Source organism: Pseudoxanthomonas kalamensis DSM 18571 (assembly GCF_010211745.1).
Lineage (GTDB): Bacteria > Pseudomonadota > Gammaproteobacteria > Xanthomonadales > Xanthomonadaceae > Pseudoxanthomonas_A > Pseudoxanthomonas_A kalamensis.
Window position 1 is genome coordinate 397452 of the sequence record NZ_PDWQ01000001.1, and the last position, 57671, is coordinate 455122.

At 67.0% G+C, this 57671-nt stretch carries 50 protein-coding genes (2 of these 50 cut by a window edge); 31 read left to right on the forward strand and 19 right to left on the reverse strand.

All coding sequences use genetic code 11. The annotated features are described in order from the left end of the window. A protein-coding gene (locus CSC70_RS01765) for an indolepyruvate ferredoxin oxidoreductase family protein (protein WP_162454912.1) crosses the window boundary here: on the forward strand, window positions 1–1589 show its end. 2131 nt of this gene lie to the left of the window's left edge; only the last 1589 of its 3720 coding nucleotides appear in the window; its start codon lies off the left edge, out of view; its stop codon occupies window positions 1587–1589. A gap of 6 nt (window positions 1590–1595) precedes the next feature. Here CSC70_RS01765 and CSC70_RS01770 read toward each other — a convergent pair whose 3' ends face one another. Next, the gene (locus CSC70_RS01770; RefSeq protein ID WP_162454913.1) at window positions 1596–2204 is read right to left on the reverse strand and encodes a DUF938 domain-containing protein; all 609 of its coding nucleotides are present in this window, start codon (window positions 2202–2204) and stop codon (window positions 1596–1598) included. 8 nt (window positions 2205–2212) lie between these two features. Further along, window positions 2213–3025 (reverse strand): NYN domain-containing protein, encoded by an 813-nt coding sequence (locus CSC70_RS01775; RefSeq protein WP_162454914.1) that lies wholly within the window; start codon window positions 3023–3025, stop codon window positions 2213–2215. Window positions 3026–3150: 125 nt separating this feature from the next. On the opposite strand from CSC70_RS01775, the gene CSC70_RS01780 reads away from it, so the two are divergent. The 9 genes from CSC70_RS01780 (at window position 3151) to CSC70_RS01820 (ending at window position 16002) form a co-directional block, all read left to right on the forward strand. Then, window positions 3151–4779, forward strand: coding sequence for a TldD/PmbA family protein (locus CSC70_RS01780; RefSeq protein WP_162454915.1), 1629 nt, complete (start codon window positions 3151–3153; stop codon window positions 4777–4779). 183 nt (window positions 4780–4962) lie between these two features. After that, the gene (locus CSC70_RS01785; protein ID WP_162454916.1) at window positions 4963–6597 is read left to right on the forward strand and encodes a TldD/PmbA family protein; all 1635 of its coding nucleotides are present in this window, start codon (window positions 4963–4965) and stop codon (window positions 6595–6597) included. 21 nt (window positions 6598–6618) lie between these two features. Continuing rightward, window positions 6619–7953 carry a TldD/PmbA family protein gene (locus CSC70_RS01790; RefSeq protein WP_162454917.1) on the forward strand — a complete coding sequence of 445 codons (1335 nt, stop codon included), beginning with the start codon at window positions 6619–6621 and terminating at the stop codon, window positions 7951–7953. Window positions 7954–8135: 182 nt separating this feature from the next. Then, a complete protein-coding gene (locus CSC70_RS01795; protein ID WP_425501496.1) occupies window positions 8136–8846 on the forward strand; it encodes a DUF4159 domain-containing protein in 711 nt (236 codons plus the stop codon). Window positions 8847–8863: 17 nt separating this feature from the next. Beyond that, the gene (locus tag CSC70_RS01800; protein WP_162454918.1) at window positions 8864–9862 is read left to right on the forward strand and encodes an AAA family ATPase; all 999 of its coding nucleotides are present in this window, start codon (window positions 8864–8866) and stop codon (window positions 9860–9862) included. A 20-nt stretch (window positions 9863–9882) separates the two neighbouring features. After that, entirely contained in the window at window positions 9883–10779 is an 897-nt protein-coding gene (locus tag CSC70_RS01805) for a DUF58 domain-containing protein (RefSeq protein ID WP_211369389.1), read from the forward strand. Continuing rightward, a complete protein-coding gene (locus tag CSC70_RS01810; protein WP_162454919.1) occupies window positions 10776–11948 on the forward strand; it encodes a BatA domain-containing protein in 1173 nt (390 codons plus the stop codon). Before CSC70_RS01805 ends, CSC70_RS01810 begins: the two co-directional genes overlap by 4 nt. Continuing rightward, window positions 11945–14167, forward strand: a complete 2223-nt coding sequence (locus CSC70_RS01815) for a DUF4175 domain-containing protein (protein ID WP_246189291.1) — start codon at window positions 11945–11947, stop codon at window positions 14165–14167. The genes CSC70_RS01810 and CSC70_RS01815 overlap by 4 nt, the downstream gene beginning before the upstream one ends. Then, on the forward strand, window positions 14164–16002 hold the full coding sequence (locus CSC70_RS01820) for a carboxypeptidase regulatory-like domain-containing protein (RefSeq protein WP_162454921.1): 1839 nt from the start codon (window positions 14164–14166) through the stop codon (window positions 16000–16002). The genes CSC70_RS01815 and CSC70_RS01820 overlap by 4 nt, the downstream gene beginning before the upstream one ends. A gap of 52 nt (window positions 16003–16054) precedes the next feature. Here the strand turns inward: CSC70_RS01820 and CSC70_RS01825 are convergent, their stop codons facing one another. The 4 genes from CSC70_RS01825 to CSC70_RS01840 all read right to left on the reverse strand — a co-directional run bounded on the left by CSC70_RS01825 (window position 16055) and on the right by CSC70_RS01840 (window position 20722). After that, the gene (locus tag CSC70_RS01825) at window positions 16055–17257 is read right to left on the reverse strand and encodes a TonB family protein (protein WP_162454922.1); all 1203 of its coding nucleotides are present in this window, start codon (window positions 17255–17257) and stop codon (window positions 16055–16057) included. After that, window positions 17247–17615, reverse strand: a complete 369-nt coding sequence (locus CSC70_RS01830; RefSeq protein ID WP_162454923.1) for a BlaI/MecI/CopY family transcriptional regulator — start codon at window positions 17613–17615, stop codon at window positions 17247–17249. The genes CSC70_RS01825 and CSC70_RS01830 overlap by 11 nt, the downstream gene beginning before the upstream one ends. Window positions 17616–17728: 113 nt before the next feature. Next, the gene (locus CSC70_RS01835) at window positions 17729–19414 is read right to left on the reverse strand and encodes a M28 family metallopeptidase (protein WP_162454924.1); all 1686 of its coding nucleotides are present in this window, start codon (window positions 19412–19414) and stop codon (window positions 17729–17731) included. A gap of 57 nt (window positions 19415–19471) precedes the next feature. Further along, the gene (locus CSC70_RS01840; RefSeq protein ID WP_425501497.1) at window positions 19472–20722 is read right to left on the reverse strand and encodes a lytic murein transglycosylase; all 1251 of its coding nucleotides are present in this window, start codon (window positions 20720–20722) and stop codon (window positions 19472–19474) included. Between the two features lie 120 nt (window positions 20723–20842). On the opposite strand from CSC70_RS01840, the gene CSC70_RS01845 reads away from it, so the two are divergent. The 7 genes from CSC70_RS01845 to CSC70_RS01875 all read left to right on the forward strand — a co-directional run bounded on the left by CSC70_RS01845 (window position 20843) and on the right by CSC70_RS01875 (window position 29859). Further along, complete coding sequence (locus CSC70_RS01845) at window positions 20843–21196, forward strand: I78 family peptidase inhibitor (RefSeq protein WP_162454925.1); 354 nt, start codon at window positions 20843–20845, stop codon at window positions 21194–21196. Window positions 21197–21417: 221 nt separating this feature from the next. Beyond that, a complete protein-coding gene (gene gltB, locus CSC70_RS01850) occupies window positions 21418–25878 on the forward strand; it encodes a glutamate synthase large subunit (RefSeq protein ID WP_162454926.1) in 4461 nt (1486 codons plus the stop codon). A 171-nt stretch (window positions 25879–26049) separates the two neighbouring features. Then, on the forward strand, window positions 26050–27522 hold the full coding sequence (locus CSC70_RS01855) for an FAD-dependent oxidoreductase (RefSeq protein WP_162454927.1): 1473 nt from the start codon (window positions 26050–26052) through the stop codon (window positions 27520–27522). Window positions 27523–27596: 74 nt separating this feature from the next. Continuing rightward, window positions 27597–28484, forward strand: a complete 888-nt coding sequence (locus CSC70_RS01860) for a methylglyoxal synthase (RefSeq protein WP_162454928.1) — start codon at window positions 27597–27599, stop codon at window positions 28482–28484. Window positions 28485–28509: 25 nt separating this feature from the next. Then, complete coding sequence (locus tag CSC70_RS01865; RefSeq protein ID WP_162454929.1) at window positions 28510–28857, forward strand: hypothetical protein; 348 nt, start codon at window positions 28510–28512, stop codon at window positions 28855–28857. A 132-nt stretch (window positions 28858–28989) separates the two neighbouring features. Continuing rightward, window positions 28990–29547, forward strand: coding sequence for a PadR family transcriptional regulator (locus CSC70_RS01870; protein WP_211369390.1), 558 nt, complete (start codon window positions 28990–28992; stop codon window positions 29545–29547). 18 nt (window positions 29548–29565) lie between these two features. Then, a complete protein-coding gene (locus CSC70_RS01875) occupies window positions 29566–29859 on the forward strand; it encodes a DUF3861 domain-containing protein (RefSeq protein ID WP_162454931.1) in 294 nt (97 codons plus the stop codon). A 7-nt stretch (window positions 29860–29866) separates the two neighbouring features. On the opposite strand, the gene CSC70_RS01880 is transcribed toward CSC70_RS01875, so the two are convergent. The 4 genes from CSC70_RS01880 to CSC70_RS01895 form a co-directional block, all read right to left on the reverse strand. Next, entirely contained in the window at window positions 29867–31123 is a 1257-nt protein-coding gene (locus tag CSC70_RS01880; protein ID WP_162454932.1) for a TCR/Tet family MFS transporter, read from the reverse strand. Window positions 31124–31225: 102 nt separating this feature from the next. Next, the gene (locus tag CSC70_RS01885; RefSeq protein ID WP_162454933.1) at window positions 31226–31627 is read right to left on the reverse strand and encodes a YchJ family protein; all 402 of its coding nucleotides are present in this window, start codon (window positions 31625–31627) and stop codon (window positions 31226–31228) included. A 2-nt stretch (window positions 31628–31629) separates the two neighbouring features. Next, entirely contained in the window at window positions 31630–32235 is a 606-nt protein-coding gene (gene folE, locus CSC70_RS01890) for a GTP cyclohydrolase I FolE (protein ID WP_162454934.1), read from the reverse strand. An 89-nt stretch (window positions 32236–32324) separates the two neighbouring features. Beyond that, window positions 32325–33062: an SDR family oxidoreductase gene (locus CSC70_RS01895; protein ID WP_162454935.1), complete on the reverse strand. Its 738-nt coding sequence runs from the start codon at window positions 33060–33062 to the stop codon at window positions 32325–32327. A gap of 100 nt (window positions 33063–33162) precedes the next feature. Between CSC70_RS01895 and CSC70_RS01900 the strand changes: the two genes are divergently transcribed. Continuing rightward, window positions 33163–34053 (forward strand): AraC family transcriptional regulator, encoded by an 891-nt coding sequence (locus tag CSC70_RS01900; protein ID WP_162454936.1) that lies wholly within the window; start codon window positions 33163–33165, stop codon window positions 34051–34053. Between the two features lie 29 nt (window positions 34054–34082). Here CSC70_RS01900 and CSC70_RS01905 read toward each other — a convergent pair whose 3' ends face one another. From CSC70_RS01905 to recC, 6 genes are all read right to left on the reverse strand, one after another. Next, window positions 34083–34655 (reverse strand): 2'-5' RNA ligase family protein, encoded by a 573-nt coding sequence (locus CSC70_RS01905; RefSeq protein ID WP_162454937.1) that lies wholly within the window; start codon window positions 34653–34655, stop codon window positions 34083–34085. After that, a complete protein-coding gene (locus CSC70_RS01910; RefSeq protein ID WP_211369391.1) occupies window positions 34652–35020 on the reverse strand; it encodes a hypothetical protein in 369 nt (122 codons plus the stop codon). The genes CSC70_RS01905 and CSC70_RS01910 overlap by 4 nt, the downstream gene beginning before the upstream one ends. Beyond that, complete coding sequence (locus CSC70_RS01915) at window positions 34996–35607, reverse strand: hypothetical protein (protein WP_162454939.1); 612 nt, start codon at window positions 35605–35607, stop codon at window positions 34996–34998. The genes CSC70_RS01910 and CSC70_RS01915 overlap by 25 nt, the downstream gene beginning before the upstream one ends. 87 nt (window positions 35608–35694) lie before the next feature. After that, on the reverse strand, window positions 35695–37560 hold the full coding sequence (gene recD / locus CSC70_RS01920; RefSeq protein ID WP_162454940.1) for an exodeoxyribonuclease V subunit alpha: 1866 nt from the start codon (window positions 37558–37560) through the stop codon (window positions 35695–35697). After that, window positions 37557–41174: a UvrD-helicase domain-containing protein gene (locus tag CSC70_RS01925; RefSeq protein ID WP_162454941.1), complete on the reverse strand. Its 3618-nt coding sequence runs from the start codon at window positions 41172–41174 to the stop codon at window positions 37557–37559. Before CSC70_RS01925 ends, recD begins: the two co-directional genes overlap by 4 nt. After that, window positions 41171–44530 carry an exodeoxyribonuclease V subunit gamma gene (recC, locus tag CSC70_RS01930; protein WP_162454942.1) on the reverse strand — a complete coding sequence of 1120 codons (3360 nt, stop codon included), beginning with the start codon at window positions 44528–44530 and terminating at the stop codon, window positions 41171–41173. The genes CSC70_RS01925 and recC overlap by 4 nt, the downstream gene beginning before the upstream one ends. Before the next feature lie 140 nt (window positions 44531–44670). Here recC and CSC70_RS01935 point away from each other — a divergent pair, with 140 nt between their 5' ends. From CSC70_RS01935 to CSC70_RS01960, 6 genes are read left to right on the forward strand one after another with little or no spacing between them, the layout of a single operon-like run. Further along, complete coding sequence (locus tag CSC70_RS01935) at window positions 44671–45462, forward strand: ABC transporter ATP-binding protein (protein WP_162454943.1); 792 nt, start codon at window positions 44671–44673, stop codon at window positions 45460–45462. Continuing rightward, complete coding sequence (locus tag CSC70_RS01940; protein WP_162454944.1) at window positions 45462–46208, forward strand: MlaE family lipid ABC transporter permease subunit; 747 nt, start codon at window positions 45462–45464, stop codon at window positions 46206–46208. The genes CSC70_RS01935 and CSC70_RS01940 overlap by 1 nt, the downstream gene beginning before the upstream one ends. Before the next feature lie 9 nt (window positions 46209–46217). After that, window positions 46218–46745, forward strand: a complete 528-nt coding sequence (gene mlaD / locus CSC70_RS01945; protein WP_162454945.1) for an outer membrane lipid asymmetry maintenance protein MlaD — start codon at window positions 46218–46220, stop codon at window positions 46743–46745. Between the two features lie 11 nt (window positions 46746–46756). Next, window positions 46757–47404: an MlaC/ttg2D family ABC transporter substrate-binding protein gene (locus CSC70_RS01950; protein WP_425501507.1), complete on the forward strand. Its 648-nt coding sequence runs from the start codon at window positions 46757–46759 to the stop codon at window positions 47402–47404. Then, window positions 47391–47678 carry an STAS domain-containing protein gene (locus CSC70_RS01955; RefSeq protein ID WP_246189292.1) on the forward strand — a complete coding sequence of 96 codons (288 nt, stop codon included), beginning with the start codon at window positions 47391–47393 and terminating at the stop codon, window positions 47676–47678. Before CSC70_RS01950 ends, CSC70_RS01955 begins: the two co-directional genes overlap by 14 nt. Window positions 47679–47719: 41 nt before the next feature. Continuing rightward, window positions 47720–48754 carry an MlaA family lipoprotein gene (locus CSC70_RS01960; RefSeq protein ID WP_162454947.1) on the forward strand — a complete coding sequence of 345 codons (1035 nt, stop codon included), beginning with the start codon at window positions 47720–47722 and terminating at the stop codon, window positions 48752–48754. A gap of 15 nt (window positions 48755–48769) precedes the next feature. Here CSC70_RS01960 and CSC70_RS01965 read toward each other — a convergent pair whose 3' ends face one another. After that, window positions 48770–50119 carry a DNA recombination protein RmuC gene (locus tag CSC70_RS01965; protein WP_162454948.1) on the reverse strand — a complete coding sequence of 450 codons (1350 nt, stop codon included), beginning with the start codon at window positions 50117–50119 and terminating at the stop codon, window positions 48770–48772. A 92-nt stretch (window positions 50120–50211) separates the two neighbouring features. On the opposite strand from CSC70_RS01965, the gene CSC70_RS01970 reads away from it, so the two are divergent. Together CSC70_RS01970 and CSC70_RS01975 are read left to right on the forward strand one after the other, a co-directional pair. After that, complete coding sequence (locus CSC70_RS01970; protein WP_162454949.1) at window positions 50212–50925, forward strand: DUF6882 domain-containing protein; 714 nt, start codon at window positions 50212–50214, stop codon at window positions 50923–50925. Window positions 50926–51002: 77 nt separating this feature from the next. Further along, entirely contained in the window at window positions 51003–51371 is a 369-nt protein-coding gene (locus tag CSC70_RS01975) for a DUF6404 family protein (protein WP_162454950.1), read from the forward strand. 98 nt (window positions 51372–51469) lie between these two features. Here the strand turns inward: CSC70_RS01975 and CSC70_RS01980 are convergent, their stop codons facing one another. Continuing rightward, complete coding sequence (locus tag CSC70_RS01980) at window positions 51470–52639, reverse strand: class I SAM-dependent rRNA methyltransferase (protein WP_162454951.1); 1170 nt, start codon at window positions 52637–52639, stop codon at window positions 51470–51472. A 241-nt stretch (window positions 52640–52880) separates the two neighbouring features. On the opposite strand from CSC70_RS01980, the gene CSC70_RS01985 reads away from it, so the two are divergent. From CSC70_RS01985 to CSC70_RS01995, 3 genes are all read left to right on the forward strand, one after another. Beyond that, complete coding sequence (locus tag CSC70_RS01985; RefSeq protein ID WP_162455324.1) at window positions 52881–53840, forward strand: TerC family protein; 960 nt, start codon at window positions 52881–52883, stop codon at window positions 53838–53840. Window positions 53841–53901: 61 nt separating this feature from the next. Next, window positions 53902–54693 (forward strand): rhomboid family intramembrane serine protease, encoded by a 792-nt coding sequence (locus tag CSC70_RS01990; RefSeq protein WP_162455325.1) that lies wholly within the window; start codon window positions 53902–53904, stop codon window positions 54691–54693. Window positions 54694–54769: 76 nt separating this feature from the next. Then, window positions 54770–55777 carry a TIGR00266 family protein gene (locus CSC70_RS01995; RefSeq protein WP_162454952.1) on the forward strand — a complete coding sequence of 336 codons (1008 nt, stop codon included), beginning with the start codon at window positions 54770–54772 and terminating at the stop codon, window positions 55775–55777. A 34-nt stretch (window positions 55778–55811) separates the two neighbouring features. Here CSC70_RS01995 and CSC70_RS02000 read toward each other — a convergent pair whose 3' ends face one another. Beyond that, window positions 55812–56291 carry an Lrp/AsnC family transcriptional regulator gene (locus CSC70_RS02000; RefSeq protein ID WP_162454953.1) on the reverse strand — a complete coding sequence of 160 codons (480 nt, stop codon included), beginning with the start codon at window positions 56289–56291 and terminating at the stop codon, window positions 55812–55814. A 129-nt stretch (window positions 56292–56420) separates the two neighbouring features. Between CSC70_RS02000 and phhA the strand changes: the two genes are divergently transcribed. Both phhA and CSC70_RS02010 read left to right on the forward strand, forming a co-directional pair. Then, window positions 56421–57308: a phenylalanine 4-monooxygenase gene (phhA, locus tag CSC70_RS02005; protein WP_162454954.1), complete on the forward strand. Its 888-nt coding sequence runs from the start codon at window positions 56421–56423 to the stop codon at window positions 57306–57308. 91 nt (window positions 57309–57399) lie between these two features. Further along, a protein-coding gene (locus CSC70_RS02010) for a DUF389 domain-containing protein (RefSeq protein ID WP_162454955.1) crosses the window boundary here: on the forward strand, window positions 57400–57671 show its 5' end (the start). Its footprint extends 1312 nt past the window's final position; the window shows 272 of its 1584 coding nt (coding positions 1–272); it begins with the start codon at window positions 57400–57402; its stop codon lies off the right edge, out of view.

Genomic DNA, 57671 nt, shown 5'->3' on the forward strand with positions numbered 1-57671 from the left:
GCAAGGGCAGCCAATCCAGCACCGGCTCGCGGCTGGACAATCTGCCGGATCCGGTGTTCCGCAGCGCGCTGGAGCAGCCCTGGAACATCCTGATCACCGGCGTCGGCGGCACCGGCGTAGTGACCATCGGCGCCCTGCTCGGCATGGCCGGGCACCTGGAAGGCAAGGGCGCCACCGTGCTGGACCAGACCGGACTGGCGCAGAAGGGTGGCGCGGTCACCACCCATATCCGCATCGCCCGCCAGCCCGAGGACATCCATGCCGTGCGCATCGCCGCCGGCGAAGCCGATCTGGTGCTCGGTTGCGACATGGTGGTGGTCAACGACTACTGGGCGCTGTCCAAAGTGCGCGGCGAACGCTCGCAGGTGGTGCTGAACACCTACGAAGCCATGCCCGGCACCTTCACCACCCATCCGGACATGCAGTTCCCGGCGGCCGAAATCGTCGCCGGCGTGCGTGTGGCCCTCGGCGGCCGTGACCCGCTGCTGCTGGACGCCACCGGTCTGGCCACCGCCCTGCTCGGCGACGCCATCGCCAGCAACCTGTTCATGCTCGGCTATGCCTGGCAACAAGGGCTGGTGCCGGTGTCGTTCGACGCCTTGATGCGCGCAATCGAACTGAACGGCGCCGCGGTGGAGATGAATCGCCGCGCCTTCGCCTGGGGTCGGCTGGCCGCCATCGATCCGCAGGCCGTGCAGGAAGCCGCCGGCCTGATCCGCAACCCCGCCACCGACAGCGAGCGCACGCCGCTGAACCTGAAAGTGTTGCCGCCGGGCGAATGGGAGCGCAGCGAGTGGGGCGCCAACGCCGCACCGCGCAACCCCGACAACGAACGCGAATTGCGCGGCCTGCCCGAAGGCGGCGGCGGCGGCGATGGCGACGACGGCCCGGCCCTGCTGCCGCTGGACGACCTGCGCCTGTCGCGCTCGCTGGACGAACTGATCGCCCGCCGCATCGCCTTCCTGACCGACTACCAGGACGCCGCCTATGCCCGACGTTACGCCGAGCGCGTCTCCCGCGTGCGCTCGGTCGAAGCGCTGAAGGCGCCCGGCTCCACCGCACTGGCCGAAGCAGTGGCGCGCTACTACTTCAAGCTGATGGCCTACAAGGACGAGTACGAAGTGGCGCGGCTGTATGCCAGCGACGAATTCCGCCGCCGGCTGCAGCAGCAGTTCGAAGGCGACTACCGCCTGCACTTCCACCTGGCACCACCGCTGCTGGCGAAAAAGGACGCGCGGGGCCGGCTACAGAAACGCGAATACGGTCCGTGGGTGTTCACCGCATTCAAGTTGCTGGCCAGGCTGAAGTTCCTGCGCGGCGGACTGTTCGACGTATTCGGCCGAACCGCCGAGCGCCGCGGCGAGCGCCAGCTGATCGCGGACTACGAAAACACCGTGGACGAACTGCTGGAATCGCTGTCGCCGGCCAACCTGGAACTGGCCACCGAGATCGCCAGCGTGCCCGACCACATCCGCGGCTACGGACACGTCAAGGAAGCCAATCTGCACAAGGCCAAGACACGCGAAGCCGAACTGCTGCAGCGCTTCCGCGATCCGCTCGCGATGGCGGCAGCCGAAGAAGCCGCCTGAGGCCCGTCAACGCATCGCTGCTGTCTTCTCCCACACCAGGCAGCGGTTGTTGGCCGGCATCGCGCAGTCTTCGCGCAGGTTCAGGCCGATATCGCATGCCAGCGCATCGACGGCCTCGAAATCACGGATGCCCGAACGCGAATCGCGCGTCTTCAGCCAGGCGTCGAAATCGCGGTTGCTGTCGCTGCTGAATGCACCGTCGTAATTGAACGGCCCGTACACCGCCAGCACTCCGCCGGGCGCCAGTACGCGGCCGATGCCGACAAAGCAAGCCTCGACCTCCGCCCAGCCCATGATATGCAGGCTGTTGGCACTGAATACCGCATCGAACGGCCCCCGCGGCCAGTCGCCGGCCACGTCCAGTTCCAGCGGCGACGGCGTGTTGGCCAGCGCCGCTTCGTCCAGCCACTGGCGGATGCCGGGCAGCTGCGCGGCGCGATCGCTGCACTGCCACACCAGCCACGGCATCGCTGCGGCGAAGTGCACCGCATGCTGGCCGGTGCCGCTGGCGATCTCCAGTACCTTGCCGGCATTGCCGAAATGCTGCTGCAAGACCTCCAGGATCGGCTCGCGATTACGTTCGCAGGCCGGCGCGAACGGCTTGTCTGCGCCCATCCCGCGCCTCAGCCGGCGTTGCGGACGAAGAAGCGCTTGCTGGCGCCTTCGCCGCCGCGCTCCTCGATGCCGAAATGCTTCGGGTGCGCCTTGAACAGGTCGCTGAGCTTGCGGTAGCCGTACAGGCGGGTGTCGAAGTCCGGCCGCACCTTGTTGAGATAGCTGCCGACACTGCCGAGGAAGGCCCAGCCCTGGTCGTCGCCGGTTTCGTCGATCGCCTGGCGGATCAGCCTCAACGGCAGCGCTTCGTTCCTGTCGCCGCCGGGCGTAGCCTTTTCCGGCGTCGGCGCCGGCTTGCTTGCTGTCTTTTTCGCCGCCTTTTTGGCCGGCTTGGCCGGGGCGGGCTCCGGTGCGTTGCGCAACACCTCGGTATAGATGAACTTGTCGCAAGCCTGGACGAAGGCATCCGGCGTCTTGCGTTCGCCGAAGCCGTACACGGTCAGGCCTTCCTCGCGCAGGCGCTGGGCCAGGCGGGTGAAATCGCTGTCGCTGGAGACCAGACAGACCCCATCGAAGCGGCGCGTGTACATCAGGTCCATCGCATCGATGATCAGCGAGCTGTCGGTGGCGTTCTTGCCGCTGGTATAGGCGAACTGTTGCACCGGGTTGATCGAATGCTTCAGCAGCGCCTGTTTCCACTGGGTCATCCGCGTGCTGGTGAAATCGCCGTAGATGCGCTTGACGCTGGCCACGCCGTATCGCGCCACCTCCTCCAGCAGCCCTTCGATGACCGCCGGCTGGGCGTTGTCTGCGTCGATCAGCACCGCCAGGCGCGGCTGTTCGTCGTCGTGTTCGGGCTTGGCGTCCTGTCGAGGCTTCATTCGCGGTATCCCGCAGCAATCGTTGCCGCATTGTGCATCAGTCGGCACGGACATGACGTGCGGCCCTTGACGCAAGCATGCATGATGACCAAAGTCCATCGCTGGTCCCTGTCCGGATATCCACGATGCGCAGACGTGATTTCATTGCCGGTTCCGGTCTCGGTCTGGCCGGGTGGATGCTGCCGCATTCGCGCCTGATCGCCGCCGAACAGTTGCTGTCCGCCCTGGATCCGGCCCACAAGAAACATCTTGCCGACGCCGCGCTGGCGGCGGCGAAACAGGCCGGCGCCAGCTACTGCGACGTGCGTATCGGCCGCTACCTGCGCCAGTTCGTCATCACCCGCGAGGACAAGGTGCAGAACGTGGTCAACACCGAGTCCACCGGCACCGGCGTGCGCGTGATCGCCGATGGCGCCTGGGGCTTCGCCGCCACCAACCGGCTGACCGCCGACGGCGTCGCCGAGGCTGCGCGCCAGGCGGTGGCGATCGCCAAGGCCAACAGCAAGACCCAGACCGCGCCGGTGCAGCTGGCCGCGACTCCCGGCGTTGGCGAGGTCAGCTGGAGGACCCCGATCAAGAAGAATGCGATGGAAGTGCCGATCAAGGACAAGGTCGAGTTGCTGTTGTCGGTCAACGCCGCCGCGCAGAACGCCGGTGCCGATTTCGTTGCCTCGCGCATGTTCCTGGTCAACGAGCAGAAGTACTTCGCCAGTACCGATGGCTCCTACATCGATCAGGACGTGCACCGTATCTGGACGCCGATGACGGTCACCGCGATCGACAAGGACAGCGGCAAGTTCCGCACCCGCGACGGGCTGTCGGCACCGATGGGCATGGGCTACGAATATCTGGACGCCAATCCGGCCGACAAACTGCAACTGCCTGGCGGAGCCGTCGCCTACACGCAGTCCTACGATGTGCTGGAAGATGTGGTCGCCGCAACCAAACAGGCCCGCGCCAAGCTGAGCGCGCCGTCGGTCAAGCCCGGCAAATACAACCTGGTCATTGACCCGACCAACCTGTTCCTGACCATCCACGAGTCGGTCGGCCATCCGTTGGAACTGGATCGCGTGCTCGGCTACGAGGCCAACTACGCCGGCACCAGCTTCGCCACTCTCGACAAGCGCGAGGCCGGCTTCCGCTGGGGCAGCGAGATCGTCAATTTCTTCGCCGACAAGACCCAGCCGGGCAGCCTCGGTTACGTCGGCTACGACGACGAGGGCGTCAAGACCAAGCGCTGGGACCTAGTCAAGGACGGCATCCTGGTCGACTACCAGACCATCCGCGACCAGGCCCACATCCTCGGCAAGACCGCCTCCGACGGCTGCTGCTACGCCGATTCCTGGTCCAGCGTGCAGTTCCAGCGCATGGCCAATGTTTCGCTGGCCCCCAGCAAGGCCAAACTCCCGGTCGCCGACATGATCAAGGACGTCGAGGACGGCATCTACATCCTGGGGCGTGGCTCGTATTCGATCGACCAGCAGCGCTACAACGCCCAGTTCGGCGGCCAGCTGTTCTACGAGATCAAGAACGGGCAGATCACCCGCCAGATCGAGGATGTGGCCTACCAGATCCGCACCCCGGAGTTCTGGAACGCCTGCTCGGCGATCTGCGACGACAGCGACTACCGCTTGGGCGGCTCGTTCTTCGACGGCAAGGGCCAGCCGGGACAGGTTTCGGCGGTCTCGCACGGCTCGTCCACCGCCCGCTTCGACGGCATCAACGTCATCAATACCGCGCGATCGCTGGGCTGATTCGCCAGAATCCGCAAAACGACCACGTCGCGCACGGCATGACTATCGTCATTTGACCCGGCGCATCGGGCATGGCCAGAATCGGAAACTCGACAACGGCCTGTTCGCGACAACGGGGCAACGAGGCACGATCTTCCTTTCCTCCCGCCGTGATCGTCACGGCACCTTTACCGGAGAGCCGCCTTGCACAGACGTGACTTCCTCATCCTCAGCGGCCTCGGCCTGGGCGGCGCCGCCCTGCCAGCCATGTTCGGCAAGGCCATCGCCGCCGAACAGCTGCTGTCCACCCTGGATCCGGCCCACAAGAAACATCTTGCCGACGCCGCACTGGCGGCGGCGAAACAGGCCGGCGCCAGCTACTGCGACGTGCGTATCGGCCGCTACCTGCGCCAGTTCGTCATCACCCGCGAGGACAAGGTGCAGAACGTGGTCAACACCGAGTCCACCGGCACCGGCGTTCGGGTGATCGCCGACGGTGCCTGGGGCTTCGCCGCCACCCACCGGCTGACCGCCGACGGCGTCGCCGAGGCTGCGCGCCAGGCCGTCGCCATCGCCAAAGCCAACAGCAAGACCCAGACCGCGCAGGTGCAGCTGGCCGCGACTCCCGGCGTGGGCGAGGTCAGCTGGAGGACCCCGATCAAGAAGAATGCGATGGAAGTGCCGATCAAGGACAAGGTCGAGCTGCTGTTGTCGGTCAACGCCGCCGCGCAGAACGCCGGCGCCGACTTCGTCAATTCGATGCTGTTCCTGGTCAACGAGCAGAAGTACTTCGCCAGTACCGACGGCTCCTACATCGATCAGGACGTGCACCGCATCTGGACGCCGATGACGGTCACCGCGATCGACAAGGACAGCGGCAAGTTCCGCACCCGTGACGGGCTGTCGGCGCCGATGGGTCTGGGTTACGAATACCTGGACGGTGACGCGGCGCAGAAGTTCGTCACCCCCAATGGCGTGGTCAATTACGGCATGTCCTACGACATGCTGGAAGATGCGGTCGCCGCGGCCAAGCAGGCGCGCGCCAAGCTCAGCGCGCCATCGGTCAAACCCGGCAAGTACGACCTGGTGCTGGATCCCTCGCATACCTGGCTGACCATCCATGAATCGGTCGGCCACCCGACCGAGCTGGACCGCGTGCTCGGCTACGAAGCCAACTACGCCGGCACCAGCTTCGCCACCCTCGACAAGCGCGAGGCCGGCTTCCGCTGGGCCAGCGAGCAGGTCACCATCGTCGCCGACAAGACCCAGCCCGGCAGCCTCGGCTACGTCGGCTACGACGACGAAGGCGTCAAGACCAAGCAGTGGGACCTGATCAAGGACGGCATCCTGGTCGACTACCAGACCATCCGCGACCAGGCCCACATCCTCGGCAAGACCGCCTCCGACGGCTGCTGCTACGCCGATTCCTGGTCCAGCGTGCAGTTCCAGCGCATGGCCAATGTCTCGCTCGCCCCCGGCAAGGCCAAACTCTCGGTCGCCGACATGATCAAGGACGTCGAGGACGGCATCTACATCATCGGCGACGGATCGTTCTCGATCGACCAGCAGCGCTACAACGCCCAGTTCGGCGGCCAGCTGTTCTACGAGATCAAGGACGGGCAGATCACTCGCCAAATCGAGGATGTGGCCTACCAGATCCGCACCCCGGAGTTCTGGAACGCCTGCTCGGCGATCTGCGACGACAGCGACTACCGCCTGGGCGGCTCGTTCTTCGACGGCAAAGGCCAACCGGGACAGGTTTCGGCGGTCTCGCACGGCTCGTCCACCGCCCGCTTCGACGGCATCAACGTCATCAACACCGCCCGTTCGCTCGGCTGACGATCCAGGAGAATCCACGACATGAGCATCTTCACCGAAGCGCAGGCCAAGGCCATCCTGGACAAGGTCATCTCGCTTTCCACCGCCGACGAATGCACCGCCGAGCTGAACGGCACAACCAACGGCAACATCCGCTTCGCCCTGAACAACGTCTCCACCAGCGGTGTGGTCGACGATGTCGAGCTGGCCGTGCAGGTCGCGTTCGGCAAGCGCGTGGGCACCGCGACGATCAACGAGTTCGACGACGAATCGTTGGCCCGCGTAGTCAAGCGCGCCGAGGATCTGGCCCGGCTGGCGCCGGAAAACCCGGAATACATGCCGATCATCGGCAAGCAGACCTACACGCCCAGCCCGACCTTCAGCGAATCGACCGCGGCGATCGACCCGGACTACCGCGCCCAGGTCGCCGCCGACACCATCGCTCCGTGCAAGGCCGAGAAGCTGATCGCCGCCGGTTTTCTCGAGGACGGCCAGAGCTTCGTCGCCTTCGCCAACAGCAAGGGCAACTTCGGCTACCAGCAAGCCACCAACTTCAACTACACCTGCACCGTGCGCACCGAGGACGGTACCGGTTCGGGCTGGGTGGTGCGCAGCCTGAAGGACGCCAGCGACTTCGACGCCAGCCGCGACATCCAGACCGCGATCCGCAAGGCCAGCGCTTCGGCCGACGCCAAGGCGCTGGAGCCGGGCAAGTACACGGTGGTGCTGGAGCCGGCCGCGGTGGCCGGCCTGATCTCGTTCATGATGAACTTCTTCGACGCCCGCCAGGCCGACGAAGGCCGCAGCTTCCTGTCCAAGAAGGGCGGCGGCAACAAGCTGGGCGAGCAGGTCTACGATCCGCAGGTCAACATCTACGCCGATCCATGGGACCCGGTCGCGCCGGTGCTGCCCTGGGACGGCGAGGGCCTGCCGCGAATCAAGCAGGCGATCATCGAGAACGGCAAGATCGCCAGCCTGGACTATTCGCGCTTCTGGGCGCAGAAGCAGGGCAAGCAGGCGGTCGGCAGCCCCGGCAACCTGTTGATGACCGGCGGCAGCAAATCCACCGCCGAACTGGTCCGCGGCACCGACCGCGGCGTGCTGGTCACCCGTACCTGGTACATCCGCATGGTCGATCCGCAGACCGTGCTGCTGACCGGCCTGACCCGCGACGGCACCTTCTACATCGAGAACGGCGAGATCAAGTACCCGATCAAGAATTTCCGCTTCAACGAATCGCCGGTGATCATGCTCAACAACATCGACGAGCTGGGCAAGCCGGTACGGATCGCCGGCGACGAATCCAGCTACGCGATGCTGCTGCCGCCGATGCGTCTGCGCGATTTCACCTTCACCTCGCTCTCCGACGCGGTCTGAACTACAGCTGCCCTCTCCCGCACGCGGGAGAGGGCCGGGCGAGGGGCCCGACATCATCCGGCGGCATGCCGCCGGCATTTTCCGAGATCCAACGCCCCGCATTTCCGCCCGATGACACCCCTTCCTCTTTCACCCCGACCCGGACCTTCCTCCACTTGCGTGGACGGGGCCGGCTGCGTGCCATGATGACCCGCGCGCAGTTCCTGCGGCTGCTGGCTTCCGGCGCGGGCGCGACCCTGCTGGCCGCGCCGTTGCGCGCCGTACGCGCGGCCGGTGGCTACGACTTCTGGTTCACCCGGCTGAAGTACGACTCCGGCGACTGGGACGTGGACGCGCGGATGCCGTCCAACCTGATCACCTCGCTGATCGACTACACCAAGCTGCGGGTGGATCCGACCGAGCACGTGCTGGCGCTGTCCGACCCCAAGGTGCTCGGCGCCCCGTTCTGCTATCTGGCCGGGCACAAGCTGGTCGAGTTCAACCCGGACGAACGCCGCAATTTCGAGCGCTACGTCCGCAATGGCGGCTTCGTCTTCGTCGACGACTGCAATCACGACATCGACGGCCTGTTCGCCAAGTCGTTCGAAGCGCAGATGGCGGCGATCTTCGGCCCGCGCGCGCTGAAGACCCTGCCGAACAACCACCCGATCTACCGCAGCTTCTTCCGTTTTCCCGACGGACCGCCGGCCACCAGCTTCGAGCTCAACGGCTGGGGCGACGACCTGGTGCACGAATACCTGAAGGGCATCGAGATCGACGGCCGCCTCGGCGTGCTGTACAGCAACAAGGACTACGGTTGCGAATGGGATTACGACTGGCGCAACAAGCGCTTCCTCGCCGAGGACAACACCAAGTTCGCGGTCAACATCGTGATGTACGCACTGAACAACTGACAGGACCGGATACGACCATGCCGCAGGCCATCGACGAAACCCGCATCCAGCACCAACTCGCCCGGCTGGGACAGCTGCGCGAAGCCATCGCACAGGCCGTGGTCGGCCAGAACGAGGTGGTCGAGCAACTGCTGATCGGCCTGCTGGCCGGCGGCCACTGCCTGCTGGAAGGCGTGCCGGGGCTGGGCAAGACCCTGCTGGTGCGGTCGCTGGGGCAGGCGCTGGAACTGCAGTTCCGCCGCGTGCAATTCACCCCCGACCTGATGCCCAGCGACATCCTCGGCACCGAGCTGCTGGAAGAGGATCACGGCACCGGCAAGCGCCACTTCAAGTTCCAGCCCGGCCCGGTGTTCACCCATCTGTTGCTGGCCGACGAGCTGAACCGCACGCCGCCCAAGACCCAGGCCGCGCTGCTGGAGGCGATGCAGGAGCGCACGGTCAGCTACGCCGGCGTCACCCATACCCTGCCCAGGCCGTTCTTCGTGCTGGCCACCCAGAACCCGGTCGAACAGGCCGGCACCTATCCGCTGCCGGAAGCGCAGCTGGACCGCTTCCTGCTGCACGTGCGGGTCGAATACCCGAGCGAGGCCGAGGAACAAGCGATCCTGGCCCAGACCACCGGCAGCGGCGGGCAGGAAGTGCCGCGGGTGATGCACGGCGAAGAGATTCTCGAATTGCAGGCGCTGGTCCGCCAAGTGCACCTGGGCGAAGACTTGCTGGCCTGGATCACCCGGCTGGTACGCGCCAGTCGCCCCGGCGACGGTGCGCCGGAAGCGGTGCGCAAGTACGTGCGCTGGGGCGCCGGCCCGCGCGCCGGGCAATCGCTGGTGCTGGCGGCCAAGGCGCGCGCGCTGCTGCATGGCCGCCTCGCCGCCACCCGCGAGGACGTCGTCGCGCTGGCCGCGCCGGTCATGCGCCATCGGCTGCTGTTGTCGTTCGCCGCCGAGGCCGAACAGCAGGATGCCGATGGCGTGATCGCCGCGCTGCTGGCCGCGATTCCGTTCCCCGGCGCCTGACCCGACCGCGGACGCTTCCGGTGAGCGGCGAACTGATTCCGCCCGCGCTGCGCATTCGCCTTGGCGAACTGCGCCTGACCTCGCGCCATGCCATCGGCGTGCAGGGCATCGGCCTGCATCACAGCCGCAGTCGCGGCGCCGGACTGGAATTTGCCCAATACCGCGCCTACGAACCGGGCGACGAACTGCGCCAGATCGACTGGAAACTGTACGCGCGCTCGGACAGGTTCTTCGTCCGCGAATCCGAACGCGAAAGTCCGCTGGACGTGTGGATCCTGCTCGACGCCAGCGCTTCGATGGCGCAGGCGGACGGCGGACGGCCGCAGTGGTCGCGCCTGGATGCCGCGCGCTGCCTGGCCGCCTGCCTCGGCGAACTGGCGCTGCGCCAGGGCGACCGCTTCGGCCTGGTCGGCCTGCATGTCGATGGCCTACGCCTGCTGCCGCCGGACACCGGCACCCGCCAGCGTGATCGCCTGCATCTGGAACTGCGCGCGCTGCGCGCCGGCGGCGCGTTTCCGTCCGAAGAGCGGCTGACACCGCTGTGGGAGCGCATCGGCAGCCGCGACCTGGTGGTCCTGCTCAGCGACTGTTTCGACGACAACGCGGTCGCGCTGGCCGAACGGCTGGCGGCGGCGCGGCGCGAAGTGCTGGCGATCCAGTTGCTGACCGTCGAGGAGCGCGATTTCCCGTTCCGCGGCGGCCATCGCTTCCACGATCCGGAAACCGGCGAGGAATTGCTCGGCGACGGCGCGGCGATGCGCGAGGAATACCTGGCCCGCTTCGGCCGGGCGCAGGCGACGCTGGATGCGCGCTTCGATGCCGCCGGCATCCGCCATGCGCGCTACGTGCTGGACGAAGCGCCCGACCTGCCGCTGCGCAAGTTGTTCGGCCGCCATGACGCGGCGGAGTACGCATGAGCCTGTCGCTGCTGCTGCCCGCCGCCCTGGCCGCGCTCGGCGCACTATTGATTCCGTTGCTGCTGCATCTGGCCCGGCGCAGCGAGATGCGTCCAACGCCGTTCGCCGCGTTGCAATGGTTGCGGCAGAAGCCGCGCCCGCGCCACCGCATCCGCTTCGACGAATGGGCGCTGCTGCTGCTGCGCCTGCTGCTGCTGGCCGGACTGGCGGTGTGGCTGGCGCAACCGGTCTTGCTCGGTCGCGAAGACCCGCGTCCCTACGTGGCCATCGCGCCGGGCGTCGATGCCGCCGCTCTCGATCGCGACAGCCTGCCCGCCGATGCCCGCCTGCACTGGCTGGCCGAAGGCTTCCCGGCACGGGAGCAGGAGGTTCCCGCTCCCGCCAATGCCATGCCGCTGGCCAGCCTGCTGCGCCAGCTGGACGCCGAATTGCCGGCCGCGACACCGCTGACCGTGATCGTACCCGAGCACTTCGACGGCGCCGACGCGCAACGACCGCGGCTGTCGCGCCAGCCGGACTGGCGCATCGTCGCCGCTACGGCCGACAACGACGCACGCAAACCGACCCCGCCGGCACGGCCCTTCGTCCGTTATCGCGAAGACGCCAAAGGCCTGCGCTATCTGCGCGCCGCCGCCCGCGCCTGGCGGACCGATGCCGAAACCGCAGACGATGCAGCGCTGTCGTTCGCGCCAGCCTCGCAACCGCTGGAAGCCACGTCACGACCGTTGCTGTGGCTGGGTGGCGGCGAGCTCCCGGCCGCGGTCGCGGACTGGATCGAGTCCGGCGGCACCGCCCTGGTGGATCGCGACACTGTGATCTCGGCGAACCCGTCGTTCGTCCCGTTGTGGCGCGATGCGCAAGGACGGACACTGGTCGAAGGCACTGCCCAGGGCCGTGGCCGCCTGCTGCGTTTCGCATTGCCACTGCAACCGCAGGCGATGCCGGTGCTGCTGGAACCCGAATTCCCGCAACGCCTGCTGGCCTTGTTGCAACCGGCCAGCGCCGCACCGACACGGGCCGCCGCCGAAGCCTATGCCCCGACCGCCGATGGCGAGGCCTACCCGCAACCGCCGCTGTCGCTGCAACCGTGGCTGGCGGTGTTGCTGGCATTCCTGTTCCTGCTGGAGCGCTGGCTGGCCACCCGCCGCACGCGGGGGCCGTCGCCATGACCCTGCCGCCGCTGCCGCGCCGCCTTCTGCAACAGGCGCAACGTCGCCGGCTGGGCATCGACCTGGCCTTCGTCATGCCGTTGCTGTTGGCACTGGCCGCCGTGGCCTGGCGCTTCGGCGGCACAATGGCGGCCATCGTCATGGTCGCGATCAGCGCGCCGATCGCCTTCGCACTGCTGTGGCAGCGCTGGCGACGGCACGATCCGGTCTGGTTGCAGCGCCGGCTCAACGACGAACGCGCCGGCATGGAAGACAGCGCCGACCTGCTGCTGGCCGATGCCGATGCGCTGGCTCCACTGCCGCGCATGCAGCAACAGCGCCTGCAGCAACGACTGGCCGCCGACCCGCTGGACCTGCGTTCGCCGTGGCCGTGGCGCACGCTGCTGCCAAGTGCCGCTGTGCTGCTGGCGATCGCAGCCTTCGCGCTGTGGTGGCCGCGCACGGTGCCGGTGCCTGCCGATGCGACACGGCCGTCCACCGCCACACCGGACACCGTGATGAAAGCACCGCCGCGATTGGTCGAATCACAGCTGCGCGTACAACCGCCGGCGTACACCGGACTGTCGGCGCGCAACGGTGCCGACCTGCAGGTCAAGGCACCGCAGGATTCGCGCCTGCACTGGTCGCTGCGCTACGACGGAACCCCGGACGCGGTGGCCCTGGTCTTCCACGACGGCAAGCGCCTGCCGCTGCAACTGCGCGACGATGCCTGGCAAGCCGATGCCGTACTGGACGAATCGGCGCTGTACCGCATCGAGGCGACCGGAGTGATCGACGAAACCCGACGACTGTATCGCCTGGACGCCATTCCCGATCGGCCACCGCAAGTGCGGGTGTTGCAACCCGACCGCAGCCTGACCCTGATGACGCCGGGCCAGCGCCAGTGGGACGTCGCCTTCGAAGCCGACGACGACTACGGCGTGGCCAACAGCGCGCAACTGCGCGTGGTGCTGGCCCAGGGCAGCGGCGAGAACATCACCTTCAAGGAATCACGGATCGCACTGGCCGGCAGCGGCGCGACGGCGCGCAAGCGCTTCTCCCGGCGACTGGATCTGGCCACCCTCGGCCTTGCCGAAGGTGACGACCTGATCGTGCAACTGCTGGTCAACGACAACCGTCGTCCGCAGCCGCAGGAAACGCGCAGCCCCAGCCTGATCCTGCGCTGGCCGACCGGGCTCGGCGCGGCGCCGACCGGCATCGAGGCCGTGGTCAAGCGGACCCTGCCGGCGTATTTCCGCAGCCAGCGGCAGATCATCATCGACGCCGAAGCCCTGCAGAAACAGAAGCGACAACTGGACGAACCGAGCTTCGTGCAGCGTTCGGACACGATCGGCGTGGACCAGCGCATCCTGCGCCTGCGCTACGGCCAGTTCCTCGGCGAGGAAGCCGAGGGTGCGCCACAACCACCACCGCTGCCGGTCGCGGATGACGATCACGATGACGATGACCATAACGACGACGATGGTCACGATCATGACCTTGAGCACGCAGAAGAACCCGCCTCACCGGTCGCCGACCTGCACGATCATGATCACGATCATGGCGGAGCCGACACCGACGCCTCGCCGATATTCGGCAGCGCCGAGGACGTGCTGTCCGAATACGGCCACACCCACGACCACGCCGAAGCCGCGACCCTGCTGGATCCGGAAACCCGCGCCACCCTGAAAAAGGCGCTGGACCAGATGTGGCAATCGGAACTGCATCTGCGCCAGAGCCGTCCCGACCAGGCGCTGCCCTATGCCTACAAGGCATTGGAGTTCATCAAGCAAGTGCAGCAGGCCAGTCGCATCTACCTGGCCCGGGTCGGTCCGCAACTGCCGCCGATCGACGAAAGCCGGCGGCTGGGCGGCAAGCGCGACGGCATCGCTTCGCGCGTCTCGTCGCTGCAACGCCGCGATGACGCCGGCGCACCGGAGATCGAAGCGCTGTGGCAGGCACTCGGCCCGCAGGATGCGGACACCCGCGCAGAGATCGATCTCGACGCACTGGACGACTGGTTGCGCCGGCATCCCGGACGCGCGCCGGATGCACTGTCGCTGTACGCGGCAATCGATGCGCTGCGCCAGCAGCCCGACTGCGACGACTGCCGCGCTGAACTGCGCGGCCTGCTGTGGCCACTGTTGCCGCGCCCGCCCGCCGGCGTCTTGCGCCGCGACAGTGGCAATGCGCAGGGCCAGCGTTATCTGGACGCCCTGCCGGGCGGGGATACACCATGACGCCATCACTCGCCTGCGCCCTGCTGCTGAGCCTGGCCACCGTGCTGGCGTGGCTGCGCCTGTTGCGGTGGCAACGTCGGCGCGAGGCCGGGCAACCGTCGCGCCACGGTCGCCTGATCGTGCTGCTGCTGGCGCAACCCGTGCTCGCCGGCCTGCTGTACCTGGCAATGTTCCCGCCACAGATCGCCACCGAAGGCGGCCGCATGCTGGTGCTGACCGCCGGGGCCACCGACATTCCGCCGGAAGCCGCCGGCGAAACCCGGGTCGCCCTGCCGGAAGCCCCGGCCGTCGTCGGCGCCGAACGCGTGCCCGATCTGGCGACCGCCTTGCGCCGGCATCCGGGCACGCAGGGTTTGCAGATTATCGGTGCCGGGCTGGAAACGCGCGATCGCGATGCCGCGCGCGACCTGCCGCTGATTTTTACCGCGCCGCCGGAACCCAATGGTCTGGTCGAACTGGAAGCGCCGTCACGCGCCGGCAGCGGCGACGCCTTTACCGTGCGGGGTCGCGTGCACAGCATCGACGACGGCCAAGTCGAACTGCTCGACCCCGCCGGTCAGGTGCTGGACCGCCAATCGCCGGACGAAGGCGGCCGTTTCCATCTTGCCGGCACCACCCGCGTGGCCGGCTTGGCGACCTACGCCGTGCGCATCATAGATTCGGACGGCCAGCCATTGGAGCGCATGCCACTGCCATTGCGGATCGATGCCCCGTCGAAATTACGCGTGCTGGTGCTGGCCGGCGCACCGAATCCGGAACTGAAATACCTGCGCCGCTGGATCGTCGATGCCGGCTTCGACCTGCATACCCGCATCGATGCCGGTGCCGGCGTCCAGCTTGGCGACGGTCCGGTAGCAATGGATGCCGCCTCGCTGGGCAAATTCGATTTGCTCGTGCTGGACGAGCGCGCCTGGCAATCGCTGTCGGCCGGGCAACGGCGTGCACTGACCAATGCCGTCGGTTCCGGCCTAGGCCTGCTGCTGCGCGCCACCGGCCCGCTGCCTTCCGACCTGCGGCGTCAACTGCAGACCTGGGGCCTGCGCAGCACGGCCGGTGACAAGCTGATCGACGCGCCACTGGGCGAAGACTTCGACGCCAGCGACGGCGAGCTGTCCGCGCGCCTGCACGCACGCATCGGCCCCGGCACCGCCGATGCGCCGCGCGCACCCGACACTGCGGCCACTGCCCTGCCGGTGCTGCAACGGCGCGACCTGCGCATCACAGGCGAGGCAGCATTGCCGATCCTGCACGATGTCCGTGGGCAGACACTAGCCGCATGGACGGCTCACGGCCGTGGCCGGATCGGCGTGATCGGCGTGACCGACAGCTACCGCCTGGCGCTGGGTGGACGCGGCGACCGCCACGGCGAACTGTGGAGCCGCGTGTTCGCCACCCTTGCCCGCGGCATGCATTCACCGCAGGTCGCGCTGGCCTCGCCCGCCTGGCAGGACAGCCGCATCGTGCTGTGTGAACTCAACGACGGCGCCCGCCTGCTCGCGCCCGACGGCCAGGTCACACCGCTGCTGATCGATCCGATCGTCCCCGGCGCCTGCGCGGCAGCATGGCCGCAGCAGTCCGGATGGCACTGGTTGCAGCAGGGCGAGCAGCGACTGCCGTTCTACGTGTTCGCCCGCGACGACGGCCCGGGCCTGCAGGCCACGCTCCGACGCGACGCGACCCTGCAACTGGCCGCACAGTCGCCTGCATCCGCGCCGACCCGTGCCGGCCAGCCGCGCCGCGGCCCATCCTGGCCGTGGCTGCTCGGCTGGCTGCTGCTGGCCACGGCTCTGTGGTGGTTCGAGCGCAGGAAGCGAGCAGAGAACACAGAAGGTTGAGTGCCCAACAGTTGAAGCACATCGCCCCGATCGTCAATCCAGCTCCCAAGCCTCAACCTTGATTCACGGGTGGCGCTGCTTCCGGTTCGTCGGCTTCGAATGTTACCGGCACCCTGACCCGACCGGTCACAGGTTTGCCGTTCTTGATGGCTGGCTGGAACTTCCATTGCTTCACCGCTTCGAGGGTGGTCGCATCGAAAACGCCCTCCGGTTGCGATTTTTCGATCACCACATTGCTGACGCTGCCATCTTCGGCAACGTCAACCAGCAATATGACTGAACCACTGATCTTTTGTTCTGCCGCCTCGGCCGGATAAACGGGCGCCGGCGTGCGTTCGTTTGTTACGGGCGCATTGGCCCTCGGGGTTTGGACAGGCTGAGCAGCCCAGGCTGCATAGCCACTGGCCAGTACCAGTATCGACACCAGCAGGGCGCCGGCAAATGATCGCTTCGAATTCACAGCATGTTTCTTCAGCATCTCGATTCTCTCCTTGAGCGGGGTGGATGCCTGCCAATGGCAGCCAACAGGCAGGGGTGACGACTCCATATGCGTTTTCAACATGGCGTTGGCATAGCTGCGGCGCTGATCGGGATGGCGTGCGACCACGCGTTCGTCGCAGGCCAGTTCCTGGTCGCGGCGGAAGCGCCGCGCGGCGAAATGCACCAACGGGTTGAACCAGTACAGCGCACGGATCACGGCAAACAATGCATTGGCCTGCAAATCACGGCGTGCGATGTGGATCCTTTCGTGGCACAGGATCAGTTCTTGTTCGACATCGTCGTAACGGGCATCGAAATCCGCCGGCAGCACGACCCGCGGACGCAACGCGCCAATCACGGCCGGTAGACCTTCAGTACCGTTGGCCAGGCACAGGCCGTCGGCGCGCAACTCGCTGCCGCGGATGCTTTGGAGGAAACGCTGCTGCTGCCACCAAAACAATCCTGCGGTCACTACCGCTCCAAGCGCCCAAGTGAAAATCACCAGCACTTGCCAGGACGGCATCGCCGGATTGTCCATAACCAGCGCGGGCTGCAGCACCTCGACCCGCGACAGCAAGGTCATCGGTGTTACCTGCATGCGTGGCGCGGGCAGCAATACCGCCAGCCAGGCGGCCGGCACAAGTGCCCATGCCGCATACGCGATGCTGGCTCCGAAGCGCGACAGCAACGGCTTGCGCAGGCACAACACCAGCAGCATGGCGACACTGATGGCCAGCGTGGTCTCGTACAACGCCTGCAGCAGTTCAGCGTTCATCGTCGATCTCCGCGATCAGCTTCTTCAGCTCGGCTATGTCGGCTTCGCTGAGCTTGCCGCGTTCGCTGAAATGGGCGACCAGCGGGGCAACGCGGCCGCCGAACAACCGCGCCAGCAAGCCTTCACTCTGCTGCGCAACCCAAGCGTCGCGGCGTAACACCGGCGCATACAGGTAACGGCGTCCGTCGCGCTCGGCGCGGATCGCCCCCTTGTTCAACAGCCGGTTCAACAGGGTCTTGATAGTCGGTTCCGCCCAGTCGCTACGCGACGACAGCGCCTCGACGACCTCATCCGCGCCCAAAGGGTGGCGCTGCCAGAGGACTTCCATCACCACGGCTTCGGCTTCGCTGATCGTCATTTTGTTTACGCCTGTAATTTCTATTGATTACACGCGTAAACTTTGCGCCTGTCAAGCGTTTCGACCAACCGGGACGAATCTGCCCGGTGGCGGGCGTCAACGCGGCTTGCCAACTACTCGCGCGCGGCGGCGGTCTTCTCGCGCTCGGCACGGAATTCGCTGCCCGCGTCCCACTGCGGCCAGTCGCTGCCGTTGGCCAAACGCTCGGCCAAGCGGTACACGGTGCGGGTGTCCTCGACCGGGCCGCGCATGTCCCAGCTGTCGTCGAATTCGTCGCAGGGCTGGTGGTAGCAGTTGGCGAAATACTCCGCGCGCGCGGCCTTGCCGCCGGCCACGCCGCCGTCGATCTGGTCCATGCCGGGGCCGATGGTGATCGCCGGCACCCCGGCCTGGGCGAAGGCGAAATGGTCGGCGCGGTAGAACAGGCCCGCTTCCAGGTTCTCGTCCGGCGAATAGCTGCGCCCTTCGCTGCGGGCGACATCGATCAGGTCGCGTTCCAGCGACACCTTGCCGACGCCCCACGAGGAAATGTCTCGGGTCGGGCCGTCCGGACTCCACATCTCGATGTTCAGGTCGGCAATCGTGGTTTCCAGCGGTCGCAGCGGGTGTGCGGCGTAGTACTTAGCGCCGAGCAGCCCGCTTTCCTCGGCGGTGACGGCCAGGAACAGCAGGCTGCGCGCCGGCCGCGGGCCGGTGGCGAACACGCGCGCCATTTCAATCAGCGATGCGATGGAAGTCGCGTTGTCGACTGCGCCATTCACGATGGCATCGCCGCTTTCGTCGGCGTCGGCGATCACGCCGAAGCTGTCCCAGTGTCCGGACAGGATCACCGTCTGCTGCGGTTGCGTGGCGCCGGGCAGCACGCCAGCCACGTTTCGGCTGACGATCTGCTCGCGTTTGACGTCGAACGCCACCGTCGCGGATGCGCCTTCCAGCGCATAACTACTGAAACCGCGCTGTTGCGCCTTCGCTTTCTCGGCGTCGAAATCCAGTCCCGATTCGCGGAACAGCCGTTCGGCGACTTCGCGCTGCATCCAGCCGCGCATCGGCAAGTGGTACTGCGCCGCGTCGGCGCGGACGATGTCGTACTGCGGGCCATTGCGGCCGTTGCGCACGGTCGCCCACGGATACGCCGCCGGCGCGGTTTCGTGCACGATCAAGGCGCCGGCGGCGCCGCGGCGCGCGGCTTCTTCGTACTTGTAGGTCCAGCGTCCGTAGTAGGTCATCGCCTTGCCACCGAAATCGCCTTCGCCGCTTTCGAAATCCGGGTCGTTGACCAGGATCACGACGATCTTGTCCTTCACGTCCACGCCAGCGTAATCATCCCACTGCAGTTCCGGCGCGACGATGCCGTAACCGACGAACACCAGCGGCACATCCTGCAGGTCGACATGATCCCGCGGATACAGCGTCTCCACCGCGATGTCCTCGCCCTGCACGAGCTCGCGTGTGCCGGCCGCGGTGATGAACGATGCCGTCACCGGCCCGTCGATCTGGCTGCGCTCCAGCGTCACCTGCTGGAACCAGCCGCCATCATCACCGGCCGGCTCCAGCCCGGCTTCGGCGAAACGCTCGGCGATGTAGTCGACGGTCTTCTCCTCGCCCGGCGTATTCGGCGCGCGACCTTCGAATGCATCCGAAGTCAGCATGCGCAGGCTTTCAGCGAGGTTGTCGGCCTGGATATCGCCGCCGGGCACAACGGTCGGTCCCGTGTCGGTGGTGACATCGGTTCCGACTTGCGAACAGGAGGCGCAACCCAGCGCCAGCAGCAACGACAGGGAAGAAACAAGAGATTTCATTTGCAGCATGACCTCGAAAAAGCGGCCATTCAATGTTAACCCGCCTGCGGTTCTGCTTCAGGGCACTGTCGTCGGCATGCCGTCCTTGCGCAGCGCTTCGAGAATCCTGCGTCCGGCGCGGCCGTCGGCCGGCTGCAGACCTAGGCGCTGCTGCTCGGCGACGATTGCGCGTCGGGTCAGGGTGCCGACCAGGCCATCGGCTTCGCCAATGTCGTGGCCACGCGCCAGCAGCAGCGTCTGCAATTCGATCCGCTCGTCGCGACCCAGGCCGGGGTCGTCGGTCGGCCATGGCGTCCGCAGCCCCGGCTCGCCACGCAGTCGGTCGGACAGCAGCGCGATGGCCAGCGCATAGCTTTCGGCGGCGTTGTAGGAATAGATGGCATCGTAATTGCGCAACACGAGGAACGCGGGCCCGGTCTTGCCGGCCGGCAGCAGGATGGCCGCACGCACATCGGACGGCACGATTGCGCTGCCGTCGATGCGGACCACGCCGCGCGCCACCCAGTCCGACAGCGGTCGGCGCTTTGTGCGACCGGCCAGCGAGGCATCGAATTCGGCCGGCAGCCTGACCTCGTAACCCCACGGCTCGCCGCTGCGCCAGCCGGCGCGCTTGAGGTAGTTCGCCGTGGATGCCAGCGCATCGGGAATGCTGTCGATCAGGTCGCGACGACCATCGCCGTCGCCGTCCACCGCGATCCGTGCGTAGGTCGACGGCATGAACTGGGTCTGGCCGAAGGCGCCGGCCCAGGAGCCGGTGATGCCGGAGTCGCGCAGGTCGCCCTGTTGCAGCAATTTCAAGGTGGCGAACAGTTCGCCTCGGAAGAACGATTGCCGGCGGCCGTAGCACGACAGCGTCGCCAGCGATTGCAGCAACGGGCGCTTGCCAGTGATGCGGCCGTAGTCGCTTTCCACGCCCCAGACCGCGGTCACCGTGGTCGCCGGCACGCCGTAGCGGCGTTCCACCTCGGCCAGGGTCGCGGCATGCTGCCGCAGCATGGCCTGGCCATCGACGACCCGGCGCGTATCGACCAGGCCGGCCAGATAATCCCAGATCGGGGTGGTGAACTCGGGCTGCGCGTTCAGCAGTTCCAGCACGCTCAGGTCCGGCGCGACGCCTTGCATCCAGGTGTCGAAGCTGTCGACACGCACGCCGGCCGTCGGCGCCGCGGCGCGCAGGCGGTCGCGGCAGGCATCGAAATCGGCATCGGCGGCGCGTGCCGACATGGCGACCACGGAGAGCAGCAGGCACAGGGCAATACCCAGCCGAGCGGAGAAACCTTGCGATTCGGGTGTTGATATCGATTGCATGTCCCGAAGTATTGTATGCGTGCCGGCGCGGAGGCCCCGCACGGTACACTTCGGAAATTAACGTTACGGCAAGGTCGCTTGCGCGATGCTTGCGCCATCGCCCTTGCGCCGGAGCCGCCGATGACCCGTTCCCTGTTCGCTTGCTGCCTGCTCGGCCTGGCCGCCTGCTCCGCTCCGGTCCCCGACGAGCAGGAACGCGCGCTGGTCGCTGCCGAACAACGCGCCGAAGCCGACGCGACGCTGCCGCCGGTCGCCGAACCGGTTGATGCCGCCAGTTGCGATGCGGTGCAGGCGCAATGGACGGTCGGCAAGACACTGACCGAAGCCGAGGTCGACCAAGCCCGGCAGGACGCCGGCGCACAGGTCGTGCGCACGCTCAAGCCCAACCAGCCGGTGACGATGGACTTCAATGCGGCCCGGCTGAACATCGAGCTCGACGAACAGGGCGCGGTGGTCTCGATCCGCTGCGGCTGAGCCGGGCAAACATCACCGCGCCTGCGGCATCTTCCGCAGGCGCAAAATCCGCGCGACAACGGTTGCCTTTGCAACCAACACGAGCCCTTGTTTTGCCATGTCCGCACGCGTGTTGCGGCATTGCACCAACTATGGTGTAGTCGGTCGTCCGGTGACGTCGTTTTTGCGCGCGGCCTGTGCGTGCGCGACGTCTCCGCTTGTCCGTTTCGAGGTGAATGAGAATGGCCCCCCGCAATCGCCACGGGCTCTACGACCCCAGCGACGAACGCGATGCCTGCGGCTTCGGCATGATCGCGCAACTGGACGACCAACCGTCGCGTGCGCTGGTCGATACCGCGATCGCCGCGCTGTCGCGCATGACCCATCGCGGTGGCGTGGCGGCCGACGGACTGACCGGCGACGGCTGCGGCCTGCTGATCCGCAAGCCCGAACCCTTCCTGCGTGCACTGGCCGAGGAGGCCGGTATCGCGGTCGGCGACTGCTTCGCCGCGGGTCTGGTGTTCCTGCCACATGATGAAGCACTGGCGGCGCAGTGCCGGCAGCGCCTGCAAGCCGAGCTGGACACGGTCGGCGTGACGGTCACCGGCTGGCGGGTGCCGCCTACCGACGACTCGGTCTGCGGCCAGCTGGCTAGGGACACCCTGCCGCACATCGAGCAGGTGTTCGTCGATGCCGGCGCGGAGCACGACGACGACGCCTTCAACCTGGCCCTGTTCCTCGCCCGCCGCCGCAGCGAGCAGGCGCTGCGCGAACTGGCCGCGGACTATTACGTGGTCACCCTGTCGCCGCATGCGATCGGCTACAAGGGCATGGTGCTGCCGGACAAGCTGGCATTGTTCTACCCGGACCTGCAACGTAGCGACCTGGCCAGCAGCGCGATCGTGTTCCACCAGCGCTTCTCCACCAACACGTTGCCGCGCTGGCCGCTGGCGCATCCGTTCCGGCTGATGGCGCACAACGGCGAGATCAACACCATCGAGGGCAACCGCCGCTGGGCGCAGGCGCGCAGCAAGGTGTGGAAGACGCCGAAGTTCGACATTGCCGAATTCGATCCGATCATCTCCATGCACGGCTCGGACTCGCAGAGCCTGGACAACATGCTGGAACTGCTGGTCGCCGGCGGCATGGAACTGATCCAGGCGTTGCGTATCCTGGTGCCGCCTGCCACCCAGTCGCTGGAGTTCAAGGATTCCGACCTCGCCGCCTTCTACGAGTTCTACGGCCTCAACACCGAGCCGTGGGACGGACCGGCCGGGATCGTGTCGATGGACGCGCGCTACGCGGCCTGCATGCTTGACCGCAACGGCTTGCGCCCGGCGCGCTGGCTGCTGACCGCCGACCGCCACTTCATCGTCGCCAGCGAAGCCGGAGTGTGGGAGCTGCCGGCCGAGCGCGTGGTGCGCAAGGGCAAGCTCGGTCCCGGTGAGATGATGGCCATCGACCTCAAGCGCGGCGACCTGCTGGATTCGGAAGCAATCGACCGCGTCAACCGCGGCCGCGCGCCGTACAAGCAATGGCTGCAACAGGGCGTGACCTGGCTGCAGACCGAGCTGATCGACCCGTCTCTGGTCGAGGAGCCATTCGACGACAAGACCCTGCGCAGCTACCACAAGCTGTACCAGCTGAGCGTGGAGGAAGTGGAACAGGTGCTGCGGCCACTGGCCGAAACCGAGCAGGAAGCCACCGGCTCGATGGGCGACGACACCCCGATGGCGGTGCTCAGCCGGCAGACCCGGCCGCTGTACGACTATTTCCGCCAGGCCTTCGCCCAGGTCACCAATCCACCGATCGACCCGTTGCGCGAAGACTGCGTGATGTCGCTGTCGACCCAGCTGGGCAAGGAAACCAACATCTTCCATGCCGGCGCGGAGACGGTGAACCACGTCATCCTCAATTCGCCGGTGCTGAGCCAGCGCAAGCTGCGCCAGCTGCTGAAAATGCCGCAGTACGACGGCGACAGCAACCGTCTGATCGACCTGTCCTACACGCCGGAAGAGGGGCTGGAAGCCGGCCTGAAGCGGATCTGCCGCGAGGCCGAACAGGCCGCGCGCGATGGCGCGGTGATGCTGTTGCTGTCCGACCGCTACCCGCAGCCGGGTCGGCCGATGGCGCACGCGTTGATGGCTACCGGCGCGGTCCACCACCACCTGTGCGACGTCGGTCTGCGTTGCGAGGTCAACCTGATCATCGAGACCGGCACCGCACGCGACGCACACCACATCGCCTGCCTGCTCGGCTTCGGCGCCACTGCGGTGTATCCGTACCTGGCCTACCAAACCCTGTTCGATCTCGGCCGCCGCGGCATCCTAAGCCTGAAGAAGGCCGGCGAGCAGACCCAGATCGGGCGCAGCTACCGCAAGGGCATCTACAAGGGCCTGTCCAAGATCATCTCCAAGATGGGCATCGCCACCATCGCCAGCTATCGCGGCGCGCAGCTGTTCGAAATCGTCGGCCTGGACCCGGACGTGGTCGGGCTATGCTTCCGCGACACCCCGGCGCGCGTGGGCGGTGTGAACCTGGCCCGTCTGGATACCGAGGCGCGCGAACTGGAAGCGCGCGCCTGGAACGACCTGCGCAAACCCGAGGTCGGCGGCCTGCTCAAGTACGTGCACGGCGGCGAATACCACATGTACAACCCGGACGTGGTGATGTCGCTGCAACGTGCCGCCCGCAGCGGCGACCCGGCCGACTGGCAAGCCTATGCCGACACCGTCCATTCGCGGCCACCGTCGGCACTGCGCGACCTGCTGCAATTGAAGAAGGCCGATACCCCGACCCCGCTGGACGAAGTGGCCCCGGCCGCCGACGTGCTGCGCCGCTTCGACACCGCCGCGATCAGTCTGGGCGCGTTGTCGCCGGAAGCGCACGAAGCGCTGGCGATCGCCATGAACCGGCTCGGCGGACGCAGCAATTCCGGCGAGGGCGGCGAAGACCCGGCCCGCTACGGCACCGAGAAGCGCAGCAAGATCAAGCAGGTCGCCTCTGGTCGTTTCGGCGTCACCCCCGAATACCTGGTCAATGCCGAGGTGCTGCAGATCAAGGTCGCCCAGGGCGCCAAGCCCGGCGAAGGCGGTCAGCTGCCCGGGCACAAGGTCAACGACCTGATCGCACGCCTGCGTTACGCGCGTCCGGGCATCGGTTTGATCAGCCCGCCGCCGCACCACGACATCTATTCGATCGAAGACCTGGCCCAGCTGATCTATGACCTCAAGCAGGTCAATCCGCAGGCGATGGTCTCGGTCAAGCTGGTGTCGCATGCCGGCGTCGGCACGATCGCGGCCGGCGTGGTCAAGGCCGGCGCCGACCTGATCACCATCTCCGGCCACGACGGCGGCACCGGCGCCAGCCCGGTCAGTTCGATCCGCTACGCCGGCGTGCCGTGGGAACTGGGCGTGGCCGAAGCGCACCACGCTCTGGTCCGCAACCAGTTGCGCGAGCGCACCATCCTGCAAACCGACGGCGGCCTGAAGACCGGCCTTGATGTGGTCAAGGCCGCGCTGCTGGGCGCCGACAGCTTCGGTTTCGGCACCGGGCCGATGATCGTGCTGGGTTGCAAGTACCTGCGCATCTGCCACCTCAACAACTGCGCCACCGGCGTCGCCACCCAGGACGAACGCTTGCGCAGCGAACACTTCACCGGCCTGCCGGAACGGGTGGAGAACTACTTCCGCCTGCTGACCGGCGAAGTACGGCAATGGTTGTCGGTGCTGGGCGTGAAGACGCTGGATGAAATCGTCGGCCGCACCGACCTGCTGGAGCAGATCGAGGTCGCCCCGCGCGATGGCGTCAACGTCGACCTGTCGCGGCTGCTGGCCGGTGCCGGCAGCGACGCCAGCGGCTGCGCGGCGCAGCGCCTGTACGAATCGCCGGACAGCCTGGCCACCCAGCTCGACGGCCTGCTGGCCGGCGCCATCGCCGACAAGACCGGCGGCGAACATCGTTTCCTGATCCACAACACCGACCGCAGCATCGGCACCCGCCTGTCCGGCACCATCGCCCGCGCGCACGGCAACCAGGGCATGGCCGATGCGCCGCTGACCCTGCATTTCCGCGGCACCGCCGGGCAGAGCTTCGGCGCCTTCAACGCCGGCGGCCTGCAGCTGCAGCTGGAAGGCGAAGCCAACGACTACGTCGGCAAGGGCATGGCCGGCGGTCAGCTGGTGCTGCGGCCGCCGCGCGGGGCGCGATTCGATGCGCGCAACACGCCGATCCTCGGCAACACCTGCCTGTACGGCGCCACCGGCGGCGAATTGTTCGCGGCCGGCCGTGCCGGCGAGCGCTTCGCCGTGCGCAATTCCGGCGCACTGGCGGTGATCGAAGGCGCCGGCGACCACTGCTGCGAGTACATGACCGACGGCGTGGTTATGGTGCTGGGCCGTACCGGGCTGAACTTCGGCGCCGGCTTCACCGGCGGCCTGGCCTACGTGCTGGACTTGGATCGCGATTTCGTCGACCGCTACAACCACGAGTTGATCGACATCCACCGGATCAGCCCGGAAGGCTTCGAGAACTATCGCCAGCACATCCACCGGCTGATCCAGCGCCATCGCGAACTGACCGGCAGCATTTGGGCGCAGCAGATCCTCGACGAGTTCCGCGACTACATCGGCAAGTTCTGGCTGGTCAAACCCAAGGCCGCCAGCATCGAATCGCTGACCGAAGCATTGCGGCGGGCAGCGTAGGTGGAAAGGAGCGAGTGGAGAAGAGCGAGGAGCAAGAAACGAGGAACGAAGAGTGAGTGACGACAGCACTCTTCGTCCCCGCATCACCTCCTCTCACCACTCATTCCTCATCACTCGTTCCTCGCCTCTCGCTTCTCGTTCCTCGCCCCCCCCTCGCTACCCACCGATTCCATGAGCAAGAAAAGCGCCTTCCAGTTCCTTGACCTGCCCCGGCAGATGCCGCAGCGCATTCCGCTGGAGTTGCGTACTGCCGGCGACTGGGGCGAGCTGTATGGCAAGTTCGGGCTGGCCGATGCGCAGTACCAGGCCGGGCGCTGCCTTGATTGCGGCAATCCGTACTGCAGCTGGAAATGCCCAGTGCACAACGCCATCCCGCAGTGGCTGCAATTGGTACAGGAAAACCGCATCGCCGAAGCCGCCGCGCTATGCCATTCGACCAACCCGCTGCCGGAAGTCTGCGGCCGTGTATGCCCGCAGGATCGCCTGTGCGAAGGCAGCTGCACGCTGGAGGAATTCGGCGCGGTCACCATCGGCGCGGTCGAGAAGTACATCGTCGATGCGGCGCTGGAGTCCGGCTGGCGGCCGGACCTGAGCCAGGTCCAGGCCAGCGGCAAGCGGGTGGCGGTGGTCGGCGCCGGACCGGCCGGACTGGCCTGCGCCGACCGGCTGGCGCGCGCCGGCATCCACGCGGTGGTGTTCGACCGCTACGAGCAGATCGGCGGCCTGCTGCAGTTCGGTATTCCCAGCTTCAAGCTCGACAAGCGCGTCATCGACACGCGCCGCGAGGTGCTGGAAGGCATGGGTGTGGAATTCCGCCTCGGCGTCGAGGTCGGCGGCGATCTCGCCCTGTCTGAACTGCTGGAGGAATTCGACGCGGTATTCCTCGGCACCGGCGCCTATCGCTACACCGATGGCGGCCTGCCGGGACAGGAACTGAACGGCGTGCTGCCGGCGTTGCCGTTCCTGGTGCAGAACAGCCGCATCGTCTCCGGCAATGATCCCGCGCTGTCATCCATCGGGGGCCGGCCGATCGCCGGCTGGGAAGACAAGATCGCGCTGCCCGACCTGGACGGTCGCCGGGTCGTGGTGCTGGGCGGCGGCGACACCGGCATGGACTGCGTGCGCAGCGCGATCCGCCTGGGTGCGGCCAAGGTCACCTGCGCCTATCGCCGCGACGAGGCCAACATGCCGGGCTCGGCGCGCGAGGTCGCCAACGCCCGCGAGGAAGGCGTGCGCTTCCTGTTCAACCGCCAGCCGCTGGCGATCGAGGGCGATGCCGACGGCAACGTCCGCGGCGTGCAGGTGGTGGAAACCCGGCTCGGCGATCCGGACGAGCGCGGCCGCCAGCGCGCGGTGCCGATCGAAGGTAGCGAATCGCTGCTGGAGGCCGATGTGGTCATCATCGCCTTCGGCTTCTCGCCGAGCGTGCCGGACTGGTTAACGGAACTGGGCGTGGAAGGCACGCCGAACGGGCGCATCGTCGCCGCAGCTTGCGACGACGGCAGCGGCCGGCTGCCGTACCAGACCACGAATCCGAAACTGTTCGCCGGCGGCGACTGCGTCCGCGGCGCCGACCTGGTGGTCACCGCGGTCGCCGAAGGCCGCGACGCCGCCGCCAGCATCGCCGACATGCTGCTGGCATAACGCAGTCGCGCAGTCGGCGGACCGGAGCCCGCCCTACGCTAGACTCCCCGTTCCTCCATTGCTCCGTTCGCGACATGCGCCTAGGCCTGGCCGCCAACCGCTTGCACCATCAGGACGAGAACGCCGCGCTGTTCCGCTGGCTGCGTGCCTGCGAGCCGGGTATCCGTGAACTGGGCCTGGGCCTGCATGCGGTTGGCCGCACCTTCGACGCCATCGCCGCTGCCGGCATGCTGCGTGGGTTCGCGCCGCTGAAGCGTTATCCCTACGGCCGCGAAGGCGGGCTGATGAAGCTGGTCGCCGAAGTCGTCGGGCTGGACGGCGAACAGCGCACGCTGGACGGCGCCATCTACCTGATCGATCCGGTCGATCCTTCATCGATCTTCCCCGAGGCGGTGGCGCTGAAACGGCAATGCGTCATCCACGGCAAGCCGTTCCTGTCCACCGAGGCCTCGACGCGTGACTGGATCGAGATCGAGCGCATGCACGCTGGCCTGGCGCCCGACCCCGGCGCCGACGTCTTTTATGCCTTCGAATCGCAGACCCTGGCGCTGATCGCCCACGATGCACGCAAGGCGACGATGATCGAATTCGTCGACCGTCATTTCGATGCGCTGTCGCGTTTCGCGCGCCGGGTCGGCACCGGCACCACCGGCCAGCGCCTGAACGAGCTTGCATGGAGCCGCGGCTGGCCACAGGACACGCCATGGGTCCATCGCTGCAACAGCGGTCCGCTCGGCGGCGATGCGCAGATCGCCGATCTGGTGCTCGAGGGCCGCTGCCAGCGCGCGGTGTTCTTCGAGGACCCGCACGTGGCGCGCCAGCATGAGGCCGACATCCAACTGCTGGAGCGCGCGGTGACCACGGTGACCGACCGCGCGGTGTGCATCACCTCGCCGGCGGTAGCCGAACGCTGGCTGACGGCGGTGGCTTTGCGCGCCGCGGTACGGCCGACGCACGGCTAGAATGCGCCGGCAAGGAGGATTCGCCATGCGTACACGATTGCTACCGATGGCCCTGTTGGCGCTGGCCGCTTCCGCTTCGGCGCAGCAACCGGCCAAGACGCCGAGCCGTTCGCTGTATGCGGTCAATTCGGCCGCCATCGCCAGCGCCATGACCTATTGCATGACCAAGCACGGCCCGCTGCGCACCGGATCACCCGGCGCCGACTGCTTCGCCCGTGCGCGCAACGTGCTGGCCGAGTACGGCTTGCATAAAGTCGCCGACGGCATCGACGGCAGTTGCCGCGACCCGGCCACCTTCAATACCTGCCTGACCCCGCAGATCGGCCGGCTGGTCTACGCGCTGAACGCCGAATTCGCCAAGCGCGAGCTGTAAGCGCCAGGCGGGGCTCCGTTCCCCCGGCTGTCGATTCCTGAACCGATCCCCGCCGGGGAAGGATCAGGTCTTGCCATGAGCACAATCAAGATATATCTTGATCGTATCTTGAATATTACGGAACCTTCTTTAATGTCTCCTTTTTCCTCCCGTCACGGCCATCCTCGCGGCGGTCGCCATGGCCGCGGCTTCGCCGACATGCCCTCCGGTCGCCCGCCGGGCGCGCGCCGTGGACGCATGTTCGACCAGACCCAGTTCAGGCTGCTGGTCCTGCACGTCCTGGACCAGCAGCCCTGCCACGGCTACGAGCTGATCCGCACCATCGGTGAGCTGGCCGGCGGCGACTACAGCCCCAGCCCCGGCGCCATCTACCCGACCCTGAGCCTGCTGGAAGAGCTGGGCCTGGCCACCGCCGACCCGATGCAGGACGGGCGCCGCCAGTTCCACATCAGCGCCGCCGGCAAGGCTCATCTTCAACAGCACCAGGCCGAATTGCAGGTCTTGCTGCAGCGCCTGTCCGAGCATGGATGCCACGCCCGCGCGCGACGCTCACCGGAGATCCAGCGCGCCATGGAAAACCTCAAGACCGCCTTGCGTCTGCGCTATGCCGACTCTGCGCCGGATGCGGCTGCGATGCAGCGCATCGCCGAGGCGCTGGACCGTGCCGCCAGCGAGATCGCCCAAGCCTGACCCGCACACAGGTACATCATGAAACAGCACCGCTATCGCATCACCGTCGAACATCTGGCCACCGCCAAGGGCGAGCCCTCACCGTATCCGGCGCCGTTGCAATTCGAGGTCGGCAACCACGACGACCTGTTCAAGATTGTCGACATCCTGCGCCAGCGCGAATTGTTTCCTGCCACGGCGACGGCCGATGCCTTCGCCATCGGTCTCAAGCTGTTCGGCGAGGTGATGCTGGAGAACCGCGATCACCCGTTATTCGCCGAACTGCGGCCACAATTCGTGGCCTTCATGAAGAAGCTCAAACGCGGGCCGTAGTTTCCGTTCAGCGGCCCTGTACCGGCTGCGCCGGCGCGGCCGGTGCCTGCGCGAAACGCCAAGCCACCGCCAGTGCCAGCGCCAACAGCACTGCCGCGATCAGGAACGGCACGCCGGGCAGGTGCAGCGGGTTCTTTTCATCGACGAAATAGCCGAACGAACCGGCAAACGTCACCGGCCCGACGATGCCCGCTACCGACACCAGGCTGGTCAACGCACCCTGCACGCGCCCCTGAACTTCCGCGCCGACCTGGCGGGTAATCAGCGATTGCGTGGCCGGTGCCGCCAGCGCCCACAGCGCGCTGATCGGCAGGCCGAGCAGGAACATCCAGCCCTTGGCCGCCAGACCGAAGGCGGCAAAACCGACCACGCCGCACGCCAGACCCAGCAGCAACGTGCGCCGTTCGCCCAGCGCGCGCGTCATCCGGCCGACCAGCAATGCGTTGACGATCACCCCAAGCACGCCGACCACGCCCAGCACATAGCCGACTTCCTTCTCGCCCCAGCCGTATCGATAGTCGGCGAACAGCACGAACACGCTGGGATAGACGTAGTGCGCCAGGTTGGCCAGGAACACCACCGCCGCCAGGCCGAACACCTGCGGATAGCTGGCCAGCAGCTGCAGCGAACCGACCGGATTGGCGTGCGACCAGTCGAAGCGCAGGCTGCGCTTCTCCTTCGGATGCGACTCCGGCAGCACGAACCAGCCGTACAGGAAGTTGGCCAGCGACAGGCAGGCCGCTACCCAGAACGGCAGCCGCGGGTCGATATCGCCCAACACCCCGCCCAGCACCGGGCCGACGATGAAGCCCAGCCCGAACGCGGCGCCGATCATGCCGAAGCCGCGCGCGCGGTTCTCGGCCGTGGTCACGTCGGCGATGTAGGCATTGGCGGTAGTGAAGCTGGCCGAGGTCATCGCCGAGATCATCCGGCCGAGGAACAGCCAGACCAACGTCGGCGCCAGCGCCATGAACACGAAGTCCAACCCCAGCCCCAGGCACGACAGCAGAATCACCGGGCGCCGGCCGTAGCGGTCCGACAGCGCGCCCTGGATCGGCGAGGCGACGAACTGGATCAGCGAAAACATGCTGCCGAACAGCACCACCCAGTACGCGGCGGTGGAGGTGCTGCCACCGGCCAACTCCTTCACCAGGTGCGGCAGCACCGGGATGATCACGCCGAACGACAACATGTCGATCAGCACGGTGACGAAGATGAAGGCCAGGGCGGCCGGACGGGCGGAACGGGGCGCGGTGGAGCTCATGCCGGACACGTCTTGCGGAAACGGTCGCGCATTATGCGTGCTGCCGCGTCGGGAAGGGAGCCGAAACCGGAATGCCGGTAACGGAATGTCGCCGGTGGCGTCTTACTCCCCGGGGAGTTCCGCCGCGTCCAGGTAGTACCAACGCCCGCCTTGGCGGACGAAGCGGCTGCGTTCGTGCATGCGCCGCGCCGATCCGCCACCGATCCGGTAGCGGGCGGTGAATTCCACTTCAGCCGTATCCTCGCCGGTGCCGCGATGCGAGTGCACGCGCAATCCTAGCCAGACCAGCCGGCCATCAGCCTGATCTGGCGCATCCAGCGTCTCTGGCCGGGTATCCGGATGCCAGCTGGCGCGCAGGTAGTCCATGTCGCCGAGCGCGTAGGCGCTGTAGCGGGAACGCATCAGCGCCTCGGCATCAGGTGCCGGCTCGCCGGCGTGCCAGCGACCGCAGCAGGCCGCATAGGCGACGCCGCTGCCGCAGGGACAGGCGGTTGTGGCAGCCATGCTCAACGCTTGTGGTTGCCAACCTCGATGAAACGCAGGAACTCGGCACGGGTGCGCGCGTCGTCGCGGAACGCGCCGAGCATCTTCGAGGTCACCATGCTGACACCGCGCTTGTGGATGCCACGGGTGGTCATGCATTCGTGCGCGCCTTCCACCACCACGCCCACGCCCAGCGGATGCAGCACGTCCTGGATGCACTGGGCGATCTGCGCGGTCATCTTCTCCTGCACCTGGAAGCGGCGGGCATAGGCTTCCACCACCCGCGCCAGCTTGCTGATACCGACCACCTTGCCGGCCGGCAGGTAGCCCACGTGCACCTTGCCGATGATCGGCGCCATGTGGTGCTCGCAGTGGCTTTCGTATTCGATGTCGCGCAGCACGATCAACTCGTCGTAACCGGCCACTTCCTCGAAGGTACGCGCCAGATACTCGCGCGGGTCCTCGCGATAGCCGCTGAACCAGTCGCCGTAGGCCTCGACCACCCGCCGCGGGGTGTCCAGCAGGCCTTCGCGCGACGGGTCCTCGCCGGCCCAGCGCAGCAGCGTGCGGACCGCCTCTTCGGCCTGGTTCTGGCTGACGCCAGCGTCATCGTGGTCGGAACCGGTCATCGTGCGTACTCCAGCAAACAGCGGACGCGCATGGTACCGCGTCCGCGCGACCGCCCGCATCGCACCGACCGCGAAGGCCCGCCCGGGCGTCAGCGCTCTCCCGCCAACGCCTGCGCATCGGCGCCCGCGGCAAACCGCAACCGCGCGGACGCATCATTCGCCGCCGCGAACACCGCTTCGGCCACGTCGTCCGGGCGTGTCGTTGCGGTCACTTGCGCAAGCCCCGCGAACGCCTTGTCGGCGAACGGCGCATTCGCTTCGGTGATCAGCCCCTGCATGCGTGCCGCGCCGTTCTCGGCGAAACGGGTATCTGGGCAGTAGCCGGGTTCGACCAGCTTCGCGTGCACGCCGAACTCGGCCAGCTCCAGCGCCAGCGATCCGGTGAAACCTTCGATCGCCGCCTTGCTGGCGGTATAGGCCGCAACCAGCGGAAACGGCGCCAGCGTCGCGCTCGAGGTGACGTTGACGATGACGCCGCTTCCGCGCGTGCGGAAGCGCGGAACGATCGCCCGGCACATCGCCATCGTGCCGAAGGTATTGGTCTCGAAGATCTCGCGCACGGTCGCCACCGGCGTGGCTTCGAACGCGCCGAACAGACCCAGGCCGGCGTTGTTGACCAGCACGTCGATCGGGCCGGCGGCGTCCAGCGCGCGGTCGATGGACGTGGCATCGGTCACGTCCAGTGGCAGGACGTGGACAGCGGTCGGGAACAGGTCGCTGCGCGGACGGCGCATCGTGGCGACGACACGCCAGCCGCGGGCATGGAAATGGTCGACGCTGGCGCGGCCATAGCCGGACGAACAGCCGGTAATCAGTACAGTTTTCATGGTGGCTCCTGAGAGGGGTTTGACTCGGGAGCCAGCTTCGGTCACGCTGTCCGGATGATCGATACTCTAATATCCATATTTGTTTAGTGATAGTCCGAAAATGAGCGATCCGCTATCCCAGATCGTCTCCCTGCTGCGCCCGCGTGCGGTGTTCGCCAACGTCATCAGCGGCAAGGGCGACTGGGCCGTGCGTTACCGCGAATACGGCCGCCCCGGTTTCTGCATCGTCCTGGAGGGCCATTGCCAACTGGCCGTCGATGGCCATGCCGCATTCGCCATCGCCGCCGGCGACTTCGTCCTGCTGCCGACCACGCCGGCCTTCACTCTGCACAGCGAGCGGCCGATCCGGCCCGTCCTGCTGGATCCCGACGCGCTGCCCAGCGACGGCAGCGAAGTGCGCTACGGCGAGCCCGGCGGCTCGCCGGACATGCGTTCGCTCGGCGGCGCCTTCCTGTTCGATCGCCCCGATCCGTCGTTGCTGGTCTCGCTGCTGCCGGCGGTGGTGCATGTGCGCGGCTCCGTGCGCCTGTCGCAATTGGTGGCGATGGTCGCCGAGGAAACGATCCACCCGCGCGCGGGCAGCGAAGCCGCGTTGGCGCGCCTGGTCGAACTGTTGCTGATCGAGGCGATGCGTTCGAGCACAGCCGAAAGCGCGCCGCCGGGACTGCTGAAAGGGCTGGGCGACGAACGGCTCGCGGTCGCGCTCACGCTGATGCACGCGCGGATCGAGCATCCATGGACGGTCGCGCAACTGGCGAAGGCCGCCGCGCTGTCGCGTTCGGGTTTCTTCGAACGCTTCACCCGCACCGTCGGCGTCGCGCCGATGGAGTACCTGCTTGCCTGGCGCATGGAGATCGCCAAGGACATGCTGCGACAAGGCGAACTGCGCACGGCGGATATCGCCGAACGCGTCGGCTACGGCTCAAGCAGCGCCTTCTGCGCCGCGTTCTCACGACACGTGGGTGTGGCACCGAGCCGGTTTGTAAAATAGGCGCATTCTTGCTCTAACTATCAACATCATTAATTATTGATTGCCGCCATGAAAGAAGAACGAAACGCACTGCCAACTTTCCCTGATGCTATTAACCTTTGAATGGCATTTTCATCACCAACAACATCATCTCTAGGAAAAAGCTCAATTTGTTTAGCCGTGTATGGAACGACTGAGTATCTATCACACAGCAATTCAATTTTATGCTTGTTTGTTCTAAAAAAATCATGAGCCTTTTTGACTTTATTTATATCAGGCCCATCATATAATGTTATATGTGGGTTGAACCCATATTTTTCTATTGGGTAATCGGGCTTGTTCCAAACGCGGCGCAGGATTTCGTTTGTCACTTGTAAATACAGTGCAGAACCATTTTTTGTATGAAAAATTCCTGGGTTGGCAATCAGGAGCTGTGTTCCTGCCAAAGTTTTTGCAATTTGCTCTATACACGCCGCTGTTGGCCTTTCTGGAAGCGGGCCCTGAATAGTTAAATGTGGCGGTTGTTGCCATCTTCGCCCATTTAGGGCCTCCACAAGAAAATCCAGTACGCCAACAACGTACGGATCGTCAAAAACAATGAATACAAAATGTGATGACATCATATGACCAAATATTTTGCTAGGCCTTCAAATTCTCTCCTTTCAAATAACATGTGAAAAAATTTTGCCACTGCATCTGCATGCTCTCTTGCCATATTCATAACTTCTGGCGTGAGTTCCACCTCATCGCCCCTCGTGTCTTTTAAATTCAAAAACCACTCATAGTTGTCGAGCAGCTGAGAAAAGTCTTCGCCCATCTGATGACATCCAGCAGCATCTATTGCTTTTGCTAATCGCTCGAATGGAGTCATTTTCACATAAGGCATAAAATGTTCTGCTTTAGCTGGTTTAAGCTGAAGCAAAAGTGCAACTGTGGAAAATACAGTACTTAATCTACTAAACCTCAAATTAAGGTTTTTTTGCGCCACTTTTTGTTTTGATCACTTCTTGTGTCCTCATAATTAAGACACAGTGTCCTCCAGTATCTAAGCAAGTCATTTAATAAAAACAATGGGCGATAATCTTTCTTTCCCTTATTGTCTCTAAAATAATTCTCCACAACCTTGGTAGTTAAGATTTCATATTTATCATCCCCAAATACAACCCTTCCCTCAAGAACCAGCAACATTCGTGCTGTAAATGAATTTTCAGTATCGTCTTTTGGTTTTCCAAGGTTATTTACAAGGTCATTTTCTGTGTATACCTTGAAAAATCGCATTGACTCATCGAACGCCGGTAATGATAGTTGATCGTTAATATCTGCTATTGCCCCCAATATCCTAACATTGCTTAATGGTGTGTAAGATTCCTCTCTACTCACAACAAAAATATCTAAGTCCGATTTGTTTCCTGCCTCTAAACGACCATAAGATCCTGCGGAAAAAATAGTCCCTCCGAAGGTTCTCACATGCTTGTCCTCTCGAAGCAGTGTTGTTAATTCATCCAGCTTCACTTTTGAATGTGCTCGCCTATCGCTAAGCCCCTTATGCTTACTAAGCAGTTCTAATGCTGACATTACGTCCTCCTAAAGCCTGTTGACTAGCGATCAGAAGAATTGACTGCATTAAACCCTAGCCTAATGCGAGCAAAGCTCTATTCCAAGTCAAAAGATGAGCTTCTTTCTCAACCTCCGCCCCAATCCCGACCAGCGATGGGCGTGCCGCGACAGCGCGTCGCGGAGGGTGCTTTCGCTGGCGGCTAGGTGCAGTTCGCGACGGGCGCGGGTCAGGCCGGTATAGACCAGCTCGCGGCTGAGCACGCGATTGCCGCGCGCGGGCAGCAACAGCCAGACGACATCGAATTCCGAACCCTGGGCCTTGTGCACGGTCATGGCGAAGGCCGACTCGTGCGCGGGCAGGGCGGCCGGATGGAAGACGCGCGGTTGTGCCGGGTCGTCGCCGGGAAACCAGGCGCGCAGCTCGCCATGTTCGTCACGCAGGCAGATGCCGGTGTCGCCGTTGAACAGGTGCTGGCGATAGTTGTTCTCAGTGACGACCAGCAACTGGCCGTGGAAATGCGCCGCGCCGCGCCGCGCCCCCGGGCCGGTCAACTCAGCTTCGATGCGGGCGTTCAACGCACGCGCGCCGTGCGGGCCTTCGCGCAGAGCGGTCAGGATGCGCAGTCGGTTCGCGCGTGCCAGCGCTTCGGCGGGATCGGCCGCGTCGGCCAGCGATTGCCAATGTTCCAGCAGGGCTGCACGCGCGACCTGCAGCGGGTCGGCAGTGTCTTCGTGGAAGTGCACGCCAGACAGTTCGCCGCCGCGCAGCAGCGACAGCGCGGCATCGGCTTCACCGGCGCGCACGGCCGTAGCCAGTGGCGCAAGCTGCAGCGATCCGTGCTGGCGCCAGCCACGTTGCAGATGGACGCGTCGGCCGGCAAAAGGCTGACCTTCGTCCGAACCTTCGGCACGACCTCGCCCGCCGGTAGAGCCTCCGTGCAACAGACGCCATGTTTCGGCGTCATCCGCCGACAGCGTCTCGCCATCGCCGGCGGCGGCGAGGATGGCGGCCAGCACATCGCCGGCTTCCACCGAAGGCAACTGATCGGGATCGCCGAGCAGCACCAGCCGCGTGCCGGTGGCGACCGCATCGGCCAGCTTGGCCATCAGCGGCAGGTCGATCATCGAAGCTTCATCCACCACCACCACATCGAACGGCAGCGGGTGGTCGGCGTGATGGCGGAAGCGCGGCGAATCCGGAATCGTGCCGAGCAGGCGATGCAGGGTAGTCCCGCTGCTCGGCAACGCCGCCAGCAGATCGACATCCAGACCGACCGCGGCCAGCGACTGCACGGCCTGGCGCACGCTTTCGGCCATGCGCTCGGCGGCGCGGCCGGTAGGTGCGGCCAGGGCAATCCGCGGCGGCGCGCAACCGGCGAGCTTTGCCTGCGCAATCAGCAGTGCCAGCAGGCGCGTGGTGGTGGTGGTCTTGCCGGTCCCGGGACCGCCGGTGACCAGCAGCAGGGCGTGCTGCAGCGACAACGCCGCGGCGCGGGCCTGGCGATCGTCTTCCCCGTCCGCCTGCGGGAACAGCTGCGCGAACAACGGCGCCAGCGCGGCGATGTCGCCACCATCGGGACGATAGGCGGCGATGCGTTGCAGGTCGGAGGCAAGCGCACGTTCGTATTCGCGGTAGCGGCGCAGGTAGAGCAGATCCCGTTCCAGTACCAGCGGCACGTGTGAATCGGCGGCGGCGACGCTCTCCGGCGCGGCGACCCAGCGTGAGGCGGCGAGCTGTACGGCCCAGTCGGCCGGCGCGGGCCAGTCGATCGCGGCATCGGTCCCGAGCAAAGCCTGCGGCTGCGCCAGCGGCAACCCGGCATGGCCCTTGGCAACCGCCAGCGATGCCAGTGCGGCGGCGGCGAGGACGGTATCGGGCGTGCTCGGGTCCAGCCGGCGCAGGCTCTGCGCCAGTGCGTGATCCAGCGTGCGCAGGTGGCCGCTCTTGAACAGCGCGTCAAGCAGGCTCATGCGGCCGCCTCCTGTGTTGCGCCCGCGAACAGCACATCGAGCGCATGCACCAGCTCCGGCGCGAAGCGCTGTGCATGCACGCCGGGTGAGGGCTGTTTCGCCGGATCGAGGCCGCGGCAGAACAGGTAGCGGATGCCGCCGAAGTCGCGCGCGTAGTCGTATGCGGTGCCGAGGCGGAAACGCAGCCAGCGGTGTAGTGCCAGGGTGTAGATCAACGCTTGCAGGTCGTACTCGCTGTGCGCCATCGCCGCGGCCAGCGCCGGCGCGTCGTAGCGCGGCAAGCGGTTGGACTTGTAGTCCAGCACGTACCAGCGCCCATCGCGCACGTAGGTCAGGTCGATCTTGCCGGTCATCAGGCCTTCCAGCCGCGAACGCAGTCCGAAGCCCTGCCGCGCACGCACCAGTCCGTGCGCGTGCAGCAGCGCGAGTAGTTCGGACACCGCGGTCGGCTTCAGCGCGAAATGGAACTCGATTTCGGCGCGGCGTTCGCTTGCACCCAGCACATGCAACGCGCCACCTTCCGGCAGGGAGATGGTTAGCGTACGCCCCACCAGCGAGGCGAGCAGAGACTGGCCGTCGTGCAAGTCGTCCTGCGCATAGCCTTGCTTGCGCAGCGCATCGAGCAGGACGGCCTGCTCACCGGCCGGCGCGGCCTCGCCCGGTCGCCAGCCGGCCCAGGCGGCGAAGTCAGCGTTCTCCAGCGCGTCATGCAGCGCGTTGCCGAAGCGGCTGCCTGCGAAGCGTGGGTCGTGCGCTTCGATGACGGCATCGGCCGGCGCTTCGAACTCGTCGAGCGATTGCATGGCTTCGTCCGCGGCGGCGCCGTCGGCTTCGGTCGCCGCGGCCTCGGTGACGTGGCCGGCGTCGGCATGCGCAAGCTGGGTGAAGCTGTAGACCCACCAATCGGCCGCGACGGGACGAGTGGCGATACGCGCCGGCAGCACGGCGTGCTCGCGCTCCGGCAGCAACCGGGGCAGTTGCGACGGGGTGGGCGCGGTGTCGATGACGATGCCGGCGTTACTGTCGGCGAGTGCGGCGGCATCGCGCAGCATCGGCGCCAGCGGCGACTGCGCATGGTTGTAGAACGGGCCGGTGGCCAACCACAGCGCATCACGGGCGCGGGTCAGGCCGACGTAGAGCAGGCGCGCATCCTCGGCGCGTTGCGCCGCGAGCCACTGCGTGCGCGCTTCGTCCCAGCCCGATGCAGCGACCTGCAGCTTCCAGTGCAGCGCGCGTCCGCCGTCGCCGGTGACGACAACGCACTGGCCGGGGTCGGGCGGCTTGCCGCCGATGCCGGCATACGGCAGGAACACCAGCGGGTATTCCAGGCCCTTGCTCTTGTGCAGGGTGACGATCTGTACACGGCAGGCGTCGGATTCCAGCCGTAACTGTCGTGTGTCGTCATCCTCACCGCTGCCCGCGCCAGCGATGGCGTTCGCCAGCCAATCCACGAGTCCGCTCAGGCCGAGCGAACGCGCATCGGCTTCCTGCAAGTTCTCGGCCAGTTGCAGATAGTTGGTCAGGCGACGCTCGCCGTCGAACAGGCCGAGCAGGCGCGGCGCGTGCTCGGCGCACAGGTCGTTGACCAGCGCCAGCGGGCCGCCGCGCTGCAGGCGCTCGCGCCAGTCCTGCACGCGCAGATGCCAGTGACGCATCGCGTCGCCGTCGGTGTCGAGCGCGGCGATGCCGGCCGCGTCCACGCCCAGCAGCACGGTGGATAGTGCGGTACGCAGGTGGCCATCGTCCGCGCCCTGTGCCAGCATGCGCAGCAATGCATGCAGTTCGCGCGCCTCCGGCGTGGCGAACAGGCTGAGCTTGCCGGTGGCGACGGCAGCAATGCCGACTTCCGCCAGCGCCTGGCGGATGCGGGTGGCGTCGCGGTGCGTGCGCACCAGCACGGCGATGTCGCCGGGCTGCACGGGGCTGCCGTCGATGCTCGCCTTGCCGGCGCGCGCATCGGTCAACACGCGATGGATCGCGGCGACGCAGGCGACTGTGGCGAGTTCGCGCGAGGCACTCGCGTTCCATGGCTTCACCTTGCCGGCCGTGTCGGGTGGCGGCTGCGGCGTCTGCCACAGCGTCAGCGCGGGGGCGGGCGCGCCATCGTGCAGGTAATCGTGGTCGCTGCGGGTGCCGCCGGGCTGCACCTGGTGGAAACGGATGCGTTCGTCGACGAACGCCGTGTCGCCGGCTTGTGCGTACAGCGCCTCGATGGCGCGCAACAGCGACGGGCGCGAACGGAAGTTGTGCGACAGCGGCGGCGCGGCGACGGCCGTGTCCCTGGCCGCAAGATAGGTTTCGACATCGCCGCCGCGGAAGCCGTAGATGGCCTGCTTGGGGTCGCCAATGACGAACAGCGCCGGGGCGTCGCTGGCCACGCCGAACACGCGATCGAAGATGCGCCACTGCCGCGGATCGGTGTCCTGGAACTCGTCCACCAGCGCGATTCGGTACTGCTCGCGCAGGCGCCGTGCCAGCAGGTCGGCGTGCGGCCCGTCGAGCGCGTCGGCGACCCCGTCGATCAGGTCGTCGTAGCTCTGCACGCGCAACTGCCGCTTGCGTAGCGCCAGACGCGCACGGGCGTCGTCGCGCAGGCGGTGCAGCAGGGCGATGCGGCGGGCTTCGCGATAGGCCTCGACGCCGGCCTGTGCCTGCAGGTAGTCGTCCACGGCATCGCACAGCGGCGAATCCGGGGTGCGGCCGGTGCCATCCTTGTTGGTCCTCAGCCGCAGCATTTCGCGCCGCAGCTGCGGCAGCTTTTCGTGCGCGAACGGCGCATCGGGGTCGCCTGCCGCGGCCCAGTCGCCCAGCGCATCGAACAGCACGACGATCCAGTCGGCCTTGTAGCTGCCGGCATGCAGCACCTTGTCATTCACTGCGGCGAGCAAGGCATCGCGGAAGTCCCGTCCGTGGACGTGGAACGCCGCCGCCAGCGCTTCGCCGGCAGCATGCAGCGCGGACGCCGGATCGGGCGGCAAGGTTCCCGCGAACGCTGGCTGCAGGCGGTCTTCGCGCAGCAGCGGTGAAAGGTCGGCGGCCAGCGCGTTGGGACCGCCCTTCCATAGCGCCAGCAGGTCGTCGGCCGCTTCGTCCGCGGCGCCTTGCGCGCGCCACAGGTCGGCGGCAATCTGCTGCCGCAGCGGCGCATCATTGGCCAGCAGCTCCGGCGCCCCGAAGCCGTGCCCGCTTTCCAGCGCATGCTCGCGCAGCACCCGCGCGCAGAAACCGTGGATGGTAAACACCGACGCCAGGTCGATATCCTCGGCCGCCACGCGCAGGCGGCGACGCAGGGCATCGCGCGACTCGCCGCTGCGCGCGACATGGGCATCGAGGATGGCGCGTGTCAACGCCGCTTCCGGCGTCTCCTGGCCAGCTGCCGCATCGGCCAGCGACACGGCCAGCAGCAGGCGGGCGCGGATGCGCGCGCGCAATTCCTGGGTGGCTGCCTCGGTGAAGGTCACCGCCAGGATATGCTCGATGCGCAGGCCGCGCTCGACCACCAATCGCACGACCAGGGTGGCGAGGGCGAAGGTCTTGCCGGTGCCGGCCGAGGCTTCGATCGCCTGCACGCCGTCGAGCGGCAGCTCGAGGCAGGCGTCGCGCGCGACGTTCATGCGGCGTCCTCCTCATCGACGGCAGCCGCCAGCGCGCGCAGGGCGGCTTCATCGGTGCCTGCGTAGGCCTCTCCGCGAGTGACGGCCAGATAGATCGCCATCGACAGATCCACGAAACGTAGCCGCAGCGTCTCGTCCTTGAACAGATCGCGGCCGCGCAGCGCCAGCCGCAGCGCTTCGTCTTCGCTTTCGCGCCAGCCGTGCTCACTGCCGAACCATTTTTTTGCGGCACGCGTCAGGCCCTTCTCCATATCCGGCGCCGCATTAAAGAAGTCCCAGCCGCTGTAGGGCGCGAACGGCAGTGGCTCGCGCAGGCCTTCGGTGCGCAATGCAAGCAGACGGCGCAACACCCCACGCGCCTGCTCCGCCTCCAGCGGTTCGCGCAGGTGCGGGCCGACCCCGGCCGCACCGCCATCGTGGAACTGCGCCAGCGGAAGCCCGACCCCGGCCGCGCTGGCAAGCAGCCAATCCAGTCCGTCGCGGATCGCGCTGTTGCCGTTCGGCGCGCCGATTCGCACGCGGGCAAGCCCGTGCGGATGCAGGTCGGCCAGGGTCCCGTGCAACGTCAGGCCATCCAGATCGATCTCGATACGGCGGCGCTCGGGTGCGGCATCGCGCCGCCAGTCGGCGAACGCGCGCGCATACGGCGGCGTCTCGGCGCGCAACGCCGCCAGCGTGCGCCGGCCCAGCGGACCGGAGGGTAGCAGGCCACGGGCACGCAGGACGGCGTACGTGGCCGCATCGCCATCGCCGCGCAGCACGGCCTGAAACACGGCCGCCTGCACCTCGCTGCGCGCACGTCCGCGGCCCGGCATCAGCAGGGGCTCGACGTCCTCGCCGGCATCGCCGATCTCGTCCAGCCGCAGACCCAGCCGCTGCCGCAGGAACTGCGCGGCGGGCGCGACGAGGAAACGGCGCAAGGCATCGATCGACAGCGACGGCGCCTGTTCGTCCGCCGCCGGCATCGCGCCGCCGGCGAACCACGGCGGCAGCGGCGTACGCGTTGCCGCCATATGGTCCGCGGCGGGATGCCACTGTTTGCGGTAGCTGAAACGTCGCGGCTCGTCGTCGCCGCCGAACGCGGCCGGTGCGAACGGCTGCAGCGGATGCTGCACGACGATGGCCTGCGCCGTGGCGGCCGGATCGGCGTGCTGCCGCGCCGCGGCGTCGATCAGTTCGCTGACCAGCACCGACGGTTCGCGCAAGCTGCCATCGCGTGGGTCGGCGCCGAGATAGCTCAGATAGAACACGTCCTGCGCGGCGGCGAACAGCTGCAGGAACAGGAAGCGATCGTCCTCGCGCAGCGAACGGTCACCGTGCCGGCGGCGCGCGGTGCCGAGTTCCGCGGTGAGCTTGCTGAGGCCGGCGGCGGGATCGCGGCGCGGATAGTCGCCGTCGTTCATGCCGAGCACGCAGATCACGCGGAATGGCAGCAATCGCATCGGCACCATGCGGCCGAAGCTGATGCCGCCGGTCAGCAACGGCGCGCGGGTGTCGGCTTCGCCCAGCGCGGCGGCGAAATGCGCACGCACGACCTCGGCGGGAATGGTTTCGTCGTAGCCCGCCGTCTCCGCCTGCCTGGCGAAATCGTCGATCAGCGCGCGCAAACGGTCCAGCGCCCGTTGGCCGGCCGCTTGCAGTGGCGGCTTCGGCAGCAGCGCTGCCAGCAGGCCGAGCAGGCGTTCGCGCCACTGCGCGGGCGTGGCCGCCTCGCCCAGCACCTTCTGCTGGCGCGCCAGCACGCGCAAAAGACGGACCAGAGTGTCGAGCGCCTCGAGCGCGCTGCCTTCCAGCTGCGGCCATGGCGCGACGCCGGCGATGTCGGCGTCGCTGCCACTGGCATGGCCGAGCAGCAGGCGATCGAGCGCGAACTGCCAGGTGTAGGCATCGTCGTCGGGCGCGCCGTGTGCGGCGCGGTGCCCGGCCTCCAGACCCCAGCGCGCGCCGGCGGCCTGCAGCCAGGCGTGCAGGCGCTCGAACGCGGGCGCGTCGAGGCCGGCAGCTTCGGCAATCGGCGCACTGGCGAGCAGATCGAGAGTCTCGTTCAGGCCGAAGCGCGACACCGGCAGGTCGAGCAGGCGCACGAACACGTCGGCCAGCGGTTCGCCGGCCAGCGGGCTGGTATCGGCCAGCGAATACGGCAGGCGGTCGCCGTCGCCGGGCGCGCCGAACACCGCCTCCAGATAGGGCACGTAGGGGTCGATGTCCGGCGCCAGCACCGCGATCTCGCGCGGCTGCAGCGGCGGCTCGAAGCGCGGATCCTCGAGCAGGCCGCGCAGCTGGTCGTGCAGCACCTGCAGTTCGCGCAGGCGGGTGTGGCAGGCGTGCATCTGCAGGCTGGGATCGTCGCGGCGCAAGGCCGGCAGGCGCTCCACCGGTTCGGCACGGCGATGGAACAGGTCCGACTGCAGCCGTCGCAACAGGCTGCCGTGCAGGGGACCGCCGCCCTCGCCCGGATCGGCGTCGCCACGCACATCCAGCGCCGGATGCACCAGTTCGTAGCCGCCGATCACCGCCATGAAGTCGCGGCCGGCGGCGCCCCAGGCCTGCAGCAGGCGGTTGTCGGTGGCAGCGTCGTCGGCATTCGTTCCCGCGCGCTGGCGCTGTAGGTCGCCCCAGTAGTCCTTCACCGGCGACGGCACGTAGAAATGCAGCGTGCCCACCCGTGCCTGGGTGGCCAGCACGCGCAGCACGTCGGGCGAGACGTTGAGTGTGGCGAAGGCGAACAACCGCGGCGGCAGTCCTTGCGGCAATGGCTGGCCGATGGCCTCGAAGCGGTCGAGATACTGCTGGATACGGCGCGCGCGATAGCCGCGGCCGGCGGCAACCTGGCGCCAGAGGATCGCCTGCGGGTCGTCGGGGTCGGCGCCGCCTTCCCAGCGCAACAGCCAGTCACGACGCCAGGCCTGGTACTTCTCGAACACCCCGGCCAGTTCGCCGGCCAGCGACCACGGCTTGAGCGGATCGCCGCCGGCCAGCCAGACGGCGATCTGCGCCAGCGCCGGCCGCGCAAGCACGACCGGATCGGTCAGCGCCGCATACAGCCGCCAGCGCAGGGTCTCGGCGCCGAGTTCGTCGCCTTCGTTCGGGCCCGTCAGTCCGACGTTGGCCTTCAGCGCCCGGGCGACGAATTCGCCGGGGGTCAGGAATTCCAGGTTCGCAGCCACGCCGTGGCGCTCGGCCAGGGTCGCCTGCAGCCAGCGTCGCATCGCCGCCTGCGGGATCAGCACCGTGTCCGGCGCCAGCAGCGGCACGCCCGCGACCGGCGTGGCCAACTCGGTGGCCAGCAAGCCGGCCAGCACATCCAGCGCATTGGAGTGATAGAGGCGGAAATCGGGCGCGGCGGCGGCATTCATGTGCCGGACCATTGTGCCGGAGCACGGTCGCGGCAGCCGAGACGTAGCGGGTCCGGCGCACGGTGCCGGATCGATGCAGGCGGGGTTCAGCCCTTGCCCCCGATCCTTGCCCGTTGCTTTTCCGTTAACCCGCCAGCCTCTTGCCGACCGCCCCCACCCCCGCCATCCACCTTGCCGGCCTGCGCCTGGATCGCGGCGCGCGCACGATCCTGCGCGATATCGACCTGCTGGTGCCGCGCGGCAGCATCACCGCCGTACTCGGCCCCAGCGGTTGCGGCAAATCGACCCTGCTGTCGGCGCTGACCGGCGAGCTGAGACCGGCGGCGGGAACGCTGGAAGTGTTCGGCACGCCGGTCCCGCATCGCCAGCGCGAGCTGCTGGCACTGCGCAAGAGCATCGGCGTGCTGCTGCAGGGCAACGGCCTGCTGACCGACCTGACCGTGGCCGAGAACGTCGCCCTGCCGCTGCGCACGCACACCCGGCTGGCCGAACCGCTGGTCCGCCGGCTGGTCGATTTCAAGCTCAACGCGGTCGGCCTGCGCACCGCCGCCGACCTGTATCCGCGCGAGCTGTCCGGCGGCATGGCCCGGCGGGTGGCGCTGGCCCGCGCGCTGGCGCTGGACCCGCCGCTGATGCTGTACGACGAACCGCTGACCGGGCTGGACCCGATCGCCAGCGGGGTGATCATGAGCCTGATCGAACGCCTCGGCCGCACCCTCGGGCTGACCAGCGTGATCGTCAGCCACCATGTCCGCGAAACCCTGCCGATCGCCGACCGGGTGCTGGTGCTGGCCAACGGCGGCATGGTGTTTTCCGGCACCCCGGCCGAACTGGAAGCCAGCGACGACCTGCTGCTGCGGCAGTTCCTGCGCGGCGAGCCAGACGGACCGATTGCTTTCGACGGCGGCGCCGCGCGCCGGGAGGCGGCGTGATGGCCGGGTCCTCCAGCCTGCGCTCGCTCGGCGCCGCCGGCCTGTTCAGCCTGTCGGTGTTGCGGGCTTCGAAGCCGACGGCCGACTTTTTCGCCGAACTTGTGCGCGAAATCTACAAGATCGGTGCACGTTCGCTGCCGATCATCGCCGTAGGCGGCGCCTTCGTCGGCCTGGTCCTGACCCTGCAGGGCTATCGCACGCTGACCACCTTCGGCGCTGCGGACGCGCTGTCCACCCTGCTCGGGCTGTCGCTGTACCGCGAGCTGGGGCCGGTGCTGACCGCGCTGCTGTTCATCGGCCGCGCCGGCAGCTCGATCGCCGCCGAGCTGGGCCTGATGCGCGCCACCGACCAGATCAAGGCACTGGAACTGATGGCCATCGACCCGCTGGCCAAGGCGGTGGCGCCACGGTTCTGGGCGGCGGTGCTGACGGTGCCGCTGCTGACCGGCTTCTTCTGCAGCCTGGCGGTCAGCGCCGGCTGGTTCCAGGCGGTGCAGGTGCTGGGCCTGGACAACGGCACGTTCTGGTCGGCGCTGCAGAACAGCGTGGATTTCTGGGACGGCTTCGGCGTGGCCCTGCTGAAGTCGGCCGTGTTCGGCGGCACCTGCGCCTTGGTCGCCGCCTACGTCGGTTTCAACGCCGAACCGACCATCGAAGGCACCTCGGTGGCGACCACCCGCGCGGTGGTCAATGCTTCGCTGCTGGTGCTGATGTTCAACTTCATCCTGTCCGCCTTCCTGTTCTAGGAGCCGATCATGTCCCTCCGCGGCCCCCGTCTCGAATTCGCCGTCGGCGCCTTCCTGCTGCTGGCACTGGCTTCCCTGCTGGTGCTGGCCTTCGCCTCGACCAACCGCAACTTCAGCCTGGGCGGCAACAGCTATCCGCTGACCGCGCGCTTCACCAACCTCGGCCAGCTGCGCCTGCAGGCGCCGGTCAAGATCGGCGGGGTGACGGTGGGGCGGGTGGCCGACATCCAGCTCGACCCGGTGCGTTTCGAATCCATCGTCACCCTGGACATCGAGCACAAGTTCGCCGACCTGCCGGCCGACACCTCGGCCGGGATCTACACCAGCGGCCTGCTGGGCGAAAACTACATCGGCCTGTCGCCAGGCGGCGACCCGGAAGTGCTGAAGGCCGGCGACGAGATCGCCTTCACCCAGCCGGCCGTGGACCTGCTGCAGATGGCCGGCAAGTACCTGTTCAGCGGCGGCGGGAATAATGCGGGGGGCAATCCGGCCCCGGCGCCGGATGACGCCCCCCCCGCCCCGGAGGCCACCCCATGACCCTTCGCCCGATATCCCGCACAATTGCGTTGGCGATCTGCCTGACCGGCGTGCCGGCGCCCGTGCCCGCGGCCCGCGCGCAGACCGCCGCTACCCCCCCCGCCCCGCAACAGACCGCCGGCAAAGTGGTGCTGGACAGCAGCAGCCGCATCATCGCCACGCTGGAGAAGCGCCGTAGCGAGTTCCAGGCCAGCCCGGCCGCGCTGAAGCAATACGTCAATTCCGAGTTCGACCGCCTGTTCGACCGCGACTACGCCGCCCGCCTGGTGCTGGGCGTGCACGGCCGCGGCGCCGCCGACACCGAGGTCAAGCTGTTCGCCGACGCCATGGCCGAAAACCTGATGGGGCGCTACGGCACTTCGCTGCTGGATTTCGACGACAAACTGCGGGTGCGGGTGAAGTCGGAAACCCCGTTGCCCGGCGGCCGCGGCGTGCGCGTGGCCAGCGAGTTCCTGCGCAGCAACGGCGCGCCGGTGCCGGTCGACTACCTGATGCGCAACACCGGCGGGCAGTGGAAGGTATTCGACGTGATGGTCGAAGGCATCTCCTACGTGCAGACCTTCAAGACCCAGTTCGACGCCCCGCTGCGGCAGAAGTCCATCGCCCAGGTGGCCGCCGACCTGCGCAACGGCAACCTGCAGGCCGGTGGCAGCAACTGAGGCCCGCCTGCGTCGCGACGGCGACGCACTGGTGTTCTCCGGCGCGCTCGACCGCGACGCCGCGGTGTCGCTGTGGCCGCAACTGGCTGCCATCGGCCGCGCGGAACGCATCGTCCTGACGGAAGTCACTACCGTCGACAGCGCCGGGCTGGCATTGTTGGCCGAACTGGCCGCGCGCCTGCGTACGTCCGGCATTGCGCCGGTCATCGAAGGCGCGCCGGCCGGATATCCCGAACTGCGCGCGGCCTACCGGCTGGATGCCTCACTGGACTGAGTGCGACGCGCGGTCCAGCTCCCCCTCTGGACATGGATGGTATGACCTTGCGTTTCCTGCTGATGCCCGCGCTGGCCTTGCTGCTGGGCGCCTGTGCCACCGCGCCGAAAGGCGCGTCCGACGCCGGTGCGCCGGCCGCAATCGTGCGCGCCACGGACACCACGCCAGTCGCGGTGACCGATCCGGCCGAAACGATGCCGACAACCGACGCCCCGGTGGAGGTCGACTCCGTCGAGCCCTCACCCGCCGGCGATCCCGCCACCGATACAGCGACCACGGCCGAAGACGATTACGCGGCCATCTACGGCGATGCCTACGACCCGGTGGCCGATCCCAACCTGCCGCCCGGCGTACAGCCCGCCGCCAGTTACGATCCGTGGGAGGGCTACAACCGCAAGATGCACGCCTTCAACAACGCGGTCGATCGTGCCGTCGCCAAGCCGCTGGCGCGCGGCTACCAGAAGGTGGTGCCGCGGCCGGTGCGGCTGGGGATCAGCAATTTCTTCGACAACCTCGGTCAGCCGATCACCGCGCTGAACAGCCTGCTGCAGGGCAAGTTCAAGCAGGCCGGGCAGGCGATGGGGCGGTTCCTGATGAATTCGACCCTGGGCATCGGCGGCATCTTCGACCCGGCCAGCGACGCCAACCTGCCGCGCAACAGCGAGGATTTCGGCCAGACCCTCGGCGTCTGGGGCTGGAAACGCTCGCGCTACTTCGAGCTGCCGCTGTTCGGCCCGCGCACGATCCGCGATACCGTCGGCCTGGCCGGCGACGCGCCGCTGGCGCCGATCCGGCAGCTGGACGACACCCAGACCCAGATACTGCTGCAGGGCGTCAACCTGGTCGACATCCGCGCCCAGCTGCTGTCGCTGGACCCAATGCGCGACGAAGCGGTCGACGAATACGCGCTGGTCCGCGACTCCTGGCTTCAGCGGCGCAACTACCAGATCAACGAGGGCCGCGGCCAGGCCCGCGACGAAGGCCTGCCCGACTACCTGTACGAAGAGGAAGACCATCCGACCGTACCGGTGGACGCCATGCCGCCGATCCCGATTCCCGGCGCCGGCAACAACTGACGCCGGCAACTGCGCTCAATCGGTTTCGTCGCCGGATCCGTTTCCTTCGCCCAACAGGCGATCGCCGTCCTCACCGGGCAGCGACTCCACTTCGCGCAGCCTGCGCTCGATCGCGCGCGTGCGCACGCCGGTCTGGTCGATCTGCCGGCTGGCCTGCTCGAGCTTGCTCTTGACGTTGTCGAGCACATCGCCGAACTTGCCGAACTCGGTCTTGGCCGCGCCCAGGATGCGCCAGACTTCGGCCGAACGTTTCTCGATCGCCACAGTGCGGAAGCCGACCTGCAGGCTGGTCAGCAGCGCCAGCAGGGTGGTCGGCCCGGCCAGCGTGATCCGGTGATCGCGCTGCATCGATTCGAACAGCCCCGGACGACGCAGCACTTCGGCGTACAGGCCCTCGGTCGGCAGGAACAGCACGGCGAACTCGGTAGTGTGCGGCGGCGCCACGTACTTGCCGCGGATGCGCTTGGCTTCCTCGCGCACGCGGCGCTCCAGCGCGTCGCCGGCCGCGCGCGCGGCGTCGATGTCGGCACGCTCCTGCGCATCGAGCAGGCGCTCGTAGTCCTCGCGCGGAAACTTGGCGTCGACCGGCAGCCAGACCGTGGCGTCCTCGCCGGAACCGGGGAAGCGCACCGCGAACTCGACCCGTTCGCTGCTGCCGGGTACGGTGGCCACGTTGGCCGCGTACTGATCCGGCGCGAACACCTGCTCCAGCAGTCCAGCCAGTTGCACTTCGCCGAACACACCGCGCGACTTCACGTTGGTCAGCACCCGCTGCAAGCCGCCGACGTCGGCCGCCAGCTTGCTCATGTCACCCAGCCCCTGATGGACCTGGGCCAGCATCTTGGTGACGTTGCCGAAGCTTTCGGTCAGCCGCGTCTCCAAGGTGGCGTGCAGCTTCTCGTCCACGGTGGCGCGCATCTGTTCCAGCTTCTGCGCGTTGTCGGCCTGCAGTTCCTTCAGCCGCGATTCCAGCGTGGTGCGCAGTTCACCGATGCGCAATTCGTTGCGCTCGGTCAATTCGCGCAAGCGTGCGCCAAGGTTCTCCTCGAACTGCTGCTGGCGGGTCGCCAGTTCCAGCCGCGATTTGTGCGCATCGTCGTTCAGTGCCACCCGCAGTTCGTCCAGTCGCGCATCGGTGCGGTCGCGGAAATCGGTCAGGCTGCGGCCGAAGCCGTCGATGCGGACGTCCTGCTGCCGCGCCAGACCGTCAAGCTGCTCGCGCAACTCGCCACGGCCCTCGCGCTGTTCCTCGCGCAGGGCTTTTTCCAGCCGCGCTTCCGGCCGCCGAAAAAACAATGCCGCCAGCAGCAACACGGCTACGGCGACCAAGGCCAGCAGAAGCAGCAGCAGGACGTCCGGATTCATCCCGACAGTGTAGCCGCACGCGTCTCAATCCTTGAGAGCGCGACTTGCGCTACCCTCCCCGGAAAGGACGTCCCGGGACACGGAGTCATCGCATGGACAAGCGAGGTTTCGGCGCGCTGCTGCAGCGCCATATCGGCACTGCCTTCGCCAGGCAGCTGGCCTTGTCCGACCTGGTGGAAGGAGAAGGCGGCTACGATCTGGACCTGCACGAGAACGCATTGAGGTTCGGCGACCGGCTGAAATTCCCCGTGCAGTTGCTGGGGACCGAATCGGAAGGCGATCACAGTTGGCTGTGGGCCTGGGCCAACACTGCCAGTCAGCTGCCGCCGGAACTGTTGCAGGCCAGCCTGCAGTTGCGCGACCTGGGCGTGCGCGACGGCATCGCCGAGCTGAGCGAACGCACGTTTCCCACCACCATTGCCAACGGCCACCAGTTGTCGCTGCTGGCGTCGGGGGTCGTCGGCAATGCCTGCTACTACCGGGCGCCATACGTAGGCGGGGCCCTGTACCTGCTGATCCAGCCCGCGCCGGAAGAAGTCTTGCTGCCGGCGACCATCGAGCGCTGCGTGAGCGTGATCCCGCAGGTGATCTCGATGTTCGAGGTCGATCACCGCGCCATGATCACCGCCTTTCTCACCGACCAGGGCTTCAAGCTCAAATCCACCACCGACACCCTCATCGCCCGCCGCGATAACAGCATCATCGACGCCAGCTTCGACGCCACCGGCCGGCTCAACAACCTGAAAGGAATACTGGCAGCCCCGGCAGGTCCACCGGCAAAAAAGCCCTGGTACAAGTTCTGGTGATGGCCCAATTGGCGCTATCGCCTTCCATTGGGCCGCACTCTCCCGCCCTCCCATCGTCCCATCCAGGATCGAACTCGATGACGCACCAGGAAAAACTCATGGCAATGCACGAACACATGAAGCGGATTGGCGTATCCAGAAGTACGGCCGCCCCTCCCGCCTGGCAGCTGTTGTGGCGTCTCGGCATCGAGGTGCCGCCGCCGCTTTTCCTTTCTTTTCTGTCCATAACACTCGTAATGGGCACGGTTTTCGGTCTTTTCTGGGGGCTGCTGATGTGGGTGATCCTTTGGGCGCGCCAAGGCGTGCCTTTGGGCATCATGGCGACAGGCACGCTGGTGGCCGGCGCGCTATTCGGACTCGCGATGGCTGCCTGGCTGCGCCATCTGGCACGCAAGCACAATCTTCCCTCCTGGGCGGAGTACACCGGCGCACCGCCGGTCGCATGAACCAGGCCTTGCTTCCGCAGCGCCACTCTCTCCAAGACGACCTCTCGCATGATTCGCCGCACGGCCCAACGGCTAGCGTCTAAGGTCCGTCTTCGTCCTCAGTCCAGCACCCGGCAGAACACCGCTTTCAGGTAGCGCGACTCCTGCACGTTGGCCAGGAACGGGTGGTCGGGGCCGGCGCCGGCGACCTTGAGGATCTGGATCGTGCGCCCGGAAAAATACGAAGCACGGCGTAGCATGTCGAGGAACTGATCCTCGCCGACCAGGCCGGTACAGGAGAACGTGGCGAACAGGCCGCCCGGCTTGACCACGCCCAGCGCCAGTTTGTTCATGTCCAGGTATTTCTTCAGCGCGGGAATGACCTGCTCGCGATCACGGGTCATCTTGGCCGGGTCCAGGATCACCACGTCGTACTGGTCCCCGCGCGCAGCAGCATCGCGCAGCCACGGGAAGATGTCGGCCTGCACGAACTTCGGGCGCACGCCGTTGAGTCGCGCGTTGCCCTTGGCGATCTCGATCACGTCGGCGTCGATGTCCACGCCCAGCACTTCGCTCGCCCCGCGCGCGGCCGCGTACACGGCAAAGCCGCCGGTGTTGCAGCACAGGTCCAGCACCGTCCTGCCTTCGACCTGGGCGCTCAGCCACTGCCGGTTCTCGCGCTGGTCGGCGAAGAAGCCGGTCTTGTGCGCGCCGGCCGGATCGGCACGGAACTTCACTCCATATTCGCTGATCACTGCGGCTTCGGTCGTGGTGTTGCCGTGGAAATCGAAGCTTTCCTGCTTCTGCACGTGCTCGTCGGCGAAGCTGTGGAAGCGGCAGCCGGGGAATTGTTCGCGCAGGGCATCGTAGATCCATTCGCGGTGGCGGAACATGCCGGCGGCGAAGAACTCGACCACGACCAGCTCGCCGTAGCGATCCACCACCAGACCGGACAGGCCGTCGCCCTCGGCATGCACCACTCGCCAGGCGTCGCTGACTTCGTCCAGCTTCAGCACCTGCCGGCGCAGGGCCACGGCATCGGCGATCCTGTGCGCGAACCAGCCTGCGTCCACCGGCACGTCCGGATGCGTTTCCAGGATGCGCACGGCAATCCGCGAATGGCCGTTGTAGAAGCCGCGGCCGACCCACTCGCCATCCACCCCGATCACATCGACGATGCTGCCCGGCTTGGGTTTCGGGTTGGGCTTTTCCACCAGCTTCTGGAAAATCCACGGGTGCGAGGAACGCCAGGCGTTCTTCAGGCGGACGACAGGGTTGGCGGCATTCATGAACGCATTTTACCCGCGCGCTTGACCGTGCCGACGCCACTGCGCAGAATGCCCGCTCGAAGGGGAGTAGCTCCCACGCGTGCCGGCCGTCATGACGAGCAACCGCTCCGGCCCCACGGCAACCGCCCGCCGGTTGTGAGCAAGACCTTCGCCGCTTTGGCGAAGGTGCGTCCGGCTCCCCGCATTCCCCCGGCTGCGTCCCTGCCTTGGCGGTTTCCTCCACTTTCGACGGAAACCGATGATGGAAACGATAGGCAATCCCTGGTTGTGGGCCGGCTTCGCCGGCGTGGTGGTGCTGGCCCTGCTGGCCGATCTGGCGCTGATGCGCCACGGTGGCCCGCACCGGGTCACGTTCAAGGAGGCGCTGTACTGGAGCCTGGGCTGGGTCGCGCTGGCCTTGCTGTTCAACGCCGGATTGTGGTGGTACCTGCACGAAACCGCTGGCGCGGAAACAGCGCAGCGGATCGGATTGGAGTTCCTGACCGGTTACCTGGTCGAGAAGTCGCTGGCGGTGGACAACATCTTCGTGTTCCTGCTGCTGTTCGGCTACTTCGCCGTGCCCGAGGAACAACGCCAGCGCGCGCTGATGCTGGGCGTGCTCGGCGCGATCGTGCTGCGCGCCATCATGATCTTCGCCGGCGCGGCGCTGGTGGCGCAGTTCCACTGGGTGCTGTACCTGTTCGGCGCCTTCCTGCTGTTCACCGGGGTGAAGATGTGGCGGGCCGCCGGCGCGCCGCCGGACATGGACAAGAACCCGGTGCTGCGCTGGATCACCGGCCACCTGCCGCTGATTCCCCGCTATCACGGCACGGCATTGTGGATCGGCCGCGGCAAGCGTCGTCGCTACACGCCGCTGTTCGTGGTGCTGGCGATGATTGCGGTGACCGACGTGATCTTCGCGGTGGACAGCATTCCGGCCATCTTCGCCATCACCACCGATCCATTCATCGTGCTGACCTCCAACGTGTTCGCGGTGCTGGGCCTGCGCGCGATGTTCTTCCTGCTGGCTGGCATGGCCGAGCGCTTCCACCTGCTGCCCTACGGGCTGGCGGTGGTGCTGGGTTTCATCGGCGGCAAGATGCTGCTGGTGGATGTGGTCAAGATTCCGGTGCTGGCATCGCTGGCGGTGGTGGCCTGCATCCTGGCCGCGACGATCGGGCTCAGCCTGTGGCTGAAGCCGCGCCCGGGCGGTGTGCATTGAACGCTGTGTCCCGCTGTTGCCACGGGCTTGCAATCGCCACGACCGGCACCATCCACGGGTGATGGAACCGCTGCATCCCGACGATCCCGCCTTCGACGCCCGCGCCCAGCGCGGCCACGACCGTCGCCGCCTGCTGCGCACGCTGAACCTGAGCCTGGCCTTCGTGCTGCTGCTGGTGCTGGTCTATTCGGCGCAGAGCGGCTTCGACTGGCGACCGCTGGCCGTATCGCCGCACAAGCTGGCCGGACTGGCGGGCCTGCTGTTCGCCCCGCTGCTGCACGGCTCGGTCGGCCATGTCGCCGCCAACGCGGTCGCCCTGCTGATCCTGGGCACGCTGGCCGGCAGCGTGTATCCGAAAGCGACCCTGCGCGCGTTGCCGCTGCTGTGGCTGGGTTCGGGGATGGGGGCCTGGCTGCTGGGCGCGACCGGCAGTTATCACCTCGGCGCCAGCGGCGTGACCCACGGACTGATGTTCCTGGTGTTCGGGCTGGGGTTGCTGCGCCGTGACCGCTCGGCGATCGCCGCCGGCATGATCGCCTTCTTCTTCTACGGCAGCATGCTGCTGACCGTGCTGCCGCACGCGCCCGGCATCTCCTGGCAATCGCACCTGGGCGGTGCGCTGGCCGGCCTGCTGTCGGCCTGGTGGTTCCGCCGCAGCGATCCGCCGCTGCCGCGCAAAAAGTACAGCTGGGAAGAAGAGGAAGACGCCGCCCTGTACGCGCCCGACGACGAACTGGAACCGCCGCCGCCCGGCGAGGTGCCGGTGCTGTGGCAACGCGGCGATCGAATGCAGGACGACCGTGGCGTGGTGCTGCGCTTTCCGTCGCGCGGACCGCGCGACCCCGGCACATGACTTCAGGCGCTTGTGCTCCGGCACCCGGCCGGCGATTTTCACGAATGTTCCGACAACCCCCGCAAGGAGCCGCACCATGAGCCAGTGGCATTTCCACGATCCGGCCAGCAACCAGCGCCTGGGCCCGATGGACGACGACGCGGCGCGTGCTCTGGCCGCCAGCAAACCCGGCCTGCTGTGCTGGCGCGAAGGCATGGGCGACTGGAAGGCGGCGCGTGCGGTGCCCGAGCTCGGCGTGCCGCAAGCGGCGCCGCCGCCACCGCCCCCTGCAGGCGGACGCGGACGCGCCGACGAGATCGATTACCGCATCGTCGGCTCGGACATGCAGTTCGTCGAGGTCGAACTGGACCCGGGCGAAAGCGCGATCGCCGAAGCCGGCGCGCTGATGTACAAGGACGCTGCGGTGCAGATGGACACGCTGTTCGGCGACGGCAGCCACAGCGGCAACGGCGGCTTCATGGACAAGCTGCTGTCGGCCGGCAAGCGCGTGGTCACCGGCGAGAGCCTGTTCACCACCGTGTTCACCCACGGCGGCCAAGGCAAGGCGAAGGTCGCCTTCGCCGCACCGTATCCGGGCACGGTGCTGGCGATGAAGCTGGACCAGCACGGCGGCCGGCTGGTCTGCCAGAAGGACAGTTTCCTCGCCGGCGCGCGCGGGGTTTCGCTGGGCATCTTCTTCCAGCGAAAGATCCTGACCGGCCTGTTCGGCGGCGAAGGCTTCATCATGCAGAAACTGGAAGGCGACGGCTGGGTATTCATCCATGCCGGCGGCACCGTGGTCGAGCGCGAACTGGCCGCCGGCGAACGCATCGACGTCGATACCGGCTGCGTGGTCGCCTTCCAGTCGAGCATCAACATGGACGTGCGCCCGGTCAGCGGCATCAAGAGCCTGCTGTTCGGCGGCGAAGGCATGTTCCTGGCCACCCTGACCGGGCCCGGCAAGATCTGGCTGCAGTCGTTGCCGTTCTCGCGCCTGGCCGGCCGCATGCTGCAGGCCGCGCCGCAAGCCGGCGGCGCCAGCCGCGGCGAAGGCTCGATGCTGGGCGGACTGGGCCGGCTGCTGGATGGCGACAACCGGTTCTGAGTTTTCGCCGATCCCGCGGCAGGAATTGAATTCCTCAGCCGGCCGGCAACGGCAAGCCGCGGCGCTCCTTGACCGTGCGCAGCACGAAGCTGGAATTGACGTCGGCCACGCCGCTGGCGTTGAGCAGCTTGTCCAGCAGGAAACGCGAAAAATGCTCCAGGTCGCGCACCACGACGTGCAGCAGGTAGTCCATGTCGCCGGTCAACGCATGGCAGGCGACCACCTCGTCCCAGCCGTCGACGCCTGCGATGAAGCGCTCGATCCCGGGCTGCCCGTGCTTCTCCAGTTGCACGCGGACGAAGGCCTGCAGGCCCAGGCCGACCGCCTTGGGATCGACCTGCGCGGCATAGCCGGTGATGACGCCGGCCGCTTCCAGTCGCTGGATCCGGCGCAGGCAGGCCGACGGCGACAGGTTCACCTGCGCGGCGATCTCGGTATTGGCCGCACGGCCCTCCTGCTGCAACAGGGCCAGCAGGCGCAGATCGGTGCGGTCGAGGGTGATCCGGGAGGACATTTGTTGCTTTGCAATATCCACTGACGCAACAAGATTGCGTCACCAAGGGGTTTGAGCGCAAGTTTGCAAGCCTGTTGCGCCGGTTCGCCGATACCATCGAATCCTGCCTTCCTGTTGCCGGAGCCCGCGATGAATGCGCCCCGCCGTGTCGAAAACCAGCTGACCGACAAGGGTTACGTGCCGGTCTACACCACGGCCGTGGTCGAACAGCCCTGGTCCGACTACAGCGACGCCGACCACGACACCTGGGGCCGGCTGTACCTCCGCCAGCGCGAGCTGCTGGTCGGCCGCGCCTGCGACGAATTCCTTCGGGCGCAGGACGATCTGGGCATGGACGCGCACGCGATCCCGCGCTTCGACCAGCTCAACGAGGTACTGGGCGCCGCCACCGGCTGGACCCTGATCGGGGTGGAAGGCCTGCTGCCCGAGCTGGACTTCTTCGAGCACCTGGCCAACCGCCGCTTCCCGGTGACCTGGTGGATCCGCCGCCCCGAGCAGATCGACTACATCGCCGAACCCGACCTGTTTCACGACCTGTTCGGCCATGTGCCGCTGCTGATGAACCCGCTGTTCGCCGACTACATGCGGGCCTACGGCCGCGGCGGGGTGAAGGCGCACGGGATTGGCCCGGAGGCGTTGGCCCACCTGACCCGGCTGTACTGGTACACGGTCGAGTTCGGCCTGATCGCCACGACGGACGGGCTGCGCATCTACGGCGCCGGGATCGTGTCGTCGAAAGGCGAGTCGCTGTATTCGCTGGAGTCGCCGGCACCGAACCGCATCGGTTTCGAGCTGGAGCGGATCATGCGCACGCGCTACCGCATCGATACCTTCCAGAAGACCTATTTCGTCATCGACAGCTTCCGCCAGCTGATGGACGCCACCGCGCCGGACTTCGCGCCGCTGTACGCGCGTCTGGCGCAACGCGACTCGATCCCCGCCGGCGATGTGCTGGAGCAGGACCGCGTATTCCAGCGCGGCAGCGGCGAGGGCTGGACCCGCGACGGCGACGTCTAGCGTCCTGATCCGCCTCGCGATTGCCGGTCCGGGCGCAAGACAGCCGGTCCGCCGCTGCTATCATCCGCGACGGTCCCGCGGAGTGCGTTCGATGGCATCGATGGAAGCGATCCTGCGCTGGCTGCGCATGTGGCGACACGAACATCTGATCGTCGATCGCGCGGCCGTGCTGCAGAGCGTCGACGAGAACGGCCAGCCGGGGCCGCGCTACAGCTTCATGATCGTGATGTCCTGCGGCATCGCCACCCTCGGCCTGCTGCAGAATTCGGTGGCGGTGATCATCGGCGCGATGCTGATCTCGCCGCTGATGGGGCCGATCGTCGAGCTGGGCATGTCGCTGGCGATCTTCGACCTGCGCAGCCT

Coding starts and splice junctions, on each gene's coding strand:
- CSC70_RS01770 (WP_162454913.1), bottom strand. CDS start 2,204: ATGGGCGCAGACAAGCCGTTCGCGCCGGCCTGCGAACGTAATCGCGAG.
- CSC70_RS01775 (WP_162454914.1), bottom strand. CDS start 3,025: ATGAAGCCTCGACAGGACGCCAAGCCCGAACACGACGACGAACAGCCG.
- CSC70_RS01780 (WP_162454915.1), top strand. CDS start 3,151: ATGCGCAGACGTGATTTCATTGCCGGTTCCGGTCTCGGTCTGGCCGGG.
- CSC70_RS01790 (WP_162454917.1), top strand. CDS start 6,619: ATGAGCATCTTCACCGAAGCGCAGGCCAAGGCCATCCTGGACAAGGTC.
- CSC70_RS01795 (WP_425501496.1), top strand. CDS start 8,136: ATGATGACCCGCGCGCAGTTCCTGCGGCTGCTGGCTTCCGGCGCGGGC.
- CSC70_RS01800 (WP_162454918.1), top strand. CDS start 8,864: ATGCCGCAGGCCATCGACGAAACCCGCATCCAGCACCAACTCGCCCGG.
- CSC70_RS01810 (WP_162454919.1), top strand. CDS start 10,776: ATGAGCCTGTCGCTGCTGCTGCCCGCCGCCCTGGCCGCGCTCGGCGCA.
- CSC70_RS01815 (WP_246189291.1), top strand. CDS start 11,945: ATGACCCTGCCGCCGCTGCCGCGCCGCCTTCTGCAACAGGCGCAACGT.
- CSC70_RS01820 (WP_162454921.1), top strand. CDS start 14,164: ATGACGCCATCACTCGCCTGCGCCCTGCTGCTGAGCCTGGCCACCGTG.
- CSC70_RS01825 (WP_162454922.1), bottom strand. CDS start 17,257: ATGAACGCTGAACTGCTGCAGGCGTTGTACGAGACCACGCTGGCCATC.
- CSC70_RS01830 (WP_162454923.1), bottom strand. CDS start 17,615: ATGACGATCAGCGAAGCCGAAGCCGTGGTGATGGAAGTCCTCTGGCAG.
- CSC70_RS01835 (WP_162454924.1), bottom strand. CDS start 19,414: ATGAAATCTCTTGTTTCTTCCCTGTCGTTGCTGCTGGCGCTGGGTTGC.
- CSC70_RS01840 (WP_425501497.1), bottom strand. CDS start 20,722: ATGCAATCGATATCAACACCCGAATCGCAAGGTTTCTCCGCTCGGCTG.
- CSC70_RS01845 (WP_162454925.1), top strand. CDS start 20,843: ATGACCCGTTCCCTGTTCGCTTGCTGCCTGCTCGGCCTGGCCGCCTGC.
- gltB (WP_162454926.1), top strand. CDS start 21,418: ATGGCCCCCCGCAATCGCCACGGGCTCTACGACCCCAGCGACGAACGC.
- CSC70_RS01855 (WP_162454927.1), top strand. CDS start 26,050: ATGAGCAAGAAAAGCGCCTTCCAGTTCCTTGACCTGCCCCGGCAGATG.
- CSC70_RS01860 (WP_162454928.1), top strand. CDS start 27,597: ATGCGCCTAGGCCTGGCCGCCAACCGCTTGCACCATCAGGACGAGAAC.
- CSC70_RS01865 (WP_162454929.1), top strand. CDS start 28,510: ATGCGTACACGATTGCTACCGATGGCCCTGTTGGCGCTGGCCGCTTCC.
- CSC70_RS01870 (WP_211369390.1), top strand. CDS start 28,990: ATGTCTCCTTTTTCCTCCCGTCACGGCCATCCTCGCGGCGGTCGCCAT.
- CSC70_RS01875 (WP_162454931.1), top strand. CDS start 29,566: ATGAAACAGCACCGCTATCGCATCACCGTCGAACATCTGGCCACCGCC.
- CSC70_RS01880 (WP_162454932.1), bottom strand. CDS start 31,123: ATGAGCTCCACCGCGCCCCGTTCCGCCCGTCCGGCCGCCCTGGCCTTC.
- CSC70_RS01885 (WP_162454933.1), bottom strand. CDS start 31,627: ATGGCTGCCACAACCGCCTGTCCCTGCGGCAGCGGCGTCGCCTATGCG.
- folE (WP_162454934.1), bottom strand. CDS start 32,235: ATGACCGGTTCCGACCACGATGACGCTGGCGTCAGCCAGAACCAGGCC.
- CSC70_RS01895 (WP_162454935.1), bottom strand. CDS start 33,062: ATGAAAACTGTACTGATTACCGGCTGTTCGTCCGGCTATGGCCGCGCC.
- CSC70_RS01900 (WP_162454936.1), top strand. CDS start 33,163: ATGAGCGATCCGCTATCCCAGATCGTCTCCCTGCTGCGCCCGCGTGCG.
- CSC70_RS01905 (WP_162454937.1), bottom strand. CDS start 34,655: ATGATGTCATCACATTTTGTATTCATTGTTTTTGACGATCCGTACGTT.
- CSC70_RS01915 (WP_162454939.1), bottom strand. CDS start 35,607: ATGTCAGCATTAGAACTGCTTAGTAAGCATAAGGGGCTTAGCGATAGG.
- recD (WP_162454940.1), bottom strand. CDS start 37,560: ATGAGCCTGCTTGACGCGCTGTTCAAGAGCGGCCACCTGCGCACGCTG.
- CSC70_RS01925 (WP_162454941.1), bottom strand. CDS start 41,174: ATGAACGTCGCGCGCGACGCCTGCCTCGAGCTGCCGCTCGACGGCGTG.
- recC (WP_162454942.1), bottom strand. CDS start 44,530: ATGAATGCCGCCGCCGCGCCCGATTTCCGCCTCTATCACTCCAATGCG.
- CSC70_RS01940 (WP_162454944.1), top strand. CDS start 45,462: ATGGCCGGGTCCTCCAGCCTGCGCTCGCTCGGCGCCGCCGGCCTGTTC.
- mlaD (WP_162454945.1), top strand. CDS start 46,218: ATGTCCCTCCGCGGCCCCCGTCTCGAATTCGCCGTCGGCGCCTTCCTG.
- CSC70_RS01960 (WP_162454947.1), top strand. CDS start 47,720: ATGACCTTGCGTTTCCTGCTGATGCCCGCGCTGGCCTTGCTGCTGGGC.
- CSC70_RS01965 (WP_162454948.1), bottom strand. CDS start 50,119: ATGAATCCGGACGTCCTGCTGCTGCTTCTGCTGGCCTTGGTCGCCGTA.
- CSC70_RS01970 (WP_162454949.1), top strand. CDS start 50,212: ATGGACAAGCGAGGTTTCGGCGCGCTGCTGCAGCGCCATATCGGCACT.
- CSC70_RS01975 (WP_162454950.1), top strand. CDS start 51,003: ATGACGCACCAGGAAAAACTCATGGCAATGCACGAACACATGAAGCGG.
- CSC70_RS01980 (WP_162454951.1), bottom strand. CDS start 52,639: ATGAATGCCGCCAACCCTGTCGTCCGCCTGAAGAACGCCTGGCGTTCC.
- CSC70_RS01985 (WP_162455324.1), top strand. CDS start 52,881: ATGGAAACGATAGGCAATCCCTGGTTGTGGGCCGGCTTCGCCGGCGTG.
- CSC70_RS01990 (WP_162455325.1), top strand. CDS start 53,902: ATGGAACCGCTGCATCCCGACGATCCCGCCTTCGACGCCCGCGCCCAG.
- CSC70_RS01995 (WP_162454952.1), top strand. CDS start 54,770: ATGAGCCAGTGGCATTTCCACGATCCGGCCAGCAACCAGCGCCTGGGC.
- CSC70_RS02000 (WP_162454953.1), bottom strand. CDS start 56,291: ATGTCCTCCCGGATCACCCTCGACCGCACCGATCTGCGCCTGCTGGCC.
- phhA (WP_162454954.1), top strand. CDS start 56,421: ATGAATGCGCCCCGCCGTGTCGAAAACCAGCTGACCGACAAGGGTTAC.